This is a genomic window from Edaphobacillus lindanitolerans (assembly GCF_900156305.1).
GTDB classification, from domain to species: Bacteria; Bacillota; Bacilli; order Bacillales_A; family Planococcaceae; genus Bhargavaea; species Bhargavaea lindanitolerans.
Genome location: NZ_FTPL01000003.1, coordinates 282,413 through 336,932, shown reverse-complemented (window position 1 = coordinate 336,932; position 54,520 = coordinate 282,413). Strand labels below are relative to the sequence as shown.

Here is a 54,520-nt window from a genome sequence, read left to right as displayed (position 1 = left end):
GATCAGATCGATCAGTTCTTCAGGATCGACCCGGTCATTGATCCGGGTACTGGTCGCCCAAAAACGCAACGGTCTGCCGGATCAGTTGTTTCAGGACATCGAGGTCGATATCCTCCACTTTGTTGACATAGACGCATGCCTTTCCCCTCGTATGTTTTCCGAATCCCTCCAACAGCGCCGACGTTTTCGGATCGCCGGCAAGGTACAGGCTGATTTTCGCTTTTCTCGGCGAAAAGCCGACGAGCGGCGCATCGCCTTCATGCCCCGATTTGTACCGATAATGATACCGGCCGAACCCGATGATGCTCGGCCCCCACATCTTTGCCGGATAGCCCGTCGTTTCGGTGAACACATCCAGCAACCGATAAGCATCCTGCCGTTTCTTCGGGTGATCGATGGCCTCGATGAACTCGATGACATCCCCGTCGTTCTCTTTCGTCTTCAACTCGTACATTTTCCCGTCCCCTTCCGTTTGGGCTGTCTGTCAGGATCAATCCGGACATCCTTTATTGGCCGTGTTCCGGACGCCGGCAGTTTTCCTGCGCCAGATACCGGTAGAGCGTCGTCTTGCTGATGTTCGTTTTCTCGCGGATTTCAGCGAAGGTGTATTGATTGGAGCGGTACATGCGGATCGCTTCCCGGACGTTTTCATCCTTCTTCCTCGGCCGGCCGGTCGTGATGCCCTTCTCCCTCGCCTCGTCGATCCCCGCCCTTGTCGCGATGCTTTTCGTCTCGCCCTGGAACTCGGTGAACATCCGGACCATCTGCTCGAGCGTCAGCGACAGCGGCTTCTCCGAGTCGATCTCCTCCCGGTGGAAGTAAACCCGCAGTCCTTTCTCCGCCGCGTATTCCAGCACATGTCCGAGTTGGACGGGCGACCGGACGAACGCGGCGAGCGATTGCACATAGACCGTATCCCCTGCCCCGGCCTTTTCGAGCAGCGTATCGAGCGCCGCATTCTCCCGGTAATTCTCTTCGCGCACCCACTCATCGATTGCGTATTTCTCCAAAGCCATCGTCTGGGCCTTCATCTCCATATCATCCGGCAAACACCGGACGTATCCGTAATTCATCAACCGTCTCCCTTTCCGTCCCATTCGGGATCCGGGTACCAAGTCCTCCCTTTTCGCTCCGAAAGGGTTCCCTTTTGGTCCGCCGGATGGTACACTGTCGCAGTCAGAAACAACATTTAAAGAGGTGGATTGGATTGACCGAAACACTAAAACACGAATGGTTCGGCAATGTCCGAAAAGATATATTGGCGGGGATCGTCGTGGCACTCGCCCTCATCCCCGAAGCCATCGCCTTCTCCATCATCGCCGGAGTGGATCCGATGGTCGGCCTGTATGCATCATTCTGCATCGCCGTCATCATCGCCTTCGCCGGCGGCCGGCCGGGCATGATCTCGGCTGCGACCGGCGCGATGGCGCTTCTCATGGGCCCGCTCGTCCGCGAGCATGGTCTCGATTACCTGTTTGCCGCCACCATCCTCACCGGCGTCATCCAGATCATCTTCGGCGTGCTGAAGGTTGCGAAAGTGATGAAATTCATCCCCCGTGCGGTCATGATCGGATTCGTCAACTCACTCGCACTGCTCATCTTCATGGCACAGGTGCCGCATTTTCTCGGCATCAGCAACATGACGTATGCGTTTGTCGCAATCACGCTCGCCATCGTCTACATTGTACCAAGATTCTTCAAGGGCATCCCGGCTCCGCTCATCGCGATCGTCCTGCTGACCGCGACGGCGATCTTCGCGGGACTCGACCTCCGGACCGTTGGCGACCTCGGCACCGTGACGAAGTCCCTGCCGAGCTTCCTCATTCCCGACGTCCCGTTCAACCTGGAGACGCTCGCCATCATCTTCCCGTACTCGATCGCACTCGCCATCGTCGGACTGACCGAATCGCTTCTCACTTCGCAGATTGTCGATGACATGACCGATACCGGGAGCAACAAGAACCGGGAGGCCCGAGGCCAGGGCATCGCCAATTTCGTCAATGGCTTCTTCGGCGGCATGGCGGGCTGCGCCATGATCGGCCAGTCGGTCATCAACGTCAAAAGCGGCGGGCGCGGACGCCTGTCGACCCTGACGGCCGGACTATTCCTCATGTTCCTCATCATCGTGCTCGGCGACCTCGTCGTCCAGATCCCAATGCCGGTGCTTGCCGGGATCATGATCATGGTCTCGATCGGAACATTCGACTGGGGCTCGTTCGCCTATTTGGTGAAGGCCCCGAAAGCGGACGCGGCCGTCATGGTCGTCACGATGGCGATCGTCCTGGCGACCCATGACCTGTCCAAAGGCGTCATCGCCGGCGTCATTTTGAGCGCCGTGTTCTTCGTCATCAAGATCTCCAAGCTCAAGATCGATAAAACAATGGACGGAGCAAAGACGGTATACCGCATGCACGGTCAGCTGTTCTTCGCCTCCGTCGAGGACTTCCTTGCCGGCATCGACATGACGGTCACCGGCCAGGACATCCGCCTGGACTTCACAGAGTCGCATGTCTGGGATGATTCCGCGGTCGCGGCGGTCGACAAGGCGGTCATGAAACTCCGGGCAAACGGCAATGCCGTCACCATCCACGGCCTCAATGACTCCAGCCGGAAACTGCTCGGCAAACTGGCCCTCTCCACCGATTCCGGCACGAAGCTTTCAGGACAATAATGGAGGAGCCGGAGTCGCTGATCAGGCAAGGTGGACGACCATGCGCGGCATCGTGCCATACGGATTGATGGTTCCGGTATACTGTCTTGGGGGGTATGCAAAATGGAAGCAAAAGAATTTCAGAAATGGGTTGCAAAGTATTATGAGAAGAGAGGCTGGGCGGACCTGAACATCTTCGTGAGGATCGGCTTTTTATCCGAAGAGACGGGAGAAGTGGCCCGTGCCATCAGAGCCCTTGAAATCGGACGTGACCGGCCGGATGAACTCCCCGGTTCCTATGCCGAAGGGAAACAGCAGTTAACAGAAGAACTCGGCGACGTGCTGGGCAATGTAGCCTTGATCGCAAATAAATACGACATAGACCTGGAAGAGATTTTCCTGGAACATAAAAATAAACTGTCGAACAGATACCGATGATGGTGATCAGACGCGGGAGGACGTGAAGACAATGGAAATCAAGAATCTTGCTGTGTTTTGCGGATCAAGCTCAGGGACTGATCCGATTTATATCGAGAGCGCCGAAAAGTTCGGCGAAGAACTGGCAAATGAAAAGATCACGCTGATCTATGGCGGGGCCCAAGTTGGCTGCATGGGCGCGCTCGCAGACACGTCTTTGCATCATGGAGGAAAAGTGATCGGCGTGATCCCCCAAAAGCTGAAGGACGTTGAAATTGCCCACGAGCATTTAACGGAGCTTTACACAGTGAACACGATGCACGAGCGGAAATCAAAAATGGCGGAGCTGGCGGACGGGTTTGTCGCTTTGCCCGGCGGAGCGGGAACGTTGGAGGAATGGTTTGAAGTATTCACCTGGTCGCAGCTGGGCTATCATTCGAAGCCATGCGGATTGTTGAATGTTAATAACTTTTTCGGTCCGTTGCTGGATATGCTGGACCATACGATTGAACAAGGCTTCATGAATGAAAAGTATCGGGAACTGATCATTGTGGCTTCCGACCCGAAAGAGCTACTGGAAAAAATGCATGCTTACCAACCGGGCCATGCAGTGAAGTGGACTTGATTCGAAAAGAGAGGGGCTGCCGCCCGCTCTCTTTTTATTTTGCCGTTGGATGTTTGGTCTCTTCATTAATGGCTGTGCAATGAAGAGGCTGCGTCGAAAATAATGAATAAAAGGATGGGTGCCGAATGGGCAAACCATCCTTTATTCGTGCGGTTTTGAAACACTTCTTTTAGTTGCGGAAAAAGCACTAAACGGGCACGCAGCATATTAGGAATACCCATTTGGCATAGATGGAAATATTAAGTTCGGATACTCATTTCCTCGCCGGACATGCTAAAGGCAGAAAAGGAGGGGAAACCACATGCCAAACAACGACAACAACTCGAACAAGCTTCTCGTTCCCGGCGTCCGCCAGGCACTCGACCAGATGAAGGAAGAGATCGCCCGCGACTTCGGCGTCCAGCTTGGCGAAAACACGTCAGCGCGTGCCAACGGATCCGTCGGCGGAGAAATCACAAAGCGCCTCGTTCGCCAAGCCCAGCAGCAGATGAAGGGCCCGCAAGAATAAAACCGATTTAACATATGATGGCCCGGCAAATGTCAGGCTATACTGGAACCGCCGACCGGACAATTTAAACGGTCGGCGGTTTTCTGCTTAATACAGCTTAGTCTTCAGACACTTTATGAAGGTAGATACGCTCATCAAACGCTCCCCGTTCTTCCGCTTTCTGTTCACGGATCATGTCCAGCTGGTGCGGTGTGGCGCCGTGTGCAACCGCAGTGGCATAGATGAGTTCCAGCATGTCGGCGAGCTCCTCAACGGCGGCAACGGCGTTGTCTGCCGCCAGGTATTCCTCCAGCTCTTCCCCGAGTTTCTTCCTCAGTTCCTGCATGTAGTCGGCATCATTCAGAACGCGGGTCTCCGGCTTCCTGCCATCCCGTTCGATGATTTCCGGGATCCGGTCGCGTACGAGTTTGTTATAGGTCGGCATATTGGACACATCCTTTCTATTCCATTTCATGAATAAAGCGTAGCATATCCGTAAGTAAAACTCGATTCGGACGGACCCTACGAGTGTTCCTTGGCACGGTTCTGTCGATACCTGCTTTGAATCCTCCTGGTTGCACCCTGAGTTGATCGATTCACTCTTCGAATAGGCCAATTCCCTCTGCGAGTAGACCGATTTTCCCTCCCAGCAGACCGATTCACTTTCTGAGTAGGCCGATTCACTTTCTGAGTAGACCGATTCACCCTCTGTGTAGCGGGTTCACCCTCTGAATAGATAGAACCTCGCTCCGAATAGATAGAACCACTCCCCGAATAGATTGAACCACACTCCGAATAGATAGAACCACTCTCTCTGAGTATTGACTAACCTCCCCGAGCAAATCGATTCCACAAAAAATCCCCTGTTTCCAGGGGAGGATACGGCTCACACTTATTTCACGCTCACTTCGCGTTCTCGTCCGGCTCGTGGATGCCGAAGAGGTTGCCTTCCGTGTCGGTGTAATAGCCTTGCCAGGCCATGCCGGGCAGGGCATATTTCGGGAGGGCGAGGGTGCCGCCGTTTGCCAGGATCTTCTCTTCTGTCGAGTCGTAGTCTTCCACGCTCATCGTGCAGGCGAAGGCGTTCAGCGGCTGGTTCTGTTGCGGCGGCGGGCCTTGACGCTGCATGAGGGCACCGTTGATCCCCGGCTCGTCTTCTGCTCCGGTAACGGCTCCGAAGTAGGTCATACCCGCATAGTCGGACCAGTCTTCGAACGTCCAGCCGAACACTTCCCCGTAAAACTTTTTCGCGCGTTCCATGTCGTCCACGTGGATTTCAAAATGAATCGGTTTGGCCATCATGATTTCCTCCTGGTTCTAGATCATGTCTGAATGCCAGCAACTTGAATCTGCCCGTAGTCCGATGCACCGTATTCCCGTTCTTTTCAAACTAAAATGCCCGGCTCTGCCCCCCTTCATCGAGACGCATACAGCATCCGTGTTGCCTCCGGTTATCTATTTCCCCATCTGCCTTCTGAACACCTTCCCGGGAAGCGCCGTATTTTCAACTGTCAGAAGGGTGAAACATTATCCATGTGCGGATCCCTTCTGTTTTCGTTATGCTGAAAGCAGGTTTGTTTCGGATTGGGGGGATTGGGATGTGGAAAAAGTATGGTTTGCTGCTCGGGGGGATCGGGGTTTCGAATTTCGGGAACTGGGTGTATCTCGTGGCGCTGAACCTGCTCGTGCTGGAGATGACCGGGTCGGCGGCTGCGGTCGCGGGGTTGTACATCATCGGTCCGGCCGCGCGGATTTTGACGAATTTGTTCGCGGGGTCAGTGATCGACCGGTCGGACAAGAAACAGATGATGATCGGCTCGGACGTGCTGAGGGGGCTCCTCGTGCTCCTCATGCCGTTTGCGGGGTCGATCTGGCTTGTCTATGCGCTCGTGTTCTGTACGAATGCGGTCGGGGCGTTCTTCGGCCCGAGCTCGACGTTCGTCATCACGAAGCTCGTGCCGGACGGGGAGCGCCAACGGTTTAATTCGTTCATGGGGATGATGAACTCGGGGGCGTTCGTGCTCGGCCCCGCGACTGCGGGCGTGCTCATCCTGGCGTTCGGGACGACTTGGAGCATCTTCCTGAACGCGGCGACATTCCTCGTCTGCGCGCTCTGCATCGCCCTCCTCCCCTCCGTGACGGATGAGCGGGACGGCAAGATCGGCGGCCGATTCGGATGGAGGATGATCCGGGATGACTTCTTCGCCGTCCACCGGTTCACCCGCGCGGAACCGTTCTTTTTCCGCATCTACCTGCTGTTCCAGGTGACGCTCATGGTCGCGTTTGCGCTCGACTCCCAGGAAGTGACGTTCCTGAAGCAGGATCTTTCGCTCGATGACCGGCAGTATGGCGTCATCGTCAGCATCGCGGGCGTGGGGTCGCTCATCGGCGCGTCGCTGGCGGCCACATTTGCCAAAAAGGTCTCGCTGCAGATGTACATCGCCGGCGGCATGGTGATGACGATGGCGGGCTACACCGCGTTCTACAGCTCGGCCGGTTTCTGGACCGCCACCGCGGCATTCATCGTGCTGGGTGTTTTCATGGCGTTCTCCAATGCCGGCTATGAGACGTTCTACCAGCGGAGGGTGCCGACCGCGCTCATGGGGCGTTTCGGCAGTCTCGCGGCGATTTTCCAGAGCGCCCTGCAGATTCTTTTCACACTGGTGCTCGGCATCACGGCGGAATGGTTCACTGTCCAAGGCGCGGCAATCGGGTTTTCACTGTTGGCGGTCCTGCTGTCGGGCGTGCTGGCAATGGCCGTGATGGACCGCCGGAAGTCGGGATACTTCCGGGCGGGGCATGCGTGATCGAACGGGTGAAATAAAACCCGTGGCGTCACCGGGACTTATTGCCGGGGGGCAAACAAGATCACCGACACGCCGATGATGCAGATGGCGGCGCCGATCCAGTCGTAAAGGTCGGGCGTCTCCCGGTCGATGCCCCAGGCCCACAGGACGGAGAGGACGATGAACACCCCTCCGTAGGCGGCATATACCCGGCCGAACGTCGGGAAGGTCTGGAAGGTGGCGATGACGCCGTACGCCACGAGCGCCAGGCCGCCGATGGCTCCCCAGTAGGACGGCTTGCCCTCCCTCAGCCATTGCCAGATCAGATAGCCGCCGCCGATTTCGACCAGTCCGGCGAGAACGAAAATAACTGCTGCTTTTATCACGAGTGACCACATCCGTTCAGTCAACGATTGACGTAGATATATTACTATAAGGATAACCTGTTTGAAGATACAGAGGAACCCATGGAGGATGATGCAATGAAAGCGGAAGACAATCTTGAGAAATACGCGGACCCGGCCGCCTATGACGAGCGGTATGGCGGATTTTCGGCCGATGTGGAACTGATCCTCGACGAACTGCCGGAAAGGCCGGCGAGGATCATCGACCTGGCGTGCGGCACGGGGCGCATTTCCCTGCCGATCGCACGTAACGGATACGAGGTGACCGGGGTGGATCTCCATGAAGGGATGCTGGAGCGTGCAAAGGAGAAGGCCGGGTCTGAAGGGCTCGACATCCGGTTCCTGCGCCAGGACTGCCGGCATCTGGACCTCCCGGCTCCGGCCGCGCTCGTCGTCATGGCGGGAAACTCATTCCAGCACTTCCTGACGAACGAGGATCAGGACCTGCTGTTTGAATCAGTCCGGCGCCATCTCACACCCGGCGGCCGGTTCATCTTCGACACGCGCAATCCGGTGATGAGCGAACTGGCGGAGCCGGACCATTATGAAGAAGTGGTGGAGACCGGCGGACAAGCCGTCCGTGAAGAGCATACAGAAACGTATGACCCGGTGAGCCAGATTCTGCACTGCGAGACCCGATCGTCGGACGGGGTGTCCTCCAGCCGGGATGCCATCTCGCTCCGCTATACGTATCCGCTCGAACTGGAACGGCTCGTCCGTCAGCACGGCTTCCTCCTTGAGCACCGGTACGGGGACTGGCGGCGGGGCAAGTTTTCGCCGGAGAGCGGACAGATGGTGTGCGTCTGCAGATTGATGTAGATGATTGATGGGGCTAAGAGACCGATTCGTTCATTTAACAGGCCGATTCCGTCCGCTAAGAGTCCGATTGATCCGATTTAGAGCCCGATTCCCGCTTTTAAGAGACCGATTACCCTACACCCCCTCACCCGGAGGCATCCCAAAACGGGCGCAGTCATCCTTTCCCGACTGCGCCCGTGTTTTATTCCGCAATGGAGCGTTTGATCACTGCATGGTAAATCGAAAACGCGAGGGTGCTGCTGAGGAAGATGACGATGGCCATCGGCAGGGCGTTCTGGTCGCCGGCGATGCCGACGAGCGGTGAGACGAGCCCTCCCCCGGCGAACGGCAGGATGCCGAGGAACGCCGATGCGCTGCCGGCGATTTTGCCGTGGTTCCCCATCCCGAGCGAGAAGCCCGTCGTGTTCACCACACCGACGCTTGAGACGACGAGGAACAGGCCGACGAGCAGCACCCACATCGGCATGGAGAGCAAGACGGCCGCGACGAGCAGCAGGCCGCCGGCGAAGGAGGCGCTCACGCCCCACTTCATCATCTTGACCTCACTGACCGCAGCCGACAGCCTCCCTGTGAGCTGGGCGGCGATGATGATGCCGATGCCGTTGACCGCGAAGACGATCGAGAACTGCTGCGGCGTGATGCCGTAAATATTCTGCAGGACGAACGGCGAACCCGCGATATAGGCGAACATGCTCGTGGAGACGAATGCCTGCGCCAGCGCAATCCCCATGAACGCCCGGTCTTTCAGCAGGATGCCGAACGAACCGAACGTTTCCGAAAGGCCGCCGGTTTTCCGGTTCTGTTCCGGCAGGGTCTCCGGCAGGCTGAAGGCCACGGCGAAGAGCATGACGACGCCGATCGCGGCCAGGATCACGAAGACGAACCGCCAGGAAGCGAAGTTCATGACGATGCCGCCGAGCAGCGGGGCCAAGATCGGGGCGGCCCCGTTGACGAGCGCCAGCATCGCGATGAACTTCGTGAGCTCCTTGCCCGAGTAAAGGTCGCGGGAAGCGGCCCGCGCAATCACGATTCCCGCCGCGGCCGAGATTCCCTGGATCAGCCGGAGGCCGACGAAGATCCACACATCGCTGCTGAACACGCAGAGCAGCGACGCCACCGCATAGACCGCCAAAGTGAACAGCAGCGGGCGTCTTCTTCCTTTGATGTCGCTCATCGGGCCGAACACGAGCTGACCGATCCCCAGCCCGATCAGGGCGGCGGTGATGCTCAGCTGGGCAAAGGATGCCGTCGTCCCGAAATCATCGGCCACGCCCGGCAGCCCCGGCAGATACATATCCATGGACAGGGGCCCGAATGCCGTCAGTGACCCGAGCAGCAGCACCATCCAAAGCCGGTTATGCCGGATCGGGAGCTGCCGGTCTCCGGTTGCCTCGTTCATCTCGCTCATACTCTCTTCATATCCTTTCGTGAACCTCTTCATCGCATCATTATAGCAATTCCTCCCCGGCCGTGCCGGTCCGTTTTTTCGGATTGACATGACAATCTGCTCTATGATGGGCTGTTTAATTTCAGATAGAGGTATATTCCCCCTCCCCCTGTCCCACACTTGGCTCACAACCAATCGGGCAGGGGGAGTTTTCATGTTGAAAGTTGAGCTTCCGGTGATCAGGAAGGCTGCGATTTATTCGAGGGCGACTTATTGGGGCAGGCGGCCGCTCCATGCGTCCCGTGAAGAGAATGAGCAGACGCTCGTCGGGCTCATCGGGCGGCACTGTGAATATGAGATTTTCCGCGAGGGCAGCAGTTTCAAGGAGAATGCATCGGCGATGGCGATTCTGCGGTCGGTCGATGAGGGTGAGTTCGATGCAATCGTCGTTCCCCATATTTATTCGTTCGGGCTGGCGGTGAAATTCGACTGGGAGACGATATTCGGACTCGTCGTGCTGCGCGGCATTCCGATCATCACGCCGGATATTGTGTATTCGACCGAGACCCTTTCGGATCTGAACGAACTGCGGTTCCAGATGGAGGCGATGCGGCTTGAGCACGAAATGAAGTTCGGCTCGGTGTGGGACCGCGTGCAGCCGACATACACGCTGGATGCGAACCCTGTCCATCGCGGCAGCCTGTACGACAGCCGGACGGCGCGCCGCTCGCGCAAGGAATCCGGTCGGCGCGGAAAGGTCAAGGCGCTGCTCGCCCGTCAGGAAAGGAAGGCAGATCCGCTCGTCTGAGGCTCATATGATTACAGTAAAAAGACGCTCCGGATGAGTTCCGGAGCGTCTTTACATTCGATCGCTTTTCAGAAGCGAATACATATACAGATCATCAAATTTGCCCTGTGTATATTCGTAATGGCGCAGCAGGCCTTCCCGGAGAAAGCCGTTCCGCTCGACCAGCCTGATGGATGGCCCGTTCTCCGGCTCGATCAGCGCTTCAATCCGTTCAAGCCGCAGTTGGCTGAAACCATACTGGACGACTGCGCGCAATGCCTCACCGGCTATTCCCCGGCCCCAATAATCATGGCTCAGTTCATATCCGATCTCTGCACGGAAATGCCGGGCTTCACGATTGAGAAATCCGCAGCTTCCGATCATTTTGCCCGTGTCCTTTAACGTGATGCCCCAGCGGACCCCCGTCCCTTCCCCGACAATCGACTGGTACCAGGCGATTTCCTCCAGTACGTCGTCCGTACTCCCGAACGGGTCCATCCCGGTATGCTGCATCACCCGCTCATCCGACAAATACCGGAGCATGTCTTCTGCATCTTCGGCTGTCGCTTCGCGAAGGATCAATCGTTCCGTTGAAATCACGGGAAACTCTTTGTTCAAACAGTCCACCCCCCCGCTCCCCATTATACCGGATTTCACTCCGGTCATCGGTGGAGCTTAGGATTCCGGGAGGCTGTTTCCTATCTTTCTTCACTTTGATATTCCAGGATGTCGCCCGGCTGGCAGTCGAGGGCCTTGCAGATGGCTTCGAGCGTGGAGAAGCGGACGGCCTTCGCCTTGCCGTTTTTCAGTACGGACAGATTTGCCATTGTGACGCCGACTTTCTCGGACAGTTCGGTCAGACTCATTTTCCTCTTTGCCAGCATGACGTCCAGGTTGATGATGATTGCCATGGATGCCTCCTCAGACCGTCAAGTCGTTTTCAGATTTGATGTCGATTGCGTTCCGAAGCAGCTTCTCGAGAACCGCGGCAAAGACCGCCACCGTGAACGACGCAAACACCATGCCCATCCCGACGACGATGAGTCCCGGCGCGTCATCGATTTCAGCGAGCACATACACCGGCAAGAGCCCCGCCGTATAAAACAGTCCGATCAGGATGGCAAAAAGTTTGATCTTCTTCAGATCGGATACCGAGCCTTCCGAAAAGGCATCGTTCCGGTCGATCCGGTTCAGCAGCCTGAACGCCTGCCAGAGTGCCGCGAAAAAGATGAGGGCGGTCGCATAGAGAACGACGAGGAGACCGGTGACCGCATAGGCGACGTCCGTCCGGTAATTTGGAATGTCGATTGCGAGCTGCGGCAGCGCAAAGATACAGACGGCCAGGACAGGCAGTGCAAGCACGATGACCGCCGCCTTCAGGAACAGCGTTTCCCGCTTCATGAGAGGCACCTCGTTTCATTTGGGTACGATCAATTTACCACATTATTTATCGATAATCAATAAATAATTACCGATTTGCGATTTATTTTAACCGGTCTCTTTGGAAGAGCCTTGAAAATCGACAGTGTAATGAGGAATTTAGATTCGGCAACCGTCAAAAAATTGATGACTTGGAAAAGCAGAGGTATTTAGTGAATGAAAAATAATGTACTGGGCAAAGAGAATTTCGGCTTTTAACAACATATAGGGAGGATTCTATATGGACCTGTTACCACTTCAGCGGAGGGTTTTCATCAGGAAAAGAAAGAGAGATGATCCAGAAGCGGAAATCCAACCACCAGCGCTGCTCCCTTAGCGTCGCGCACCCTTTTCGGAACTTACTTCTTTACGAAAGGAATATTAGGACGTCTCACAGGGCATTCTTCGAGGTTTCTGGGGCAACTTGTCTATCATCAACAGACTCTTTTGCTTTGCTGGTAGTCGGCAGCAGATCTTTACCGGGCATATGTACATCGCACAAAGAAGAGACAGGACGGCCAGGAGATAAATGATCTCATTTTGGGTTCTGTTTTTTAGCTGGGGATTGCCGCTGTTTTCTTCCTGAAATAGATATAATGAATGAATATTCAGACGTTAAACCTGTTTCATTCGTCTAATTTTCGTTAAAGATTCGCCTGAATCTGTTGATTTTCGTTTAAGAAGTGGTAAATTGAAGTTACAGCTTATAATTTTCTTTCGCTTAATCTTGTTTTTCAAAGGGGTAGCGTTCGGGAGTGATGACCCGAACGCTATTTCTGTTTCTAGACACAAAAAAGCGCCCTGTTCAGGCGCTTTCAATGTAAGAAGTAGGACAAACCGCAGATCCTGGCTTTCTTCTAAATAGGTCTTTCCGAGCTTCCGTTACCAGATAGCGTTATTCTGCAACCACAGAGACGCCATATAGATCAGGGGTTTAAGCACAAAGTAGAAAAGAATCGCGGGGGTGATGAAGCCCTTTCCTCTCTTCTGTTGTCTTACAGCTTGTTTGTGTTTCTTTCGTTTAATCTTGGTTTTCAATTTAATAAGTTTCCCCCTTCAGGCTTAATAGAAAGCCGGGGGATGGGTTGTCCTACTCTTACTATCCTCTAAGGTACTTCATATTGAATCTCAGCATCAAGACCATAAATTTAACTTGCTTTTTATTAAAGTATCAGAATCAGCGTCGATATTGCTGATTCGTTATTTTTCGATGGAAAGCAACATGAAAAATGAATCGAAAGACCTTGTTTTACTTTTAGTAATTCCAAAGACAAAACTCCTGGATCAGCTTTTCATGAATAATTGAATGCAAGCCCAGAAGGGGGAACAGGGGATCTGAATAAAAACTAAAAGAGAACATCTGGATGATGGGGGACAGAAGAAAGCCTTAGTGATAGAAATAAGAAGAGAAAGTTAGGAAGAGGAAAAGGGGTGAGATACGGGAGTATGCACACACTCCCCCAAACCGGCTGGCGCTTCGCTTGAGTCCGAAGGAGCTGCACTTTAATTTCAGATCCCTTTAGATTTTGGTTCAATTCGCGCATTTTAGTATCGGATTCCTGAATTCGTTCTAGCTCCCCCTAAAAATCCCTCTCGCATATAAGAGGAGACGGCCAGCTTGGCTGTACGTAAAGCAAATCGAACAGACCGGTCTGACGGGCTTCCCATGCTGGTTGATGCATTCAAATGAGGCACGGATGGCGGTGCGGTCTTTTTCCGTTTTCTCGCATTGCTCGATGGCCACCCGGCAGTCGATCGTGTCGCCTGTGAAGACGGGCCGCAGGAACTCAAAGTTCATCGTACGGGCAAGGATAGGAAAGTGTCGGGTCGCGTGCAACAAACGGATATCCCGGTTGAGCGGGTGGTATGATGGAAACATGAAATTGAAGCAGGAGGCGGTAAAGATGGACAAAGCCGGACAGGAAAAGTTCATGGCATTCATTCTGGAGCGAGTCCAGGACGGCAAGGAGGCGGAAGCCCGTGCAATCCTGACCGAAAATTTCAGGAAGCAGGACGAGGGCACGTTTACCCAGGCGGACATTCAGGCATTCGTCCCGAAGATGATGGGCCTGCTCAAGCCGGAGCGCCTGGCGGAAGTACAGGCCGTGGCCAAACGATTTTCAGGGGAATTCGGCCAGGACTAACAGGAAACCGGCAAAAGAAACCGCACCCGTGCATGACCGGGTGCGGTTTTTCATCTTCTTGCGGCGTGGCTTCATATTTGCACGTGTTTGCTTAACACTCAGGCCCGGTTGCTTAACACTCGGGCTTGTTTGCTTAACACTCGGGCCTATTTGCTTAACATTCACGATCGCTTCCTTAACACTCGCACTCGCGTGTAATCGGATCCGGCTCAATAATTGCCTTTGAACTTTTCTGGTTTCGTCACGTAGCTTTCAATGATGTAGCCGCATTCGGTGCAGAGGATATATTCGATATTCGAGCCGAAACTCATTTTTTTAACCGGGGCCATCATGGCATATCCGCTTTGCTTCCCTTTCCCCAGTTCGGTTCCCCCGCACTTCGGGCATTTCGTCTCCGCCATCACCCTTCCCCCCTATCCATCGTGTCCATCGCTCCTACTCCTGACTGTCAGGATTCCCGGTGGTATACACTTTCACCGGGCGGCCGGAATTCGGATCGACCGTCTCCCGCTCCAACTGCATCCCGAGTTTCTGCATGATCCGCTCTGAGGCGCCGTTTCCGATCTGCACGATGCTGAGGACTTCGGTCAGGCCGCACGCCTCGCGGCCAAACCGCAGTGCCTCCGCCGCGGCTTCCGTGGCGATGCCGCTGCCCCAGAATGGACGGCCGAGGCGCCAGCCGATTTCCACGGCCGGCATCACCTCGGGCAAAAAGGCGGGTACCGCAAATCCCGTGAATCCGGCAAGCCGGCCGGTCTCTTTGACTTCGACTGCAAACAGGCCGTAGCCCCGCTGTTCCCACGCATCCTCCCAGCGCGCGATCGCCTTTTTCGTCTGTTCTTCGGTCAGCGTCAGCCCGCTGCCGATCCAGCGCATGACGTCAGGATCCGAATTGATCGCGGTCATCTCCGCCCAATCTCCGTCGCTCCATCTTCGAAGCCGCAGCCTCGGCGTCTCCAATACCGGCATGGCCGTCCCTCCTTTGAATATGGATCATTGTATGATTCCACTTCGGTATTTTAGTGTCGTCGGAATCGGATTCTCCGTCTTCCGCTTGAACGGTCGTGATTTATTACTGTTTCTCGGTCGCCCGGCCGGGTTCCTGCCCGCTTGACCAAAAGTCCATTCCGGGCTCAGGTAATCAACTCTGATGAAACAGCAGCCGGCTCCATTCCGTCCCATTTCACTCAGCTGTCCACCGGAATCCCCCGCTCCCGGAGCATCCGGATCACTCCGAGTGCCGCCTGCTCCTTCATCTTCGCCTCGACCATGATGTCTGCGTCCTGTCCGTCCAGCTCGTGGAGCAGCCAATCGAGGTCCTCCGGCAGGATGTAGTTGTGGTGAGGCCGGTCGTCCGGGCGGTCGCGGCCCGAGCTGATATGGACTTTCGGCGTTCCGACCCGCTCCCACGACTTCCAGACGCGCGGGAGCAGCATGTCCAGCGAAGCGGCTGCCGGGTTGCAGCGGTGGTGGTGGATATCGAAGCAAGCCGGAACGCCGGTCGCTTCGCAGACCGCCAGGACATCCCCGAGGTTGTAGGTCCGGTCGTCATTTTCGAATCGGAGACGGCTGAGGATCCGGTCCGGAAGTGCCCGGGCTTCGTTCACCAGCCGGTCCAGGGCGGCGTCGGGATCTCCGTATTTGCCGCCGAGATGAAGGATCATGTCCTGCGCTCCGGTAAGTTCGGACAGTGCCGCATGGTAATCCAGATCGGCGATCGTCCGGTCCACGACGTCCGGATTCGGCGAGTTGAGCACCGAGTACTGTCCCGGATGCGTCGAGATCCGGAGGCCGTGCACGTCGCGGAGCGCCTTGATCTCAGAGCAGATTTCAATGACATCCGGATCGTTCCGCCAGTCCCAAGGGTTAATGGGATGCGTCGCAAGGACGACCATTTCGCTCGTCATCCGGTAGAACTTGATCCCGTGATCGATATTCCATTCAATGATGTGTTTCGTCAGCTTCAGGTTCTCGAGTGTGAGCTCCTTGAGAATATCCGGCCCCTTCTTCTCGACCGTCGCCACCCGGCACGTCCGGAAATTCTCTTTGATCGTTGTATTGATGCAGGCGTATCCGACCTTCATGATCTCCACCTCTTCGCTTCGGGTTTCCTTCTTCATCCCCTGTATACCCCTGATATCCCCCGGCTCCACCCTCACATTCAACATTCTCCGAAAAGGATGGGACAATGCCCTTGACAACGAACGTTTACAAACGTAAACTAAGAGTAGAAATTGAAGTTCAGCAAAGAGAGGTGTCGATATGTCCGCTGAAACAGATTTCAATGTCACCGATTCTGAGTGGGAAGTCATGCGGGTCGTCTGGGCACACGGTCAGGCATCCAGCAAAGAGATCATCGACGTCCTTGGACAAAAGATGGACTGGAAGCCCGCCACGACCAAGACATTCCTCGGCAGGCTCGTCAATAAAGGCATGTTGAACACCCAGGCAGATGGACGGCGGTATCTTTATTCGGCCAATGTCGGGGAAAGCGAATTTGTCAGGCATGCACTGGATGAGTTCTTCGGTCATGTATGCAACCGGGAAGTCGGGAAGACGATCGGAAGCGTCCTGTCCAAAGCAACCCTGAGCCACAAGGATATCAGCCTGCTCCAAACGATTCTCGACGAAAAGAAAGAAACGGCAGTCGAAGAAGTTCCGTGCAATTGCGTCCCCGGGCAATGCCATTGCAATGTACACAGCGGCGGAAGCTGTTCATGTTGATCCACCATCGTCTTATTGCAGAAATGTAATAAGACTTTATCAGGCACGGAACATACCCCCTCCCCGTACCAAGCCGGGGGAAGAGGCAGTTTCCGTCAAAGACAAGGGAGCCCGGCAGTGTTTTAAGAACCCAACATCTAAGGAGGAATGAAAATGGAACATGTTATTGTAAAGGTCAGCGGAATGACTTGCGGAGGCTGTGCGAAAAAGATCGAAGGGAATCTCGGAAAGCTGGACGGCGTGGATGCGGCCGTGGCAAACGTTTCGGACGGAACGGTAAATGTCACCTTTGATCCCGGAAAAGCGACGTACGGACACGTTAAACAGAACATCCGGGATTCCGGTTATGAAGTGGTCGGCCAGCCGGAGGAAGAATCCCCGTCAGGCTGCAGCTGCTGCCGGTAAGGGACAGGCAATCCGCTTTGGTCCAAGCGCTTGACAGCGTTGGTTTACGACTGTAGACTAATTTCAAAGTAGTCGTTTACGTTTGTAGACTATAGATTCGGTATTAGAAAGGTGGAAAGACAATGAGCGCTCCATCAAAAGAAGCCAACATCCAGATTTCAGGGATGACTTGCGCAGCGTGTGCGACACGCATCGAGAAAGGACTCAGCAAAATGGACGGCGTCGAGCAGGCGTCCGTCAACCTCGCCCTCGAGAAATCCGCCGTCCATTATGATCCGGAAAAGCTGAGCGAAGCCGATATCGAAAAGAAGATCGAGGCACTCGGCTACGGAGTCGTGAAGCAGAAGGCCGAATTCAATATTACCGGGATGACGTGCGCCGCATGTGCGACACGCATTGAAAAAGGGCTGAACAAAATGGACGGCGTCGGGACGGCGTCCGTCAACCTTGCCCTTGAAAAAGCGACCATCGAGTTTAACCCTTCCGAAGTCTCAATCGGTGACCTCATTGCGAAAGTGGAAAAACTCGGTTACGGGGCGCATCAGAAGCAGGATGAAACGGAACAGGTCGATTACCGGGAACAGCATATCCAATCGCAGCAGCGCAAATTCATCGCTTCCCTGATCCTTTCCCTGCCCCTTCTCTGGACCATGTTTGCCCACTTTTCCTTCACGTCGTTCATGTACGTGCCGGATATTCTGATGAACCCGTGGGTCCAGATGGCCCTTGCCACTCCGGTCCAGTTCATCATCGGGAAACAGTTCTATGTCGGAGCCTACAAGTCGCTCCGCAACGGCGGGGCGAACATGGATGTGCTCGTCGCCATGGGCACGTCGGCCGCCTACTTCTACAGCCTGTATCAGGCGATCGTCACTGCAGGGACCGGCCATGCGCCCCATCTGTACTTTGAGACGAGTGCGGTGCTCATCACGCTGATCGTCCTCGGCAAGCTCTTTGAAGCGAGAGCCAAGGGCCGCTCGTCGGAGGCCATCAAAAAGCTCATGGGCCTTCAGGCGAAGACGGCGACCGTTCTGAGGGACGGCACGGAGAGAGAAATTCCGCTTGATGAAGTCATCGTCGGCGACACGATCCTCGTGAAGCCGGGTGAAAAAATCCCGGTCGACGGCGAAATGCTCGAAGGGAACACCGCTGTGGACGAATCCATGCTGTCCGGCGAAAGCCTTCCGGTCGACAAACAGACCGGGGACGCACTGTTCGGATCCACGATCAACAAGAACGGCTTCATCAAGATGGTCGCCACGAAAGTCGGGCGCGACACGGCGCTCGCCCAGATCATCAAAGTCGTTGAAGATGCACAGGGCTCGAAAGCCCCGATCCAGCGGCTGGCGGATAAAATCTCGGGGATCTTCGTCCCGATTGTCGTCGGGATTGCCGTCCTCACTTTCCTGGTCTGGTATTTCTTCGTCCAGCCAGGCGAATTTACGCCGGCACTTGAAGTGCTGATCGCCGTCCTGGTCATCGCCTGCCCTTGCGCACTCGGTCTGGCGACACCGACGTCCATCATGGCAGGATCGGGCCGTGCCGCGGAATTCGGCATCCTCTTCAAAGGCGGCGAGCACCTGGAGTCGACTCAGGAGATCGACACGGTCGTGGTCGACAAGACCGGCACGGTCACCCATGGCAAGCCGGTCCTGACGGATGTCCGGGTTGCAGAAGGCCAGGATGAAGAAAGATTCCTCTCGCTGATCGGCGCGGCCGAAAAGCAGTCCGAGCACCCGCTGGCGGAAGCCATCGTGAACGGCATCCGGGAAAAAGGAATCGACCTCGGCAACGTCCAATTCTTCGAGGCCGTCCCGGGGCACGGCGTGACGGCCACCGTTTCCGGCCAGGGCGTCATCATCGGCACGCGCAGACTGATGCAGGAATACGGCATCGACGTGCAATCCGTCCTTCCGGAAATGGAACAACTCGAAAGACAAGGCAAAACTGCGATGATCGCGGGCATCAACGGCCAATACGCCGGGATGGTCGCAGTCGCCGATACGATCAAGGAAACTTCGGTCGAAGCCGTCCGGCGCCTGAAAGACATGGGCATCACCGTCATCATGATGACGGGCGACAACGAGCGGACTGCCCAGACGATCGGCAACGAGGTGGGCGTCGACGCAGTGATCGCGGAAGTGCTTCCTGAAGGCAAAGCAAAGGAAGTCGAGAAGCTTCAGCAGCAGGGCAAAAAAGTCGCCATGGTCGGCGACGGCATCAACGACGCCCCTGCCCTGGCCACGGCGAATGTCGGAATGGCGATCGGAACCGGCACGGACGTCGCCATGGAGGCTGCGGACATCACGCTGATCCGCGGCGACCTGAACAGCATCGCCGACGCGATTGTCATGAGCCGGAAAACGATGCGGAACATCAAGCAGAACCTGTTCTGGGCGTTCGCCTACAACAGCCTTGGCATCCCGATTGCCGCTGCCGGCCTCCTCGCCCCTTGGGTGGCGGGCGCCGCGATGGCATTCAGTTCCGTCTCTGTCGTCCTGAATGCCCTCCGTCTGCAGAGAGTGAAGCTGTCGAAATAAATCACCTAAAAAGAAGCCGTTCCGCAAAATTGGCGGAACGGCTTTTTTTCATTCAATCCATATTGATGAACGGAAGGTGGTAATCGAGCATGCCCTTCATTTTCGTCACGTTGATCCGTTCGCCCTGTAAATAGCGGCTGAAGTTAAAGATCACAGGCTTTTGGTTGCCGCCGATCGCAAACATCGCCTTCCCTTCCGCGGGCAAGTAGGCGGAGGTATGGATCGTTCCGGCAGAAGCGCCGTATTTGCTCGCAAATATGCCTTGGTCCCGGTCATTCAGCAGACGATAGGCCGTGAATGCATCCAGGCCCTCATTCCGTTTTTCCAGCTCATCCCGCCGCCTCATCGAGTCTTCCGTGCGATACCGGTTTTCTTCGGTGAGGATTTCAAAATGGTTCGTGCTGATGGCCGACCTTCTCTCGACCACTTTCCTCGGCGAGGCTTCCACGATGTAGGTGTCGCCGCCCGGATCCGTCAGCACATAGTTGAACGAGGTGCGGTGCGGGATTTCCTTTAACAGCGCGATCGCCTCCTGCACATCCGCACAGGTCTCCAGTACGATCCGCCCGATCATGTTGCATATAAATCCATTTTCTGACCGGACACGATTGACGAAGTTATAGCCCATGGCCAGGCCCTTCTCGTTCATCCCGTCGGTGCGCCCCGTGATCTGCATCGTCGGTCCGATCGTCGCATAGCCCTTGTCTGTCGGTTGATAGACGATGTATCGGCCCTCGTAGAATGCGGGATCACTGTCGTAATTGCGGATCATGAAATTGGGACCCGTCAAGATGGAACAGCCGCTTTTCTCATATTCCACATAGTACCCGCCGAATTCCCTCAACGCGTCCTCCATCGTCCATTCCAGCGCGTCGGCCAATCCCTGCAGCTCGTCGAGCATGCCCGGGATGAACCTGGAGAACAGGGCCGTCGCTTCTGTTTGATCGATGTTGAAATGGCGTTTCCTTGTGGCCGCCCATTGAATTTCCCGCCTGGATAAGATCGGGGATTCCTTCAACCGTTCCCCTTGCATATAACCGAAGTCATAGTGGCTCCCTTTGAACTGAATGACATCGCTATAATAACCACTCATTCGTTTTGGCTCCTTGTCCGATCATCGGGGATTCAGCTTCCCAATTTCCCGGTGTGCTTCGTATTTTTTGTCAGGATATTGAATTTATCATCACGTTACCACTCAGTGGATCAGAACTTCAATTAATAAACGTTCTGCCAAAAACCGATGGTTGAAAACTAGGGCAGCCAACGGTGGACAGCCCCTGTTTTGGCATTCGTCCGTCCCGGCGTGTTACAATGAAGCAGACTGAATTTTCCGCGGAGGGGATAATCATGCGATTGACTGTTTATTTGGCCGGCGAGATCCATTCGTCCTGGCGTGATGAAATTCGGGAGAAGGCGGCGGCCTTGAAGCTGCCGATCGATTTTGTCGGCCCTCAGGAAGATCACGGCCGCTCAGACGATATCGGCGAGGAGATCATTGGCGAACAGCCGGGGCCGGAGTACAAGGACTGGGCTGCATCCAGCTTCAACAATCTGCGCACCGAGGTGCTCATGCAGAAGGCGGACCTCGTCATCGCCCTGTTCGGCGAAAAGTACAAGCAGTGGAACACCGCGATGGACGCCAGCGCGGCGGTCACGCTCGGCAAGCCGCTCATCCTGATCCGTCCGGAAGCTCATATCCATGCACTGAAGGAACTGTCGCGCAAGGCGAGCGCGACTGTCGAGAACTGCGATCAGGCGCTCAAGGCGCTGAAGTATATTTTTGACTGAAGGATGATGCCCCGTGAGTAAAAAACGTACCTCCTCCCGGTTTTCCCTGTTTGTCAGCGCAGGCGTCGGCGCGGCAATCGGTGCGGTCATCGGGATCATCGCCTATACGCAGGACTGGCTCGGATGAAGGTCCATGTCCGGCAGGCGGTCCCCGAAGACGCCGCGGGACTTGCGGAAGCGGTGGCGAGTGCGGAAAACTCGGGAATGATGCTGTTCGGACCGGGCGAGCGCGGCATGACGGCGGAAGATGCCGCCTTGATAATCCGTCGCCTCAGCACCGATGCCGCCTCCGCCCTGCTCGTCGCAACGGCCGAAGACCATGTCGCCGGCTACCTGATCGCCCGGGGCGACGACACTGAGCGGACGCGTCACCGGGCGTATGTCGTCATCGGCGTTCATGAGAAGTTCCGCGGCCGGGGCATCGGCCGGGCGCTGTTCGGGGCGCTTGACAAATGGGCGGCCGGCCGCGGATTGCGACGGCTGGAACTCACCGTGATTGCCGGCAATGACGCCGGTGTCGCCCTCTACAAGAAGATGGGCTTCGAAGTCGAAGGCATCAAACGGGATTCCCTGCTGATCGACGGAAAGTATGTGGACGAATACTACATGGCGAAGTTGATCTGAATGATTTGAGAAAGCCGTCCGGCGGATGCCGGGCGGCTTTTGATTGGATCCAGCTCGTTTGGGATTGAATGGACTTCCATTCAAGAGTCCTCTTCTTAACTTAAAGGCCGACTTTCTTAACATACAGGGTCTCTTTCTTAACCTACAGCCGTGCTTTCTTAACATACAGCCATGTTTTCTTAACTTACAGGCCGACTTTCTTAACCTGGAGCCTGCCAAGCACAAATCCCCCGTCGGGTCCCTTGATGCCAGGGCTTGATTGCCCGAGACTTCCTCCTCATGTACACTGATGAAAAATAGCAGGGGGCGCTGGATGAATGATGTTGTACAAAAAGGTCGGGGCTGAAACGAAGTTTTGGGAAGTATGGAAGAACGGCAGATCAGTGACCGTTCACCAAGGAACTGTGGGGACCGCCGGTGAGACGGAGGAACTGGAATTGAGGCTATTCCAGAGCGCCGGCAGGCTGATGAAACAACTGGCCGATGAGAAGATCAGGACCGGCTTCGAACCCATGGATGAAGACGAGATGTATGAATTGGTCGTCCAGTACCGATCTGAAGAAGGCGGCATGCCGGACACATCGGACGAGCGCCAGGTCATAGATGACTTGCTGGATGACTGCCTGGAGGGGACTGGAAACGGCTTTTGCGACGGCATGGGCACCTTCAGCACCTTTTACTACGTCCTTGATCTCGACAAGGCATTCCGGACAATCACCGAAGAACTTGCCAAGCACGGCTTTCCGGACAATATCGAAATCGCCTATTCCGAGCCCGGCAAAGATGAGTACATCTCTCTCCATCCGGAAGGCGCCATGTTCGTATTGATGGAAGATGATGACGACTGATTAAAAAGAGGAATCCCGGATCCCGGGATTCCTTTTTCTTATCCTTGAACGCCGGCGCGCCCTTTTTCCAATGTATAAATCACCTGCTCGGCCCCGAACCGCTCCACCCTTTTCCATTCCTTCATACCGAGCCGGACAAGCAATCGGCGGGAGGCGGTGTTGGCAGCCTGTGTTTCGGCAAGGAGCTGCCCGAGTCCAATCTCGTCGAACGCATGGCGGATCACTTCTCCGACCGTCTCCGCGGCGAAGCCGCTTCCCCAAAATTCCGGCAGGAGCTGAAAGGAAATCTCCGTGGCTTCCCCGTCATGATGGGGATCGAGCGACACCATTCCCACAAAGGCATGGTCTTCCCGCCGCCGGATTGCCCAGCGGTGACCGGGGGCCGACAGCATTTCGGTGAACGCCCGCTCCACTTCTTCGGAGGAACGGACGCCTCCCAGGAAAGCGCGGACTTTTTCATTCCCATAGAGGGTCTGGACACTTTTCAGGTCACCGGCCACCGGCGGCGTCAGGACACATCGTGCGGTCTCTAACATCCGGCTCCCTCCCTTCCGGTCAACGCATCCCGCAGCTTTTCTTCCAATGAAGCAAAATCAATGGCCGAACGATCGATGTCCGGCTCCACCCATTGGAAGTCGTCGCCTTTGAAGCGCGGAACGATATGCATGTGATAATGCTCCACGTCCTTGAAGAGACCGCCCTCCTGAAAGACGGTGATTCCATCATTCGAGATGACGAAGTCCGCTTCACTGGTCAGTTCCCCGCCGACTGCATGAGTAAATGCTTTTAATTTGTCTTCAAGATTGTCGATCACTAATTGCCGGTCTGTAATCATGTATTTGCCCCTTTCCATCTAGTGATTGTGCGTTTTTCAAAAAACGAGCCATTCTTCCTTCACCGCTTGCCGCATCTGCCGGTGTGTTGATCACCATACTACCACGAATCCTAGTCAAATAGATGAAATCATTAAGGCAATCCTGCTCACCGTACTCCGATTCAGGCCTATAAAAGAAAGGCCGGTGTGTGAAGATACGGACAGCCTGGAAGCTGGCGGCCATCGGCATGATGGCCGGGACAGCGTTGATCGTCCTCTTGAAATGGCGGTCTATTCAATCGGATCGGCGCTCCTGTTTTCGCTGACGGCACTGTCAAACCGGTCTCCTGCATTCACCGACGGCGCCGCATGGGTGTAGTGGACGCTTGCCCATGCCGGGTTCGGCTGGATGGTCGGCCGGCTGATCCGGCAATGGACCGTGTGATCGTGTAAGATGGGATTAACAAAGTCAGAGGGGCGCGAGACGATGGGAAAACGCATAGATGTGCCGGCGGGACGGGCAATTCAAGCCGGTTTCAGCGGCGGTCTGATCCTCGGCGCTTTATTGTATGCGGCCGAGAGACTGACGGGGCTGCGGGTGTATACGCTGTTGATGAACGTCGATTACGTGCCGGTGCTGAAGGAATACCGTTTCCCTTCCCCGGTCGAATTTTTGTTTCATCTCATCGTGTCGATGGTTTTGGCCGTCGTCCTGCTATGGGCGGTGCGGAGATTCCGTTTGACGGGCCGGAGGATGGCCGTATGCTTGGTGTCGCTGAGCGGCCTCGTGGGTCTCGGTATCTGGCCGGTGACCGCCCTCTCGGACCGGACTCCGGATATCGGTGACATGACGGCGCTCGTCGTGTGGCTCGCAGCGCATCTTGTGTACGGGGGCGTATTGGTATGGATGTATTGGAGGAGCCCGTCAATCCGGAAGGACGGCCTTTCTTAACATACAGACGCCGATTCTTAACCAATATGACTCTCTACTTAACTTACAGCCCCCCATTCTTAACTTACAGCGCCTCTTTATTAACTTACAGCCCAACAACGAAAAAGCCGCCCCATTCCGGGCGGCTTTCCTCTTTCCGTTTCTTATCCCAATTCGTTGAATGCGGCTGCGATGCCTGCACCGATCTTCGCATTGTGCTTAACGAGTGCGATGTTCGCCGTGAGGCTCTTGCCTTCGGTGAGTTCCTTCACTTTCGCAAGGAGGAACGGGGTCGTGTCTTTTCCTTTGATGCCGTTTGCGGCGGCTTCTGCCAGCGCATTCTCGATGATGCCGTTGATGAAGTCGGCGTCGAGGGCATCTTCTTCCGGGATCGGGTTGGCGATGACGGCCCCGCCTTCCAGGCCGAGGGCCCACTTCGCCTTCAGCATGCCGGCGATCTCTTCCGGTCCGTCCGCACGGAGGCCGAGCGGGAAGCCGCTCCGCGGAGTGAAGAATGCCGGCAGTTCGTCCGTACCGTAGCCGACGACCGGGACACCTTTCGTCTCGAGGTATTCGAGCGTAAGGCCGAGGTCGAGGATCGACTTGGCGCCTGCACAGACGACGGCGACGTCGGTCTTGCCGAGTTCGTCGAGGTCCGCGGAGATGTCCATCGTCTCTTCGGCGCCGCGGTGGACGCCGCCGATGCCGCCGGTGACGAAGATCCGGATGCCGGCGAGATCTGCACAGATCATCGTTGCGGCGACCGTCGTCGCGCCGAGCTGCTTCGTCGCGAGCAGCCAAGGGAGGTCGCGGCGGGAAGCCTTGGCGACGCCGGATGCATTGCCGAACATTTCAAGCTCTTCATCGGACAGGCCGATCTTGATCTTGCCGTCGATGAGCGCGATCGTCGCAGGGACGGCCCCGTTCTCGCGGATGATCTGTTCCACTTCGCGTGCGGTCTGCACGTTTTGCGGATACGGCATGCCGTGGGAGATGATTGTCGATTCAAGTGCGACGACCGGCATGCCTGCGTCCATCGCTTCTTTCACTTCTGCGGAAAAGTCGAGATATTGGTTGATCATTGGAGTTCCTCCATTTCGGATTCGAGTTGGGCTTCTGTCAGCTCCGGCCGCACTGTATGCGGCGAGCCGAGTGTCTTTGCTGCGTTGGCAAGGCCGAGCCGGACGCTTTCTCCGAACAGTCGGCCGGCAAGATGGCCGTGCAGCACGCCGGAGACGAAAGCATCTCCTGCACCTGTGACATCTTCCACGCGGACGCCCGGAACCGCCGGGAACCGGCTGATTTCCGCATCCCTCTTCCCGGCCATGACCCCGCCTGAACCGGACGTCACGGCGACCGATTCTGCACCTTTGCTTAATAGAACCTGTACAGCCTCCCGCCACGATGCATCGTCCCTGATGGAGATGCCGGTGTAGGTCTCGGCTTCGTCCCGGTTGCAGATGAACCAGGCAACACCCGATAGATCGTCCGGCATCCGGTCCATCTTCGGCGAGGAGACGGGGACGACGGCGAGCGGCGTCCGTTCTTCCAAAGCGATCCGCTGCACGTGGCGCACGGTGTCTGCCGGGCAGTTGAGGTCGATGGCGATGAGCGCCGCCCCGGCAAGTGCGGATCGGTGCGCATCGATGTATTCGGGTGTGAGGTGATCATAGACTTCCATGTCGGCGAGGGCGACGGCCATCTCTCCGTCCGGGCTGAGGACGGCGGAGTATGAGCCGGTCGTCCGGCCCGGAAGCTGCGCCGCATGGGTCAGGTCGATGTGCCCGGCGGACGCTTCCTCAATCCTCTGCCAGTCGGCGTCGGGGCCGGCGACGGTGAGCAGGCTCACCGGGTGACCGAGACGGCCGAGGTTTTCCGCCACGTTGCGGGCGACGCCGCCGACCGAGACGGTGACGTTCGACGGATTGGACGTGCCTGCCTGGATCGGCGCCTTCAAGTGGAATTTCCGGTCGACATTCGCCCCGCCGACGACCACCACCCGATTCTCTTCAGCGAGCACATAGGCCCGGCCCTTGATCACGCCCCGGCGCGTAAGCCCCGAGATGAGATTCGCAAGTGCCGGACGGGACATGCCGAGCGTCTCGGCCATCTCCTGCTGGGTGAGATACGGGTTCTGGCGCAGCAGCGCAACGATCGCTGATTCCTTGTCCGTCATGCATGCCCCTCCATTCGATACTTTTGTTTATATTTTAAACTTATGTTTAGTTCTTTGTCAACTGTTAATGAATTGAGGCGACCGGGCGTTTGCTTAACCCCTGCCACCCGGCCAAACCTCCCCCCTCAAACCGTACCAAAAACCCGCCGGCCATAAAGGGCGGGCGGGTTCGGTTCATTCGGACAGATCGGCAGCGAGGTCGATCAATTTCAGCGGATCATCGGCCGAAATGGAGTAGACGACCTTACCGCGCTGCCAGGCGAGGGAATATTCATCTGACGACAGATCGAATGTTCCGGCGCCCGCTTCTTCAGGCGGCGGAAGCATGCGGTCTTCCAGCTTGGCTACGATCTTTTTTGCCAAGGCGGTCATGTCACCGCTGCCGCCCGGGTTGTCGATGTTCTGGTTCCGCATGGAGAAGGACCATTTGCCTTCATGCCAGGTCAGGAAAACACTGCCCGCTCCGGCGTCCTCCGTACCGGTGATGCCGTATCCGAGGTCGACGTTTCCGCTTCCTTCGGGCACCTGCTGGTAATTGACGCTCTCCTTGGCAGCGGCCGGTGATTCGTAGATCCGGCCTTCCGCCTTGGCGAATGGTTCGAGATCTTCGAGCTCTCCCGCGTTCAATTGGTAGGGCTGATCGGTGGAGAAATAGTCCACTTCATAGTGATCGGCCTCCGCCTGGACAGCCGCACCGAGATAGTTGCCGTCCCCCGCATCGGCGGGCGGCAGCGCCGGTTTCAGATCAGTTGACTGTCCGGCCTGATCATCGATTTCCGAGAGCAACTGGTCCCGCTGTTCATTTGGGGATTCTCCTTCTTCGTCTTTTCCGTTCTCTCCGCCGTTCCGGCCGGCTTCCCCGCTGTCTGCTCCGGCGTCCTGGTCCTTGGCCGATTCTTCATGTTCACCGGCCGTTCCCCCGGCTGCCTCTCCATTGTCGGGAGGCGCAGTTTGCTCTGCATCCGCTTGCGGTTCTGCCGGGCTGTCCTGGCAGGCACCGAGCAGCAACAGGCTTGCCGCCGGGGCGAGAAGTGCAGCTCGTCTGTTCCTCATTCGGCTCCCTCCTTTTTGGTCTATACTCCCTGTTTACCCGGCACGGGACCAATCTACCCGGATCCTTCTCTTCATGGACATTTCGGGCAATAAAAAATCGTCCGTCCGGAATGTTCCGGACGGACGATGTGCATGATGGATCAAGAAGGTTGTTCCGTACCCATTTCGGCGCGGACCACATCGGCGATCCGGTCAGCCCAGCTGGAGGCATCGGCTTCAGTCGGTGCTTCGACCATGACGCGGACGAGCGGCTCGGTGCCGGACGGACGGACGAGAACGCGGCCGTTTCCGGCCATCTCTTTCTCGACTTCGCTGATGACAGCAGCCACTTTCGCATTGTCCGCGACGGCGTTCCTGTCGGTGACGCGGACGTTGATCAGTTCCTGAGGGAACATCCGGACATCCGCTGCAAGGTCGGACAGGGTCCGGCCGGATTCCTTCATGACGTTCACGAGCTGGATGGCCGTGAGAAGGCCATCTCCGGTCGTGTTGTAATCCATCATGATGATGTGGCCGGACTGTTCGCCGCCGAGGTTGAAATCATTTTTCTTCATTTCCTCCACGACGTAGCGATCGCCGACCGCTGTCTTGACGCTCGTCACGTCGATTGTATCGAGTGCCTTGTAAAAGCCGAGGTTGCTCATGATTGTGGAGACGACCGTGCTTTTGCTCAGGCGGTCCTCCTCTTTCAGATGGCGCGCAAGGATGAACAGGATCTGGTCACCATTGACGATGTTGCCGAGTTCATCGATGGCAATGAGACGGTCACCGTCGCCGTCAAAGGCGAGGCCGATGTCCGCTCCCTTCTCTTTCAGGAATGCGGCGAGCGCATCCGGATGGGTCGAGCCGACGCCGTCATTGATGTTCAGGCCGTTCGGCGAGGAGCCCATCGTGGACAGATCCGCATCGAGATCTGCGAACAGGTGGGTCGCAAGGGAAGACGTGGATCCGTGTGCACAGTCGAGCGCGACATGGATGCCGGTGAAGTCTTCATCGACCGTCTGCTTGAGGTACTGGATGTACTTCTGTCCGCCCTCCTTGTAATCGGTGACGCTTCCGAGCGCCGCGCCGGTCGGGCGGGGCAGCTCATCGTGCTCTTTTTCGATCAATGCCTCAATTTCGGCTTCCTGGTCGTCGCTCAGCTTGTAGCCGTCGGCACCGAAGAATTTAATGCCGTTGTCCTCGACCGGGTTATGGGATGCGGAGATCATCACTCCGGCATCCGCGCTCATGGCCCGCGTGAGATAGGCGACGCCCGGCGTGCTGATGACGCCGAGCAGCATCACTTCCGCTCCGATCGACAGGAGTCCCGCAACGAGCGCGCTTTCGAGCATATGGCCCGAGACCCGCGTGTCACGGCCGATCAGCACCTGCGGCTTGCCGGTTGCGTGCTGGGTGAGTACATACCCGCCGTAGCGGCCGAGCTTGAATGCAAGTTCAGGTGTCAGTTCGGCGTTTGCCACGCCTCTCACTCCGTCTGTTCCGAAATGTTTTCCCATCGATCTCTCTCCTTCATCGTGTAGAAGTTCAAGTTTATCGTTTAAGCGGTCAAAATGCGGACGGTCACTCGATTGACGGACGGAACCGCATCGATGCCCTCAGGCCCGTTGACCTGGACATTCAGCGACGATTCCCCGTCTGGCAGCCCCGTCGCATCGACAAACACGGCAAAGTCTTTCTTCGCTGCAGAGGCAAGCGCAGCCCGCTTGCCCTTCAGCGTAAGATTCAACTGGCCGTTCGGCGGCTGGACGATTTCCCCCTTCTTACCTTCCACAAGTCCACGGATCTCAATCATCATTCCGTTGAGTTCCTGACTTTCTTCGACTTCAGCCGATGAATTTCCTTCTTCTGGTTCAGCAGGCGGAGGGGTTTCCTCCGATTCGGCAGGAGGTTTGGCGGCAATATCCTCAGATTTGTCGTTTTCTGTCTGCTCCGCGTCCGTTTCGGGCTCATCCGTTTCTTCCGCATCGGCCTGCGCTTCATCGCTTTCTTTTTTGTTCGTCTTGACATTGATTTCAATCTTGCCCGGCGACACTTTCGTCACCCCGGACGGTTTCGGAACCTCGACGGACAGCTTGCCGGTGCCGGTGACTTTGGCCAGATCGACCTCAACCGGGATTTCTTCCAGCTTGTCCAGCACACTCTTCGGTCCGGACACTTTGACCGTGTCGGTCGCGGTGGTCATTTCATTCACCGATATCCCTTCCGGCAGCTCGCCCGTCCGCTTCAAGGTGATCGGGACATTCCGTGTGTACTCGGAGATATCGGCCTTGACCGTGACTTCCGCAGGCTCGATGTCGACGTTGAGCTTGTTCAGTTCACGGTCGAGCACCCGGACACGGGCCTGCTGCTCGATCGGGCCGTCGATCCCGCCTTCCGCGGAAATCGACGCCTTCACGAAGCTGATCGAGTCGACGATGCTCTTCGCACCGGTCACCATGACCGTCGCCGGATCGGTTTCTATGGAATTGATGATGTAATTTTCAGCAAGCAGCCGCTCGTTCAGTTCCGGATCCACCCGGAATTCCCGCGTGATCCGTTCTTCGATCATCACGTCGACCGTGTCAGGATCAATCCGCACGTCCAGCTTGTCGGACAGGTTCTCGTGCTGGATCCTGACCGTGTGCGAGCCCATGACAAGCGAGCGAAGGTCCACGAACAGTGTGAAGTCCTTCAGGGCCCGCGTCGTCTGCACGATATTCGCCGGTCCCTCGATCGTCAGGTTGACGGATTCCGGAACGCCGGTGACGACGAGGTTTTCGTCATCATAGAACACTTCGACGGGCACATCCTGCAGCACGGCGATGTCCGTGCCCGCGGCCGCACGTCCCGCCTGGTCCTCCTCGGTCTTCACGACGAGGAACAGCAGGACGGCGAGGACAAAGGCGACGCCCCTGAGGAACCATGGATTGTCCATGAACTTATCCATTTTTCTTCACTCCCCGTTTCCGCTTTGGTCCGGTCTGGGGTTCTTGAACAGGGCCGAACCACATTTTGCGGAGGAGCGTTTCGAACTCCTCCGTCGACAAGTTCCGGTGGAGGTCTCCGTTCGCCGTGAGGCTGACGGCGCCCGTCTCCTCCGAGACGACAACCGTGATGGCATCCGTCACTTCGCTGAGGCCGAGCGCAGCGCGGTGGCGGGTGCCGAGTTCCTTCGAGATGAACGGGCTTTCAGACAATGGCAGATAACACGCAGCCGCCGCAATCCGCTGTTGCTGGACGATGACCGCACCGTCATGGAGCGGCGTATTCGGGATGAAGATATTGATGAGCAGTTCCGACGTGAGATCGGAATGCATCGGGATCCCCGTCTCGATGTATTCGCTGAGCCCGGTTTCCCGCTCGATCGAGATGAGCGCGCCGATCCGCCTCTTTGCCATGTAGCCGACCGACTTCGTGACCGACTCGACCAGGCGGTTGCGCTCTTCCTCTTCCTGCTGGGAACCGCGGGAGAACAGCTTGCCCCGTCCGATCTGCTCAAGCGCGCGCCGAAGCTCCGGCTGGAAGATCACGATGATCGCCAGGAACCCCCATCTGAGCACCTGTTCCATGATCCAGTAGAGCGTCCTCAGGCCCAGCTCCTTCGTGACGAACCAGGCGATGATGATGACGAAAAGGCCCTTCAGCAGCTGGACGGCCTTCGTGCCTTTGATGATGGCGATCAGTTTATAAAGCACGAACCATACGAGGAGGATATCAACGATGTTGATGAGTACCTCCCAGATTGACAGGTCCGAGAAACGTTCAAAAAACGACACAGGCATCCCCGCCTTTTCTCCTGTTGCATATCGTTCATTATAACACACCGGGTGCCGCCGGCGCTTGTGTGAGCCGGTTGGCGCCATCCTCCTGCACCGTGTCTGTTCGGTCCTGTCACGGCGCCGCCCCTGCCCGGCCGGTCGCTCAAATTTCCGGCCCTGCTTCGTCTTCTGCACCCCTGCAAAATTAAAAGGTCCGCCCCATACAGGGCGGACCTTCGCTTAGCGTCTATTCTTCCCCGTCACCGCCGTCCCCTTCAAAGAAGGAGATGCTGTCTTTGACGGCGGCCTTGATCTTGTACCAGAGCCACTCGAAGGCCTGGTTGATCTCTTCCACCTGGCCGGTGACAATTGCGGTGGAGGCCATATATTTGGATCCGTTGATCACCATGACGTTGCCCTCGACTTCCCCTTCGATGTGGAGCTCCCCGTTTTTGACGACGAGGTCGCCCTTCACGGTTTCGCCTTCGGGAACGGTGACTTTGTTCCCCTCGACGACGAGGTTTGGCTGCCTGGAAACGGCAAACTGGTCTTCTGTATTGAAATTGGAGAGCAAGGCCGCCCCTGCCAGCAGAACGAACATGGCAACTGCAGCGAGCATCGGGTGCCGCCCGAACCAGCGGCGGACGCCCGCGCCCTGCCGCTCTTTCGGCAACGATGCCATGATGCCGCTGGCGAGGCCTTCCGGCGCCTCTATCGGAGCGGCGCTCTTAAGGAATGCGACAGAACGGCTGAGCCCGTCCATATGTTGCTGGCACTCCGGACACTTCTCCAGGTGCTCCTTTAAAATCTGCTCATCCCGGCGGGTGATTTCCCCGTCCAGATAATCATGCATATATCGGACGATATCTTCCGGACACGGTTTCATCCCTGTTCCCTCCTACAAAGTCTTCATTTGTTTCCTAAGGGCTTCGCGGCCCCTATGTATGCGCGTCTTCACCGTACCGAGCGGGAGTTCAAGGATTTCACTGATCTCCTGCAGGGGCAGTTCTTCGATATACCGGAGGACGATTGCCGAACGGTATTTATCCGGCAGGCGCCCAATCTCATACTGGACACGATCCTGGAGTTCCATCCGCTCGACTTCCTCCTCGGGCAACGGCGAGTCATGTGCAATGCTCGAGTAATGATCGAGCCCTTCCGTCCCCGGGACCGGGGCATCCAGGAAGGCATCGGGCTTTTTCTTCCGGATGCGGTCGATGCAGAGGTTGGTCGCAATCCGGTAGAGCCATGTGGAGAATTTCCGTTTTTGATCAAATGTATGCAGATTGATATAAGCCCGGATAAACGCTTCCTGGGTGATGTCCTCTGCTTCGTGGCTGTTTCCGAGCATCCGGTAGCAGACCTGATAGAGCCGGTTTTGATAGAGGGAGACGATTTCTTCAAATGCCGATTGGTCCCCCTTCAGGACTTGCTTGATCCGTTTTTTTATAAGGTCTTCCATTTTCCGTCTTCCCTCCGCTCCATGCGGCTAACTCCTATACGCACGACCATGCTGGATGGTTTCATTTTTTTCTTTCATTCCATTGTAGCAAAGGAAAATCTAAAAATCCTGCAAAATTAAAAAGCCGTCCCCGAAGATCGGAACCGGCCAATAATGCTTTTATATCAAGGTTTCTCCGAACAGCGAGCCCATAAGCCCGACCGCGACGTCTGCTGTTTTATTGCGCTCATCGAGGATCGGATTCACTTCCACAAATTCGGCGGATGTGATCTTGCCGGAAGAGTGCAGCATTTCCATCGCCAGGTGGCTCTCACGGTAGCTGATGCCGCCCTGGACTGGCGTGCCGACGCCCGGCGTGTAAAGCGGATCGAGCCCGTCCAGGTCGAGGGACAGGTGGATGCCGTCCACTCCGCGGGATTCAAGGTAGCGGAGGGCATCTTCCATGACCGCCGTCATACCGTCGCGGTCGATCTCATGCATCGTGTACACTTTGATGCCCTTTTCCTTCACGAGTTCGCGCTCGCCGGGATCAACGGAGCGCGCTCCGATGACAACGATGTTCTCCGGCTTCACCTTCGGTCCGTTGCCGATCGATGTGAGGTCCTCGTGGCCGAGACCCATCGCGACCGCCAGCGGCATGCCATGAATATTGCCCGACGGGGATGTTTCTGCCGTGTTCAGGTCGGTATGGGCGTCATACCAGATGACGCCCAGGTTCGAGTAGTGTTCCGAAAGACCCGCAAGTGTGCCGATTGCAATGCTGTGGTCGCCGCCGAGCACGAGCGGGAAGCGTCCTTCCTTCACGCTGTCGGATACTTTCTCGGCGAGCTTGCGGTTGCCGTCCGTGACCGCCGGGAGGTTTTTCAGGTTGGTGCCGGACTGGTGGCGCGGCAGTTCCGTTTCGAGCGGAATGTCGCCCTCGTCGCGGATTTCCTTTACGAGTTCATGCAGGCGGTCCTCGACGCCCGCATATCGGATAGCGCTTGGTCCCATATCCACTCCACGGCGGCTCTGGCCGAAATCGGCCGGTACGCCGATGATTGAAATCTGCTTGTCTTTCATAATCCCATTCCCCTTTCGCTATGTACTTCTCCATTATGGAACGAAATACGGGAATGGCTCAACCGGACAAGTTTTGTAATATTTATTCATCCGTGAATAGAAACATATCCGTGGAATGGTTCAGCTTGACGGGCGTCCAACCGGGTCCTGCACGACGTATTCGGATTCCGGCCGGAAGATCGTATTGTCCCCGATCTGCTCGATGGCGTGGGCGGTCCATCCGACCATGCGGGCCACACTGAAGGTCGGCGTGAACAGATCCGGCGGCATGTCGATCGCCCGCATCACTGCCGCCGCGTAGTATTCGACATTCGTGTACAGTTTCCGGCCCGGCTTGTGCACATCCAGGAGCCGGGTGATCTCGTTTTCTGCCGTGACGGCGAGGTCGAGCCAATCGTCCTGGCCTTCGAGCCCCCTGCAGGTCTCCCTCAACAATACGGACCTCGGATCTGCAGTCCGGTAGACCCGGTGGCCGAATCCCATGATCTTCTCGCCGGCAGCAAGCTTGCCTTCGATGACTTCCGTGATCGAGGTCGATGCCTTCACTTCCTCGAGCAGGTCGATGACGCCGGACGGTGCCCCGCCGTGGAGAGGTCCCTTCATCGCACCGAGAGCGGAAGTGACCGCTGCCGTCAGATCGGATTCCGTCGAGATCGTGACCCGCCCCGCGAATGTCGAGGCGTTCATCCCGTGCTCCATCGTGAGCTTCAGATACATGCCGAGCGCCTCGGCCTTCGCCGGTGACGGTTTTTCACCCGTAAGCATCCACAGGTAGTTCGCGACCTGACCAAGAGCGGAATCCGGCGCAATCTTCCCGAGACCGCTCCTCTTGCGGTAATGAGCGGAGACAATCACAGGAAGCGCTCCCGTGAGAAGTGCAGCCTGCTCCCGGATTGGACGGCTCCGGAATTCCGGATGCGAATAAGCCGATATCGCCGTCCGTGCCGCATCCATGATTTCCATATCTTCCGGAAGAACATCCAGGAGAGCTTGGACATGGTCCGGAAGCTTCCTGCCCTCCTTGAGCCATCCGTCCACTTCCTCCAGCCGAGCTTCTCCGGGCAGCTCCCCGTCCCACAGAAACGCAGCCACTTCCTCATAGGATCTCCCCGGCAGCAACTCTTCCACCGTCCGGCCGCGGTACATGAGCCGGCCGTTCTGTCCGTCCACTTCGGCAATTGCCGTCTGGACGGCAACGACTCCCTTCAACCCTTTCTGAAACATCTTCGACCCCTCCTTTCCTTTTAGTATAGAAGGGGTGTTTGATAAAGAAAATTAATGTTTTATAATTGGCTCAATAAACAAAATTAATTGACCAGGAAGTGAGTCGGATGGAAAACCAGTGGCTCCGGACATTTTGCACAGCCGCGGAAGAACTCAATTTTCGAAAGGCCGCAGAGCGCCTCCTCATGTCACAGCCGAATGTGACCGTCCAGATCCGTTCTTTGGAGGAAGCACTCGGGACCGCATTGTTCGACAGGAAAAACAACCGCGTCTCTCTGACTGACGCAGGGCGGATGTTTTATCCGGAAGCCCGGCGACTTCTGATGGAACTCGATCAGAGCATCCAGCGGGTGCGTTCCTTCTCCCAAGGATTCAGACGGTCATGGAACATCGGCATTTCCCCGCTGATGGGCGGGACCGTGCTCCCCCATATCCTCCGAGCGTTCATGGAGACCCATCCGGACACGGAAATCACCATCCGCGTGGAAGAGTCTGCCGCCATCGAACCTCTCGTCGAGGAGGGGCTCGTCCATCTCGGGATTTCCGCGCTGCCTTCCAGGCTCAAGTCTGTCCAGTCGGAGAAGCTGTATGAGGATCCGGTGCTGTTCGTCATGCCCCAGGATGTGTATGACGAAGAAAGCGGACCGCCGATCGATCCGCTGGAAGTGTTGCAGGCGCATCGGCTGTTCACCCATCACCACCCCGTATACTGGGACGCGCTCATCCCACAGCTGAGCCGGAGAGTGCCGGGTCTTCGGACGATGAAAGTAACACAGGCCCATATTGCAAAACGGTTTGTGGAGGAAGGTCTCGGGGTGACATTCCTGCCTCACTCCACCATTCGCCGCGAATTAACCGAAGGCAAGCTGATGCAGCCGCATTTCGATCTCGTTCCATTGCCTGTCGCGTCCACCTACGCACTCTATCGGAAAAAAGACGAACTCATCGAGGAATTTCTCGGATCGGTTTCCCGGTATTACTTCGGCTGAAGCGGATTCCAACATCCCAAACGTGTAGACCGGCATCGGGCTGATCTTTTCCCTCAACGATCCATCAATTCCTCCAGGCGGCGCTTTACATTCGGCCATTCCCGGTCGATGATCGAATACAGGTGTACGTCACGCGGCTTTCCGGTTGAACGGATGCGTTCATTGCGAAGAACGCCCTCGTGCTTGGCGCCGATGCGTGCAATGGCCTTCTGTGAGCGGATATTTTCCGAATCGGTCTTGAACTGGACACGGATCATGCCGAGCTCTTCGAAGCAGTGACGGAGCAGAAGATATTTCGCCGTCGTATTGACGTGTGTCCCCTGGAATGCCTTCCCGTAAAAAGTCGATCCGATTTCACACAGTTTGTTGAACGGGTCGATCCCGAATATGCGGGTGGTCCCCATCATTTCTCCGGTATCGGCATCTGTCACTGCAAACGCCCGGCAACTGTGGCCCGTCTCCATCGCAAGGACGCCGGTTTCCAGCCAGTTGTCGAACTTCTCCTTCGTCTCCACCTGATTGAGCATGAAAAAGAAGATATCGGGGGAATAAAGCCCCCAGAGCGCCTCATAGTCCGACCGCTCGAGCGGCCGAAGCCGGACGCCGTTCAATTCCAATACCGGCATGTTCCCGCCTCCCTGTTCGATTTCTGTCCCCATTATAGCGAAACAGCCTGGATCTCCGCATCGGTCATGGGTCCGCCGCCGCGCGTGCGTTCTCTTCTTTTATCCCCAAATAAGAGGCCTTTTTTACCAGTGAAGTCAGAGAAATAATTGATGTTAAACCGGGTATAGAAGGAGGATGCACGGGCCAAGGGGATGGAGGAGGTTTTACATGTTCGGCCTGAGGGACCTGTTATCACTGATCATTTCCGCGTTCATCATCTTGCCGGTCGTCATCTTCATGCGGGAACTCGGGTATCTGATCGTCAGCTGGCTGTTCGGGGTGAAGAAGCCGCGAATCACGATCGGCTCCGGACCGCGAATATTCAAATACGGAATCGTGGACGTCCGCAGATACTATCATTTATACAGCTGGTACTCGTACGATGAGCTGAAGCACAAAAATAAATGGGCATACATCGCCATTTACTCGGGGCCGATCCTGGTGAACGCCATCACCGGGCTGACGATCAATGCGCTGCTGGCAAACGGCGTCATCGTGAAGTTCGAAACATTCTGGAGCCGGTTCATCTTCTATCAGTTTTATTACGTGCTGTTTGATTTGGTGCCGATGAAGACGGTGAACGGCATGCCGAACAACGGCATGCTCATCTATGAGATGCTCCGGTACGGGAAGCGGACGGATTATAATGACGAGCCGTTCATCCCGTCCACCTCGGAAGTCGAGGAAGAGTACAAAGAGCAGATGGAAGAACTCGAGGAGAAGAAAGAGGAAATCCGGGATGTCGGAGAAGAGGACGAGAAGCGGGAGAAGGAAAAGGAAAAGGAAAAGGAGAAGGAGAAGAACGATGAGCAGACCGGAGAGCGGGAAGGACGGGAGTCCGGGGATTCCCCCGATGAGGGAAACCTCGAAGGCCGGGCGGATCCCCCGTCGGACGAGCGGGACCCTGAGGATGGACGGGAGGACGACGAGGACCGGAAAAACCGGAAGACCGGCGGCATGGAACAATAAGTGCATAATCAAAAACGCCTTCCCGGCCTGGGAAGGCGTTCCGTATGAGCCATGCAGGGCTCGAACCTGCGACCCTCTGATTAAAAGTCAGATGCTCTACCAACTGAGCTAATGGCTCAAAATAAAAAAAGTGGCTGGGGTAGCTGGATTCGAACCAACGAATGACGGAGTCAAAGTCCGTTGCCTTACCGCTTGGCTATACCCCAACGTATGAAAATGGAGATGAGCGGCGCATTTCTGCGTCAGCTTCATTCACTCTTTCGGTCACGTACGCTTTGTACGCTCCCTCTTTCGTTCAATCGCTTCCTTGACCTGCTTGCTCCTCGCCATTTTCATGGCAGGAATTGGAGATGAGCGGCGCATTTCTGCGTCAGCTTCATTCAGATCACGTACGTCTGTAAGCTTACTTCATTAGTTATGCCCGTTTTCACGGAGAATAAACATGAGTGGTGGAGGGGGGCAGATTCGAACTGCCGAACCCGAAGGAGCGGATTTACAGTCCGCCGCGTTTAGCCACTTCGCTACCCCTCCATATATGACCCCTACGGGATTCGAACCCGTGTTACCGCCGTGAAAGGGCGGTGTCTTAACCGCTTGACCAAGGGGCCGTAGTCCTCAATCGGACAACGTTTATATTAGCAAAGAAAAACGGGCCGCGCAACACATTTTTTGAAGTCGGAATATTTTTTGTTAAAGGCCCTCCCCGGATGTGGTTTGAGCTGTAAATCAGGGCATGGGAACGGACCGCGCATCGGCTGTTACCGTTCTTCGAGTTAAGGGGAAGGATTTTGAATTATGGGAGCCCGTTGTGAATGATGGACAGACGTTTTGAATTATGGAGACGCGTCGTGAATCATGGACTGCCGCTTTGAATTATGGAGACACGTTCTGAATTATGGAGACGCACTGTGAACTATGGACGGCTGTTATGAATTATGGAGGCGCGCTGTGAACTATGGATAGCCGTTCTGAATTATGGAGACGTGTTGTGAACTATGGATAGCCGTTAGGAATTATGGAGGCGCCTTGTGAACTATGGACGGCCGTTCTGAATTATGGAGACGCCTTGTGAACTATGGACAGCCGTTCTGAATTATGGAGACGCGCTGTGAACTATGGAGAACCTTTTGAAATAGTGAAGCTTTATTCTATCTGCCGGTCTTCCCCATTTGCGGATGGTAGAATGAAGGTAAACCACTTGCCAATCGGCAACGATCGGAGAATTGCCAACCAGGGGGGGAAATCAACATGAATCATGCTTTATACGACGCAGCACTGGTTCGGATCAGCGAGTTGTTCAACAGCGACGCAACGGGGCACGACGTCCACCATACGCTTCGCGTGTACCGGATGGCGATGCGGCTCGCAGAAGCGGAAGATGCCGACCGGGAGCTTGTCGGGCTTGCCGCCATGCTCCATGACGCGGATGACCCGAAGCTCTTTGGCCCGGAAAACGGCCTTCGGAATGCACGGGCGTTCATGGCCGAACATCATGTGCCGGCCGCAAAAATAGAAACCGTCTGCACAATCATCGGCGAGGTCTCCTTCAGCAAAAACGGCAGCAACCGGCCGTCGACGATTGAAGGCAAGGTCGTCCAGGATGCCGACCGGCTTGATGCGATCGGTGCCATCGGCATTGCCCGTACCTTCGCATTCGGCGGCAACCGCGGACGGGCGATTCATGATCCCAAGGATGCGGAAGGAACCTCCATCGCCCACTTTCACGAAAAGCTGCTGAAGCTGAAGGACTTGATGAACACCGATGAAGCAAAGCGGATTGCAGAAGCGCGGCATCGGTTCATGGAGGAATTCCTTCAGGAGTTTGAAGAGGAATGGAACGGTATCATATAAGAAAATTCCTCCGAGTATTAAGTTAACCGGCTGGTCATTCAGAGGAGTTTTTTTCCCGGATCATACTCCACTGTAGATCATGATTTCGTTTAGTGCTTGTACTGTTGGCAAACCATTTTGGACATCCTAACCTCAGCACAGTATAAGGAGTCCAATAATGGATAAAAACCGTAACAAAAGAGAAGAAAATTACTTTGTACCAAAACCATTAAGAAAATGCCTTCTCATTCTTGGATTATTTTTCTTGGGCATGGAGATTACCTCTCAAATACTCCTTCAAAATGATCTTCCTGCCTCGCTTTTATTTTGGGTCTTTCTTATTCTTATTAGTGTTATGTTATTTAGATTACTGGGGTTGAACAAGTCTTTCCGGCGTACACATCGTATTCAAAATTGGAAACCAAAGCAGAAGTTAACCCTCTATCTTTACATCTTTTTAAATGTTTTATTGATAGCGTCTATGCTCAATTTTTCGTATCAAATGGTTGTTTTTTTCTTTTTAGTTTTATTTCTGTTTAGGCGCAGTATAGGCCAAAGAGCAAAAAAGTTTGAAATGATGTTCCCTTCTTTTTTACGTAATTTACGTAAAAAAAGCTTCCACGTCGATTTTGTCTCTATGGAAGACATAGATAATATGTCAGGAACAGAGTTCGAGAAATTTCTCTTCAAACTCTTTGACGGCCTTGGTTATTACGTAGAGCTTACGCCTCATACAGATTATGGAGTAGATCTCATCATTATAAAAAACAAGATTAAAACAGGCATTCAAGCCAAATGTTACGGAGAAGGTCGAACAGTAGGTGTGGCAGCGGTAAACGAGGTCTGCGGTGGTGGAGGGCATTACAAGGTTCAAAAGAAAGCTGTCATCACAAATCGTTATTTCAGTAAAAAAGCAAAGATATCAGCACGATCAAATAATGTCGCAATGATTGACCGCGAGGGGTTACAGGATTTAATTCGGAAGTACAATAACAAATAGATCATTGAGTTTCTTCTGTTCCCTTCGGCGGTATTCATAATGACCTTAAAAAAGGGGCCGAAGAGCCCCTGTATCAGTGTAGATTACACCTCAAACGCAACAAAACTGCCTTCATCGTCGAAATCCTTCACCTGGATCACCCGGTCGGTGAACGATTCAACGGTTTCCCGTTTGGTCCCGATCAAAAGAGAAAGCACCTCGAACGCCTTCTCTTTTTTCTCCTTCGTGAAGCGGTCCAGGAAAGGATCCGTCAGCCGGTCTTCACCGTCGGTCACAAATACGAGATCGGCCTGCTTGAACCGGCTTTCGCTGATGACGCCCAGTGCTTCGCCGAGCGCCAGCTCAAAGTCCGTGCCGCCTCTCAAATAAGTCTCTGCGAGCCGGATCATTTCCGCGGCCCCAATTTCTCCCCGCTCATACTTGAACACTTGGACACGGGTCGAAAACAGTACAAGACAGAAGTCCCGCTTCTGTTTCTTCGCGATGGACAGGAGGGCCAGCGCAAATCCTTTTGCCTGGTTGTCGAGGCTGCTCATGCTGTCGGACTGATCAAGACAGAGGACGACCGGGCCCCGGTTCAATGATTCGGGTCCCTGCTGTTCAAATTGCATCGTCTGCCTCTCCGAAAAGCGCCGGAGGAAATCGATTTTGGTCATCGGATGCGTGAACAGGCTGAGCTCGGCGGGCAGCAAGTTTTCGATGTCGATGCCGGTTGTCACGCCCTGTCTGGCCGCAGCGTGACGTTGTTTTGGCCTCTGCTTCTTCCGCGCTGCTTGTTTGAAGCGACCAGCCCATTCGGCTATTTGTTTCATCTGATTCATAGAAGCCATTTTCTCCGCCAGCAATAGTTTGTCGCGAAGAGGGACTTTCTTCATTTCTGCATCCCCGTCACCTGCCCTCATGCCGCCGATCAATGATTTCAGCCCTTCGCCCACTTCCCGGGCTTCCCGGAGCGCCCGGTCCATCGCCTCCCGGTAGCTGTCACGATTTTCGAGCAGGGTCTGCTGCATTTTTTCATTGAATTCTTCCATTACTTCAGAGGCCTCTTGATCGGCCTCCTCTTCCTGCGGCCGTTGTTGTCCGGCCAGCTCTTGGAGTTTTTGATTCAGTGCCCGGAGGCCTTCGTCCCGCTCCATCTGCTCTGCCAGCCATTGCCGGGTCTGTTCACCGGTCTTGAGGGTACCGATGGCGGATGCCAGGTCATTCAAACGGGTGAGGTCCCGGTAGGACGCAAAGGCTTGGTCGTCCATGATGATCTCCATCATCATTTTATTGACCCCAAGTCGTTCATCCACTGTCTCCAACAATGCCGGTTTCATCTTATAAAAAGAAGCCCAGATGTCACCGAGCAATGGCTCGAACAGCGGCATGGCCGCCTCGCCTGCAAGCTTCTGGAGTCCCTTTGACAGACCCAGAATCTCTCTGAAGCGCCGCTGGTCGAACGCATCCACATTCAGCACCGTAAGGTTATCTTTGATGGTCACCCCTCCTCGGGCGGCGGTTCTTTACATTCTGTAGAAGATGCCGGAAGGGCCTTTTTCCGCTTCCCCGTCACCGTACATCGTGCTCAGGATGATGTCTTGCTGCATCGCATTTACTTTATGGAGCAGGATTTCGATTTCCACACTGCGGTCCTCATACTGCGCACGGAGTCGATTCAGATCTTCCTTCAGCCTCTTCATCTTTTCAGAGGCTTCCAGCCCATACTCTTCCGACTTGTCCTGCGCAGCCTTCTGCAGCATTTCATTTGCCTCATGTTGAATCGTTTCGAGCATCCGGATGACAGCATCCTGGGCATGTCTGCGCACAATCGATGATACGGCGTCTTTTTGGTCCGGCGTCTCCCAAAGGGAATGCTCGAGAATGACCAGGTCCTCCATGAGCACGGACTGCCTCTTCTGAAGCAGCGCTCTGGCCTTCAGGACGCACAACGACTGCTTGAATCTCCGGTCCGAGGGCCGGATCCCTTCATCCCGCAGTTCATTCCGTATTTTAGAAAGAGCCGTGTACACGTCATCCTGGATGACCATCCGCTCTGCCATTTCCTGGAGCTGAATCAATTCTTCCAGGGTCATGACCGGCGCTGGCTCATCAGTGCCTGAATGCTTCATCATAGAAATGAAGTTTCCGTCATCGGCGATGTAATCGACTTCAAAACGAAGCAGGAACCGGTCGAACAGTGCATCGAGCCCTTCGCCTTCTTCCGGATACTCATTGGACGCGCCGATCACGGACATCAGGGGGACTTTCACCGGGGAGCCGTCATTGTAGAAATACCGCTCATTCAAGATGGTCAGCAAACTGTTCAGGATCGCGCTGTTCGCCTTGAAAATTTCATCGAGGAACACCAGATGGGCCTCAGGCATTTTGGTTTCCGTATTCCGCTTATACACACCCTTCTCCAGGTCTTTCAGCGACAATGGGCCAAACAACTCCTCCGGCGTGCTGAACCTCGTGAGCAGCCACTGAAAATAATCAGTACCCTTTATCAGTTTCGAAAGCTCCATGACCAGAGCAGATTTGGCCGTGCCGGACGGACCGATCATGAGGATATGCTGCCGGGCCAGCACGGCAATCAGGAGCGCTTCGATCTCAGAATCGCGCTCAAAGAACCTGGCATTCAATGTATTGATCATGTCATCCAATTTATCGGGAAGGTTAGTTTCCATGCGCCACTGCTCCTGTCACTTGTCTGGGGTTCTTCATAAGGATTTCCACCTATCTCATTCCCTAATCCAGGAAGCATTATGCGCTGCACAGGGCCGGACAAAAAGAAAAACGCCCATCCCCGGGGGGACGAGCGTTTTTCATATAAGCTTCCAGCCGGGCTTGAACCGGCGACCTCATCCTTACCATGGATGCACTCTGCCAACTGAGCTATGGAAGCATGTCATATTGTATAAATGGCTCCGCAGGTAGGACTCGAACCTACGACCGATCGGTTAACAGCCGATTGCTCTACCACTGAGCTACTGCGGAATAGTGTGAAGCGTTACCGACAGAACCCATTATACAATATGCTTCCTGCCCAATCAAGCACCTTTTTGTGCATGTACATCATGCGCATGTCCCCTGCTTTTTATTCATACATTTTAAAAGCCGGGGCCGGCAATCCGTCTGGGGAGGGCGCCGTTTTGAAGAAGTTCATGCTGCTGTCTCTGTTTGTGTTGTTCACCGCCTGGGTGCTCGTCCAGTCCGCAGGCGGCAAGGGTCCGCTCGTTCCGGTCTTCCGGATGACGGCGGAGCCCCAGGTGCTCGTGCAGGGCAGCCGGGGCGCTGCACTGACAGTCGATGTTTCGTTCGGAGACTCGGAGATCCGGGAATGGGTCTCGGGCCTCTCTGAACCGTATCCGCTTTTGTTCATCGATCCGGACTGGCTTGCCCGGTCACCGGATATCGTGAAGCTGCTCGTCGAGAAGAACATCCCGGTCGGCCTGCTCGGGGCGGCGGGCGAGCGATATGCAAAGGAACCGAAGCTACTCGATGAAGGGATCGAGGCATTCGAGTCGTATTTCGGAAGGAAGCCGCTTTATTTCCGTACGGCGGATGAGCGGTTCCCCGAAAAGTTGACGGCGCGCCTGTTCGAACTGGAGATCAATGCACTCGGGTCAACACGCCGCTGGGAAGGCGGGAAGATCCCGAAAGAAAAGGCCGGTGAAATCCTTTCAGTCCAGCATCACCGGGATGTCCGGACTGAAGTGAAGGAGATCGAGCGGCTGCGCACTTCACGAGAATTCATGACGGTCGAGGATGTGCTGTTCGGGGTGGATGTCCGCCAGAAGTCGATCCCATGACGAATTAAAAAGAAAAACGCACGGCCCACTCAATGGGCGGTGCGTTTTTTCGATTTGCTTTTCGCGGGCGTTCCGCTCTCTTTGCGGGCCTCGCGGCGGGCCTGCCTTTTTTTCAGGTCTTCTTCTGATTTGGCATTGTACTTCGGCAGCATGAGCAGCTGATACATGTTCACGGCGAGCAGCGGGAACAATAGGATGGTGACCCACTGGTCGATGTTGCCGCTTCGCACCATCAGGGCCGGTAGCCATTCCAATGTCGTGATGACGATCATGAAGAAGAGCGCCGAAATGAGGATGTGCTTTTTGCCCGTCATTTTGACTTTCAGCCAGGCGGTGAGTGCCGGTACGCCGAGCAGGAAGGCGAGCAGGACCATGTAGAGCACCGTCCGACCGGTGTCCGCCTTCGTCAGATCGAAGCGGAAGAACACCAGGTCAAACAGGACAACTGCGATGAGCAGCATCTGGACCCAGTTCCAGAGCGTCAGCGAGCGGAACATGTTCACTCCGAACTGGTGGACCGTCAGATAAGCGAAGAAGCCCATTTGCGCCACGACGCTCATCGTAAATCCGAGAAATACCATCCAGAGGAAGGCAGCGATGAATTCGCTGATTTCGCCGTTCTGGATGAACGGATAAAATGTATCATTCCAGCGCACGAGCAGACCGACCAAGCCGGTGATCCCGCCGCCGATGAGGAGCGCATTCAGGAAAAATTTAAGCCAGTTACGTATTGTCACGATCAGAAGCCTCCGTTTTTCATTTCCATCCTTTAGTGTACCAACGATAGCGCAAAAAATCTATTTCACCGGTGCGGAAACGCATAAACCGGACGGATTTGTGAACAATAATTGAAACGACGGCAGGAAAGGAAATGATGCGCGTGAAGCGGCTTCTTCCCGCCGGGCTCGTACTCCTCGTCCTGTCGGGGTGCGCCGGCCCGGCCACTCCTTCTTATGAAGAGACGAAAAAAATGATGACCGATGCACTCCAGACGGAGGACGGCAAAAAAGCGATCCGCCAGCTTCTGTCCGATCCGCAGTTCAAGGACCTCCTCGTCTTGGAGCAGGAAGACGTGAAGACATCCATTGAGGAAACAATGCTATCCGATAAAGGCAAGGAATTCTGGAAGGAACAGTTTGACGACCCGAAATTTAAGGAAACGATCGCCAAGAGCATGAAGGATCAGCAGGAAGACGTCATGAAGAAGCTCATGTCCGATCCGTCATTCCAGAAACAGCTTGAGGACTTCTTTGGCCAGGCAGAGATGCAGAAGAACCTCGGAAACGCAATGAAATCCACTGACATGCGAGAAGAGATCAAGAAGATCGTCGAAGAGACGATCGACTCCCCGCTCCTTGCACCAAAGTGGCAGGAAATGGTCAAGAAAGCCGGCGAATCAGGCGGGAACGAAGGCGGCGGGAAAAAGGATGAAAAGACCGGGAAAGACAAAGAAGAATCCGATCCGGAGAAAGAAAAAGGCCCTGGCGGGGGCAGCGGCCAATAAGCTGCCGGGAAGACGGTTCCGGAACTGCGGATGCGACGCGGTTCCGGGATCGTCTTTTTGATGGAGGGAGCAGCGGGAGTGAGTGAGGAGAGTTTAGCCGCGAGGATGGATTTACCTAACTTCTTGTGGACATCGTCGATATATGTAGGGGGCTGAGCTCCGAGTGGTCTCCGTTTCACTCCGAGTGATCCCAGTTTTACTTTGAGTGGTCTCAGTTTTACCTCGAGTGGGCCCAGTTTTACCTTGAGCGGTCTCAGTTTTACCTCGAGCGGTCTTAGTTCCTCAAGGGGGCCCAGCTTTACCTTGAGTGGTCTCAGTTTCACTCCGAGTGATCCCAGTTTTACTTTGAGTGGTCTCAGTTTTACCTCGAGTGGGCCCAGTTTTACCTTGAGTGGTCTCTCCTCCGGCGGGCCCAGTTCCGATCAGCTCCCTCTTGGGCCGCCCCTTTCCCACTCCCCAAAGAAAAAAAGCCGCATCCCTTCAATCCGGGATGCGGCTTTCCATTCATTATTGATTGCGCGGGTCGAACGGGCTGACCGGGCCTTCGTTTTCGGCCGGCTTGTCCGTTGTTTCCTTGTCAATGACCTTCCGGGCGATCTCATCGTAGAGCTGGCCTGTCGGATGGTCTTCATGATAAACGGACGGGGCGAAGTCCTCTTCGTTCCAGTCCGGCTGGCCGAGCGGGATCTGACCGAGCAGTTCGGTCCGGAGTTCGTCGGCTAGTTTCGGTCCGCCGCCTTCGCCGAACACGTATTCACGCTCGCCGGTCTTCTTGGACTCGAACCAGGACATGTTCTCGACGACGCCGAGGATTTCGTGGTCGGTCTTGATCGCCATGGCACCTGCACGCGCAGCGACGAATGCTGCCGTCGGATGCGGGGTCGTGACGATGACTTCTTTCGAATGCGGGAGCATCTGGTGGACGTCGAGCGCCACGTCTCCCGTTCCCGGAGGAAGGTCGAGCAGCAGGTAGTCCAGGTCGCCCCACTCCACGTCGCGGAAGAACTGATCGAGCACCTTGCCGAGCATCGGTCCGCGCCAGACGACCGGTGCGTTCTGGTCGACGAAGAAGCCCATCGAGATGACCTTCACGCCGAAGCGCTCGACCGGGATGATGCTGTTGCCGCGCACGACCGGATTTTTCTGGATGCCCATCATGTCCGGTACGGAGAAGCCATAGATGTCGGCATCGATCAATCCGACTTTCTTGCCGAGCCGGGCAAGTGCGACAGCGAGGTTGACGGACACCGTCGATTTCCCGACTCCGCCCTTCCCTGAAGCGATGGAGATGAACTGTACATTATTGAGCGGAGACAGCAGGTCCTGCGTCTCGGCAGCAGTGGCCGTGCCGCGGAACTCTTCCAGCTTCTCGGCAGGCAGTTCCTCGAAACGGATGCCGACCGTCTTCGCGCCGGCTTCCTTCAGCAAGTCGACGACCTTCATCTGCAGCTGCATTTGCTCGGCATTGTTGATTTTCGCGATGGCGAGCTTGACGCTCACATGCTCTTTCTCTTCTTTGATCGAGACCTCGATGATGCCGCCGGTCTCTTGAAGCGTGCGGTGGAGGAATGGGTCCTGAAGCTGCCCCACCAGCTCGCGTACTTGCTGTTCATTGATCAATTCAGACACTCCCAATCCGGTCAATTCTCCCTACAGTATACCATAGGGAACAGCCGGATTCGCCCACTCCGCTCATACCCCCGCAATCGAAAAAACCCATCGCTCAAGCGACGGGCCGATCATTGAAGATCCTCATCCATATAAGCCGACACACCGTCCGCGATCGCCTCGGCGACCTTCTTCTGATACCCTTTGTCCGTCAACAGCGCCTTTTCCTCCGGATTGGAGATGAAGCCCGTTTCAATGAGGACGGCCGGCGTCGGGACTTTCTTCAGAAGATATACTTGCCGGACAGCAAGCGCCTCGCGGTCGGTCTCGATCGTCTCTACGAAGGAAGACTGGACGGCTTTTGCGAGCCGCTCGCTGTCCGGATGCCCCTCCGCATGGTAGAACACCTGGGCACCTCGCCATTTCTGGTCAGGAATTGCATTCACATGGACGCTCAGGAACATGTCCGGCTTCTCTTTGATCGCGATCTCTTCACGAAGTTTCAGATCTGCCATTTTTCTGGCCCGGATGCTCGGGAAGTTCTCACCCGGCTCCCGCTCCGCAATGGCATCCCCTTCCTTCGTGCGGGTCATGATGACTGTTGCCCCTTTTTTCTTCAGTTCCTTCTCTAGATTCTTGGCAATCGCCAGATTAATGGAACTCTCGATCGTATCGCCCGCCGAGGCGCCGCCGTCCGGTCCGCCGTGCCCCGGATCGATGACGACCTTCACCCCGCCGAGCGGTTCCGGCAAGAAGAAATCACGGTCGGACGCAAACGCCTCGTACGCCAACACCGCAGCCGATGCCACCAGCACGAAAGCGAGCACCCACACCCGCCGCCTCAATATCCGCCACACCCTCAACTCTCCCGTCACCGCCTTTTTTCCTACTATACGCCGGGCGGCGGCGGGCTATGAACAAGCTCTGCCGATGTACTGACTTGCCTGCGAGGATGTGCGGCAAACCTGGGAGGAAATCATACCGACAGGGGAACCGGTGCCGATCTCCCGGAGTCCCAATCCGACGGAAAAGGCCGGCACACTCCTGTGCCGGCCTTCCATGTTGAAATGATGGGTCAAGCGATCGTCTCGCCCGGCCACTCGAGCATGCCGCCGGTCATGTTGACGGTCTCGAATCCCTGGCCTTCCAGGAATTCGGCCGCCATCTTGCTGCGGCCGCCGGAGCGGCAGATCAGGACATACTCTCTGTTCCGGTCCAGTTCACCAAAACGTTCAGGCAACTCCATGAGCGGGATATGGACGGCTCCTGCGATCATGCCGGCGGCGACCTCTTCAGGCTCCCGGACATCGATCATGGCGAATTCTTCGCCTGCTTGGAGCCGCTGATCGAGCTCATGCGTCGAAATCTCTTTCATTGTCGTCCCTCCCGTTTAGCTCTTCCGCTTGCTTGATTGCCTCTATTATAAAACCCCGGATCGGGTTCCGGCAACGAAGAAGGCAGGGCTCAATACATCTTCATATAGTGTTCGCGTTCCCACGGATGGACGGTGACGCGGTACTGCTCCCATTCCATCCGTTTGGCGTCCATATAGTTGCGGTAAATGTGGTCGCCGAGGGACGATTTCACGACTTCGTCCGACTCGAGCGCGCTGAGCGCGTGATCGAGATCGGTCGGGAGCGTGCCGATGCCGGCCTCCTCGAGTTCTTCCGGTGTCATTTCGTACAGGTTGCGGTCAACCGGCTCCGGCACCCGCAGGTCGTTCTTGATGCCGTCGAGTCCGGCCTTCAGGATGACCGCCATGGCGAGGTACGGGTTCGCCGACGGGTCGACCGAGCGGACCTCGATGCGCGTACTGAGTCCGCGGGAGGCCGGGATCCGGACGAGCGGGCTCCGGTTCTGCGCGCTCCACGCGATGTAGCTCGGCGCCTCATAGCCCGGAACGAGCCGCTTGTACGAGTTGACCGTCGGGTTCGTCACGGCCGTGAAGTTGCGGACATGTTCGAGTACGCCGGCCATGAATTTGTAAGCAGTGTTGCTGAGCTTCAGCTCGCCTGATTCGTCGAAGAACGCATTTTCGCCGTCGCGGAACAGCGAGATGTTGCAGTGCATGCCGGATCCCGCGATGCCGAACAGCGGCTTCGGCATGAACGTTGCATGAAGGCCATGCTTGCGGGCGATCGTCTTGACGACCAGTTTAAACGTCTGGATGTTGTCGCATGCGGTGAGTGCATCCGCGTATTTAAAGTCGATTTCGTGCTGTCCCGGGGCGACTTCGTGGTGGGATGCTTCGATTTCGAAGCCCATTTCTTCAAGCTCCAGCACGATGTCCCGCCGGCAGTTTTCACCGAGGTCGGTCGGCGCGAGGTCGAAATAACCGCCGTTGTCATTTGTCTCGAGCGTCGGCTGCATGTTCTCGTCAAGCTTGAACAGGAAAAACTCCGGCTCCGGCCCGAGGTTGAAATGAGTGAAGCCCATCTCTTCCATCTCAAGGAGCACACGCTTCAGGTTGCCGCGCGGGTCCCCTTCAAACGAAGTGCCGTCGGAACGGTGGACATCGCAGATAAACCGGGCGACTTTCCCCTTGCCCGTCGTCCAGGGGAACACCATCCACGTGTCGAGGTCCGGGATCAGGTACATGTCGGACTCCTCGATCCGGACGAAGCCTTCGATCGAGGATCCATCGAACATCATTTTATTGTCGAGCGCCTTGTCGAGCTGGCTGACCGGGATCTCCACGTTCTTGATCGTTCCCAGTACGTCCGTGAACTGGAGTCGGATGAAATTCACATTCTCTTCCTCGACAAATCTCCATATATCATCACGTGTCCACTTCCCCATCATGCCACTCTCCCTTTTCCAATATTGCAATGGCGCCCGGCCATCACATTTTTCTATCATACGGGGTGACAACAGGCCAGGCAAGGAATTTTTCAGGATTTTTATTGAAAAAATGAATATTCCTTCTCCAGTTTTTCGGCAAAATAAAAATCCTCCTCCACATTTGGGAGAAGGATGAAAATGGAAGCGTTTCATTTCCCTCTTTCTTCCTGTCATCCGGAAGAGAGAGGGATAATAGAATATCACGGGATCTATCAGAAGTAAACAGGACGCCCTGTTCACTCTGCCTCTGCGTCCATGGCGACCCGCACGCCCAGGGAAATGCCCAGCGCCAGGACCGGATAGACCATCAGCCGGGTGAAGAGGGCATCCGGGGTGCCGTCAGGCGGATTCCCTGACATGATGCCATATGTCAGGACAAACAGGACCGTGAACATCCCGATCGCCACGACGGACGATGCCCGCTTGCCGATCCCGCCGACGGCAAGCGCCGCTCCGATCAGCACGGCGAGCGCAAGATATCGCCAATCCGCCAGTCCGCCTGCGAAAACGGCATTGCCGGTAATCAGCAGAAACCCGGCCGCACTCACATACACCAGGCCGAGTCCCGCCAGAAAGCCCCAAACAACCGAAAAGTTCTTCATCACATCTTCCTCCTTTATAACCTATACGTTTGGAGGAGAGAAATGTGAACGGGATTAATATCGATCGACCGTTGCCCCCAACGTCGCTGCCCGGATCTGCGGGAGGTCTTTGACAAACGATAGCTCATCCGGCGTTCCGGTAAGAACCATTCCGATCGCTCTTATGTCACCGGTTTTCGGCACTTCCTTGAATATACCCGCCAATTCGCCGTTGTCTTCCTTGAACAAATAGTCGGCGGCGCCGACAAACGCGTCAGCGTCCTGCTTCAGATCATCTGTATAACATTTAAATCCGATTGCATTTTCTGCATCCACCGGCTGATCGTCGGATTGATCGCTGTCCACCCATATCCATGAGCGGTTGTCGGGGAAGATGTTTTCGATTTCTGCCAGTGTGTACGCACGATCGAAGGAAAAAGCCATTTCGATCACATGGTCGGATCTGATGCTGGTCATGAGGGACCGATCATCCGGCAATTGGCCATATTCCTTTTCCGGATGATAAAAACTCATGAGCCGCTCCCCGTTGTAGTAAAGGGGGATCACTTCTTCTTCGGCCGTCCCTTGCCCGTAGACCGGGAAGTTCAAACGATGACTGGTCTTTGACACCGGAGAGTATTCACGCTGCACTTCCCCCCAGTTAATCGGAATTCCGCCTATTACTTTTTGCCTGTTCTGAATCTCTGTTGCTCCGAGGAAAGAATGAATAAATTCTGATCCGGCATTCGTAATATTGGCCCCCCGGATGGTTGACCAGGCACTGTACGTCCATCCCTCCGAGCGGATTTTCCGTTCAATCATATACGTTCCCGTTGCCGTCAAAGCATAGAACGCCACAACGACCGTGATCACCGTAATGAGTATTTGCCTGATGAGGGACCTGCGCTTTTCCCGCCTAACCGAATCTCTCAGTTCAGGCGTATTCCACTCAAAGTCTTCTTCCTTCATATTCAGTCCTCCCGTATGTATCGATGAACTCGTTTCGGGCTCTGTACAGCATCGTCTTGACGGATCCTTCCTTCAATCCGGTGATTCCCGCAATCTCTCTCAAAGAAAGTCCGGCCGAGTATTTCAGCAGCAGCAGCTGCCGATTTTTGGGCGTCTGGGCAGACAAGGCGTCAATCACCTTTCTTCCGGCCTGCCCTTCCATCACAATTTCCTCTGGTGTCCGAGTTTCTATCCCGTCTTCCAGCGAAAACTTTAAGACGGCGGATTGATGTGACCGGTTACGTCTGCAAAGGTCAAAGTATCCATTCATCGCCACCCGGAACAGCCAGCCCCCTATGTTCTGGTCATCGAGCCCCTCCATATAACGGATGAACTTCATCGCAGTGTCCTGGATGACGTCCTCGGCGTCTTCCTTGGAAGCCCCCATTCCAATCAGTTTTCTATAAACCACATCCAACACATCCAGCAAGTGCTTTTCTAATGCACCGGTTTTCGCCATGGCAGACCTCCTGCTATTCAAACGTACGGGCTTTTAAAATGTGAACATTCCTGCCCGCATGATTGATAAAAAAAGCCCCCTCACTGAAGAGGAGGGGCAGATGCCGTATTCGCGGTGAAGATGTCATCTTCGAATGGGATGCCGCTTTCTACATCGAGCAGCCGGCGCTTCATGTCCAGGCCGCCTCGGAACCCGGTGAGCTTTCCGTTCTTGCCGATGACGCGGTGGCACGGGACGTGGATGAGAACCGGATTTTTGCCGATGGCGGAGGCAACGGCGCGCACGGCGTCGGGACGGCCGATTTTAGCGGCGATGTCCGAGTAGGTTACCGTCTGACCGCACGGGATCTCCCGCAGTGCCTTCCAAACGCCCAGCTGGAAGCCCGTTCCGGACAGGGCGACCGGCTGGTTGAACTCGGTGCGCCCGCCATCCAGGTATTCGATGAGTTCCGTAATATACGGCTCAAGCGCCGTCCGGTCTTCCGCCAGCCGGCTGCCCGGCAACCGTTTCGCCGCCCACCGTTCCACTTCGTCCAGTCCGCCGTCCTGAGAACCGATGTAGCAGAGCCCCTCCCGCACTGCCGCCACGTGGAATTTCCAGTCTCCGTGTTGAAGCAGTGCCCAGCCAATCGTCCGTTCCTCCATCATTGATCCGCTCCTTCCGTTTTTTCTTCCCCTGGTTTCGTGTGCCTGTTTGCTTCCAACGGCCGCTTGCTTCACTTATAGAGTCTGATTCTTAACATACAGGCTCAGTTTCTTAACTTACAGACGCTGTTTCTTAACCTATGAGGCCGCTTTCCAGACAGTCAGCCCCCACCCATCATCCTGTGCTGCAGTTTTTCCTGTTACCCAGCATTATACCATGCGGCCACGCAAAAACCCCCGCTCCGGAAGGTTGCATCCGGGGCGGAGGTTTTCGGCTTTTCTTATTTTCCGGCCTGGTTCATGAATGCCTGGAAGTCGGCGATCGACGGATTCGTGTTGTAGTGGCCGCCTTCGACCTGGATGGTCTGGCCGGTGATGAATTTGGATTCATCGGAGGCGAGGAACAGCACGGTGTAGCCGATGTCGTCCGCTTCGCCGTGGTACGGCAGCGCATTGTATTTCGAGAAGATGTCGAGCACCTGCTCCGGCATATTCTTGCGTGCGGCCGGCGTCAGGATGAGTCCCGGCGCCACGGCGTTGCAGCGGATGTTGTCTTTGCCGTACTGGGTGGCGATGTACCGGGTCAAGTTGACGACGCCCGCTTTCGAGGCTCCGTATGCAGAGCGGGTCGCATCGCCGGCAAAGCCCGCCATCGAGGCGGTGTTGATGATCGAGCCGCCCCCCGCTTCGATCATGTGGGGGATGGCGAAGCGGCTTCCGAGCAGGACGCTCTTCAGGTTGACGTCCATGAGGCGGTCCCATTCGTCAAGGTCCATATTCAGGACATCGAGGTCCTTTTTCAGGTTGGTGACGCCGACATTGTTGTAGAGGATGGTGATCGTGCCATATTGTCCGACCGTGAATTCAACGGCTTCGCGGATGGACGCTTCATCTCCCGCATCGAGGAAGATGCCTTTTGCTTCCCCGCCGGCTTCGGTGATTTTTTGCGCTTCTTCTTTTGCTCCCGCTTCGTTGAAGTCTGCGAGTACGACCTTCGCGCCTTCCTTCGCGAGTAGCTGTGCAGCCGACAGGCCGATGCCCGAGGCGCCTCCCGTGACGAGTGCCACCTTATTTTGTACGCGTCCCATCAGGATCGCTCCTCTCGTTGTTCGTCACCGGCCGTCAGGGTATCCAACAATTTCCGGTTAATGGCGATATATTGTTCCACTTCTTCTTTCGTCAGGGCGCTGAACATGCGGATGCGCAGATCCGTTCCCGTCTGGTGTGCCGCTTTGAGCACTTCCTGGCCTTTGTCGGTGATGGCCAGCAGGACGTGACGCCGATCCTGCTCGTTTGCCCTGCGCTCCGCA

61 protein-coding genes, 6 tRNA genes and 1 pseudogene (1 of these 68 only partly in view) are annotated in these 54,520 nt (G+C 55.7%); 22 read left to right on the top strand and 46 right to left on the bottom strand.

Features of this window, described 5'->3' with window-relative positions; translation table 11 throughout:
* Window positions 1-34: 34 nt before the first annotated feature.
* Both B0B07_RS11145 and B0B07_RS11140 read right to left on the bottom strand, forming a co-directional pair.
* Window positions 35-454 carry a DUF1801 domain-containing protein gene (locus B0B07_RS11145; protein ID WP_076758968.1) on the bottom strand — a complete coding sequence of 140 codons (420 nt, stop codon included), beginning with the start codon at window positions 452-454 and terminating at the stop codon, window positions 35-37.
* A gap of 52 nt (window positions 455-506) precedes the next feature.
* Window positions 507-1,073 (bottom strand): recombinase family protein, encoded by a 567-nt coding sequence (locus tag B0B07_RS11140; RefSeq protein WP_076758966.1) that lies wholly within the window; start codon window positions 1,071-1,073, stop codon window positions 507-509.
* 134 nt (window positions 1,074-1,207) lie between these two features.
* Between B0B07_RS11140 and B0B07_RS11135 the strand changes: the two genes are divergently transcribed.
* From B0B07_RS11135 to B0B07_RS11120, 4 genes are all read left to right on the top strand, one after another.
* Window positions 1,208-2,671 carry a SulP family inorganic anion transporter gene (locus B0B07_RS11135; protein WP_076758964.1) on the top strand — a complete coding sequence of 488 codons (1,464 nt, stop codon included), beginning with the start codon at window positions 1,208-1,210 and terminating at the stop codon, window positions 2,669-2,671.
* Between the two features lie 102 nt (window positions 2,672-2,773).
* The gene (locus B0B07_RS11130) at window positions 2,774-3,088 is read left to right on the top strand and encodes a MazG nucleotide pyrophosphohydrolase domain-containing protein (protein WP_076758962.1); all 315 of its coding nucleotides are present in this window, start codon (window positions 2,774-2,776) and stop codon (window positions 3,086-3,088) included.
* Between the two features lie 31 nt (window positions 3,089-3,119).
* Window positions 3,120-3,692 (top strand): LOG family protein, encoded by a 573-nt coding sequence (locus B0B07_RS11125; protein WP_084186658.1) that lies wholly within the window; start codon window positions 3,120-3,122, stop codon window positions 3,690-3,692.
* Between the two features lie 301 nt (window positions 3,693-3,993).
* Window positions 3,994-4,200 carry an alpha/beta-type small acid-soluble spore protein gene (locus B0B07_RS11120; RefSeq protein WP_076758960.1) on the top strand — a complete coding sequence of 69 codons (207 nt, stop codon included), beginning with the start codon at window positions 3,994-3,996 and terminating at the stop codon, window positions 4,198-4,200.
* A gap of 97 nt (window positions 4,201-4,297) precedes the next feature.
* On the opposite strand, the gene B0B07_RS11115 is transcribed toward B0B07_RS11120, so the two are convergent.
* Window positions 4,298-4,624 (bottom strand): nucleoside triphosphate pyrophosphohydrolase, encoded by a 327-nt coding sequence (locus tag B0B07_RS11115; RefSeq protein ID WP_076758958.1) that lies wholly within the window; start codon window positions 4,622-4,624, stop codon window positions 4,298-4,300.
* 458 nt (window positions 4,625-5,082) lie between these two features.
* Entirely contained in the window at window positions 5,083-5,478 is a 396-nt protein-coding gene (locus tag B0B07_RS11110) for a VOC family protein (RefSeq protein ID WP_076758956.1), read from the bottom strand.
* 299 nt (window positions 5,479-5,777) lie between these two features.
* On the opposite strand from B0B07_RS11110, the gene B0B07_RS11105 reads away from it, so the two are divergent.
* The gene (locus B0B07_RS11105; RefSeq protein ID WP_076758954.1) at window positions 5,778-6,986 is read left to right on the top strand and encodes an MFS transporter; all 1,209 of its coding nucleotides are present in this window, start codon (window positions 5,778-5,780) and stop codon (window positions 6,984-6,986) included.
* A 38-nt stretch (window positions 6,987-7,024) separates the two neighbouring features.
* Here the strand turns inward: B0B07_RS11105 and B0B07_RS11100 are convergent, their stop codons facing one another.
* On the bottom strand, window positions 7,025-7,363 hold the full coding sequence (locus B0B07_RS11100; protein WP_076759284.1) for a YnfA family protein: 339 nt from the start codon (window positions 7,361-7,363) through the stop codon (window positions 7,025-7,027).
* 84 nt (window positions 7,364-7,447) lie between these two features.
* On the opposite strand from B0B07_RS11100, the gene B0B07_RS11095 reads away from it, so the two are divergent.
* Complete coding sequence (locus B0B07_RS11095; protein ID WP_076759282.1) at window positions 7,448-8,188, top strand: class I SAM-dependent methyltransferase; 741 nt, start codon at window positions 7,448-7,450, stop codon at window positions 8,186-8,188.
* Between the two features lie 181 nt (window positions 8,189-8,369).
* Here the strand turns inward: B0B07_RS11095 and B0B07_RS11090 are convergent, their stop codons facing one another.
* Window positions 8,370-9,596 carry a multidrug effflux MFS transporter gene (locus tag B0B07_RS11090; protein ID WP_234982368.1) on the bottom strand — a complete coding sequence of 409 codons (1,227 nt, stop codon included), beginning with the start codon at window positions 9,594-9,596 and terminating at the stop codon, window positions 8,370-8,372.
* A 193-nt stretch (window positions 9,597-9,789) separates the two neighbouring features.
* Here B0B07_RS11090 and B0B07_RS11085 point away from each other — a divergent pair, with 193 nt between their 5' ends.
* Window positions 9,790-10,383: a hypothetical protein gene (locus B0B07_RS11085; protein WP_076758953.1), complete on the top strand. Its 594-nt coding sequence runs from the start codon at window positions 9,790-9,792 to the stop codon at window positions 10,381-10,383.
* Between the two features lie 51 nt (window positions 10,384-10,434).
* Here the strand turns inward: B0B07_RS11085 and B0B07_RS11080 are convergent, their stop codons facing one another.
* From B0B07_RS11080 to B0B07_RS15445, 4 genes and pseudogenes are all read right to left on the bottom strand, one after another.
* Entirely contained in the window at window positions 10,435-10,980 is a 546-nt protein-coding gene (locus B0B07_RS11080; protein ID WP_144264343.1) for a GNAT family N-acetyltransferase, read from the bottom strand.
* 80 nt (window positions 10,981-11,060) lie between these two features.
* A complete protein-coding gene (locus B0B07_RS11075) occupies window positions 11,061-11,273 on the bottom strand; it encodes a helix-turn-helix domain-containing protein (RefSeq protein ID WP_076758950.1) in 213 nt (70 codons plus the stop codon).
* Between the two features lie 10 nt (window positions 11,274-11,283).
* On the bottom strand, window positions 11,284-11,763 hold the full coding sequence (locus B0B07_RS11070; protein WP_076758948.1) for a DUF2975 domain-containing protein: 480 nt from the start codon (window positions 11,761-11,763) through the stop codon (window positions 11,284-11,286).
* A 1,588-nt stretch (window positions 11,764-13,351) separates the two neighbouring features.
* A pseudogene (locus B0B07_RS15445) lies at window positions 13,352-13,600 on the bottom strand (hypothetical protein); the annotation flags it as partial.
* Window positions 13,601-13,685: 85 nt separating this feature from the next.
* Here B0B07_RS15445 and B0B07_RS11060 point away from each other — a divergent pair.
* Window positions 13,686-13,925, top strand: coding sequence for a hypothetical protein (locus B0B07_RS11060; RefSeq protein WP_144264342.1), 240 nt, complete (start codon window positions 13,686-13,688; stop codon window positions 13,923-13,925).
* Window positions 13,926-14,134: 209 nt separating this feature from the next.
* On the opposite strand, the gene B0B07_RS11055 is transcribed toward B0B07_RS11060, so the two are convergent.
* The 3 genes from B0B07_RS11055 to uvsE form a co-directional block, all read right to left on the bottom strand.
* Complete coding sequence (locus tag B0B07_RS11055; RefSeq protein WP_076758945.1) at window positions 14,135-14,326, bottom strand: transcription initiation factor TFIIIB; 192 nt, start codon at window positions 14,324-14,326, stop codon at window positions 14,135-14,137.
* 34 nt (window positions 14,327-14,360) lie between these two features.
* Window positions 14,361-14,894 carry a GNAT family N-acetyltransferase gene (locus B0B07_RS11050; RefSeq protein ID WP_076758943.1) on the bottom strand — a complete coding sequence of 178 codons (534 nt, stop codon included), beginning with the start codon at window positions 14,892-14,894 and terminating at the stop codon, window positions 14,361-14,363.
* Window positions 14,895-15,112: 218 nt separating this feature from the next.
* Complete coding sequence (uvsE, locus tag B0B07_RS11045) at window positions 15,113-16,045, bottom strand: UV DNA damage repair endonuclease UvsE (RefSeq protein ID WP_076758942.1); 933 nt, start codon at window positions 16,043-16,045, stop codon at window positions 15,113-15,115.
* A gap of 142 nt (window positions 16,046-16,187) precedes the next feature.
* Between uvsE and B0B07_RS11040 the strand changes: the two genes are divergently transcribed.
* The 3 genes from B0B07_RS11040 (at window position 16,188) to B0B07_RS11030 (ending at window position 19,594) form a co-directional block, all read left to right on the top strand.
* Window positions 16,188-16,649, top strand: a complete 462-nt coding sequence (locus B0B07_RS11040) for a CopY/TcrY family copper transport repressor (protein ID WP_076758940.1) — start codon at window positions 16,188-16,190, stop codon at window positions 16,647-16,649.
* Window positions 16,650-16,802: 153 nt separating this feature from the next.
* Window positions 16,803-17,054 carry a heavy-metal-associated domain-containing protein gene (locus tag B0B07_RS11035; protein ID WP_076758939.1) on the top strand — a complete coding sequence of 84 codons (252 nt, stop codon included), beginning with the start codon at window positions 16,803-16,805 and terminating at the stop codon, window positions 17,052-17,054.
* A gap of 122 nt (window positions 17,055-17,176) precedes the next feature.
* Window positions 17,177-19,594 (top strand): heavy metal translocating P-type ATPase, encoded by a 2,418-nt coding sequence (locus tag B0B07_RS11030; protein WP_076758937.1) that lies wholly within the window; start codon window positions 17,177-17,179, stop codon window positions 19,592-19,594.
* 52 nt (window positions 19,595-19,646) lie between these two features.
* Here B0B07_RS11030 and B0B07_RS11025 read toward each other — a convergent pair whose 3' ends face one another.
* Window positions 19,647-20,687, bottom strand: coding sequence for a C45 family autoproteolytic acyltransferase/hydrolase (locus B0B07_RS11025; RefSeq protein WP_076758935.1), 1,041 nt, complete (start codon window positions 20,685-20,687; stop codon window positions 19,647-19,649).
* A gap of 254 nt (window positions 20,688-20,941) precedes the next feature.
* Here B0B07_RS11025 and B0B07_RS11020 point away from each other — a divergent pair, with 254 nt between their 5' ends.
* From B0B07_RS11020 to B0B07_RS11010, 3 genes are all read left to right on the top strand, one after another.
* Window positions 20,942-21,382, top strand: a complete 441-nt coding sequence (locus B0B07_RS11020; RefSeq protein ID WP_076758934.1) for a YtoQ family protein — start codon at window positions 20,942-20,944, stop codon at window positions 21,380-21,382.
* 123 nt (window positions 21,383-21,505) lie between these two features.
* The gene (locus B0B07_RS11015; RefSeq protein WP_076758932.1) at window positions 21,506-22,006 is read left to right on the top strand and encodes a GNAT family N-acetyltransferase; all 501 of its coding nucleotides are present in this window, start codon (window positions 21,506-21,508) and stop codon (window positions 22,004-22,006) included.
* A 317-nt stretch (window positions 22,007-22,323) separates the two neighbouring features.
* Window positions 22,324-22,854, top strand: coding sequence for a hypothetical protein (locus B0B07_RS11010; RefSeq protein WP_076758931.1), 531 nt, complete (start codon window positions 22,324-22,326; stop codon window positions 22,852-22,854).
* 38 nt (window positions 22,855-22,892) lie between these two features.
* On the opposite strand, the gene B0B07_RS11005 is transcribed toward B0B07_RS11010, so the two are convergent.
* Together B0B07_RS11005 and B0B07_RS15440 are read right to left on the bottom strand one after the other, a co-directional pair.
* The gene (locus tag B0B07_RS11005) at window positions 22,893-23,390 is read right to left on the bottom strand and encodes a GNAT family N-acetyltransferase (protein ID WP_076758929.1); all 498 of its coding nucleotides are present in this window, start codon (window positions 23,388-23,390) and stop codon (window positions 22,893-22,895) included.
* On the bottom strand, window positions 23,384-23,689 hold the full coding sequence (locus B0B07_RS15440; protein WP_076758928.1) for a hypothetical protein: 306 nt from the start codon (window positions 23,687-23,689) through the stop codon (window positions 23,384-23,386). Before B0B07_RS15440 ends, B0B07_RS11005 begins: the two co-directional genes overlap by 7 nt.
* A 184-nt stretch (window positions 23,690-23,873) precedes the next feature.
* Between B0B07_RS15440 and B0B07_RS15280 the strand changes: the two genes are divergently transcribed.
* Together B0B07_RS15280 and B0B07_RS10995 are read left to right on the top strand one after the other, a co-directional pair.
* Complete coding sequence (locus B0B07_RS15280) at window positions 23,874-24,047, top strand: hypothetical protein (protein ID WP_159438443.1); 174 nt, start codon at window positions 23,874-23,876, stop codon at window positions 24,045-24,047.
* Between the two features lie 108 nt (window positions 24,048-24,155).
* On the top strand, window positions 24,156-24,620 hold the full coding sequence (locus B0B07_RS10995) for a hypothetical protein (RefSeq protein ID WP_076758926.1): 465 nt from the start codon (window positions 24,156-24,158) through the stop codon (window positions 24,618-24,620).
* A gap of 143 nt (window positions 24,621-24,763) precedes the next feature.
* Here B0B07_RS10995 and B0B07_RS10990 read toward each other — a convergent pair whose 3' ends face one another.
* From B0B07_RS10990 to B0B07_RS10945, 10 genes are all read right to left on the bottom strand, one after another.
* Window positions 24,764-25,678 (bottom strand): pseudouridine-5'-phosphate glycosidase, encoded by a 915-nt coding sequence (locus tag B0B07_RS10990; protein ID WP_076759273.1) that lies wholly within the window; start codon window positions 25,676-25,678, stop codon window positions 24,764-24,766.
* Window positions 25,678-26,775 (bottom strand): carbohydrate kinase, encoded by a 1,098-nt coding sequence (locus B0B07_RS10985; protein WP_076758925.1) that lies wholly within the window; start codon window positions 26,773-26,775, stop codon window positions 25,678-25,680. The genes B0B07_RS10990 and B0B07_RS10985 overlap by 1 nt, the downstream gene beginning before the upstream one ends.
* Window positions 26,776-26,949: 174 nt before the next feature.
* A complete protein-coding gene (locus B0B07_RS10980) occupies window positions 26,950-27,828 on the bottom strand; it encodes a hypothetical protein (protein WP_076758923.1) in 879 nt (292 codons plus the stop codon).
* A 140-nt stretch (window positions 27,829-27,968) separates the two neighbouring features.
* Complete coding sequence (gene glmM / locus B0B07_RS10975; RefSeq protein ID WP_076758922.1) at window positions 27,969-29,327, bottom strand: phosphoglucosamine mutase; 1,359 nt, start codon at window positions 29,325-29,327, stop codon at window positions 27,969-27,971.
* Window positions 29,328-29,368: 41 nt separating this feature from the next.
* Entirely contained in the window at window positions 29,369-30,757 is a 1,389-nt protein-coding gene (locus B0B07_RS10970; RefSeq protein WP_076758920.1) for a CdaR family protein, read from the bottom strand.
* The gene (gene cdaA / locus B0B07_RS10965; RefSeq protein ID WP_076759271.1) at window positions 30,750-31,586 is read right to left on the bottom strand and encodes a diadenylate cyclase CdaA; all 837 of its coding nucleotides are present in this window, start codon (window positions 31,584-31,586) and stop codon (window positions 30,750-30,752) included. Before cdaA ends, B0B07_RS10970 begins: the two co-directional genes overlap by 8 nt.
* Before the next feature lie 229 nt (window positions 31,587-31,815).
* On the bottom strand, window positions 31,816-32,454 hold the full coding sequence (locus tag B0B07_RS10960) for an anti-sigma factor family protein (protein WP_076758918.1): 639 nt from the start codon (window positions 32,452-32,454) through the stop codon (window positions 31,816-31,818).
* Window positions 32,455-32,466: 12 nt separating this feature from the next.
* Entirely contained in the window at window positions 32,467-33,030 is a 564-nt protein-coding gene (gene sigW / locus B0B07_RS10955) for an RNA polymerase sigma factor SigW (RefSeq protein WP_076758916.1), read from the bottom strand.
* A 159-nt stretch (window positions 33,031-33,189) separates the two neighbouring features.
* Entirely contained in the window at window positions 33,190-34,092 is a 903-nt protein-coding gene (rocF, locus tag B0B07_RS10950; RefSeq protein ID WP_076758914.1) for an arginase, read from the bottom strand.
* A 120-nt stretch (window positions 34,093-34,212) separates the two neighbouring features.
* The gene (locus B0B07_RS10945) at window positions 34,213-35,316 is read right to left on the bottom strand and encodes a citrate synthase/methylcitrate synthase (protein WP_076758913.1); all 1,104 of its coding nucleotides are present in this window, start codon (window positions 35,314-35,316) and stop codon (window positions 34,213-34,215) included.
* Window positions 35,317-35,423: 107 nt separating this feature from the next.
* Between B0B07_RS10945 and B0B07_RS10940 the strand changes: the two genes are divergently transcribed.
* Window positions 35,424-36,305, top strand: a complete 882-nt coding sequence (locus B0B07_RS10940; protein WP_076758911.1) for a LysR family transcriptional regulator — start codon at window positions 35,424-35,426, stop codon at window positions 36,303-36,305.
* A 53-nt stretch (window positions 36,306-36,358) separates the two neighbouring features.
* Here B0B07_RS10940 and B0B07_RS10935 read toward each other — a convergent pair whose 3' ends face one another.
* Complete coding sequence (locus tag B0B07_RS10935) at window positions 36,359-36,931, bottom strand: GNAT family N-acetyltransferase (protein ID WP_076758909.1); 573 nt, start codon at window positions 36,929-36,931, stop codon at window positions 36,359-36,361.
* Window positions 36,932-37,139: 208 nt separating this feature from the next.
* Here B0B07_RS10935 and B0B07_RS10930 point away from each other — a divergent pair, with 208 nt between their 5' ends.
* Window positions 37,140-37,940: a zinc metalloprotease gene (locus B0B07_RS10930; RefSeq protein WP_076758907.1), complete on the top strand. Its 801-nt coding sequence runs from the start codon at window positions 37,140-37,142 to the stop codon at window positions 37,938-37,940.
* 45 nt (window positions 37,941-37,985) lie between these two features.
* Here the strand turns inward: B0B07_RS10930 and B0B07_RS10925 are convergent.
* The 4 genes from B0B07_RS10925 to B0B07_RS10910 all read right to left on the bottom strand — a co-directional run bounded on the left by B0B07_RS10925 (window position 37,986) and on the right by B0B07_RS10910 (window position 38,548).
* A tRNA-Lys gene (locus tag B0B07_RS10925) sits at window positions 37,986-38,058 on the bottom strand.
* 13 nt (window positions 38,059-38,071) lie between these two features.
* Window positions 38,072-38,146, bottom strand: a tRNA-Gln gene (locus tag B0B07_RS10920).
* A gap of 241 nt (window positions 38,147-38,387) precedes the next feature.
* Window positions 38,388-38,471 (bottom strand) — tRNA-Tyr (locus B0B07_RS10915).
* Between the two features lie 5 nt (window positions 38,472-38,476).
* Window positions 38,477-38,548, bottom strand: a tRNA-Glu gene (locus tag B0B07_RS10910).
* Between the two features lie 640 nt (window positions 38,549-39,188).
* Between B0B07_RS10910 and B0B07_RS10905 the strand changes: the two genes are divergently transcribed.
* Both B0B07_RS10905 and B0B07_RS15060 read left to right on the top strand, forming a co-directional pair.
* The gene (locus tag B0B07_RS10905; RefSeq protein ID WP_076758906.1) at window positions 39,189-39,791 is read left to right on the top strand and encodes an HD domain-containing protein; all 603 of its coding nucleotides are present in this window, start codon (window positions 39,189-39,191) and stop codon (window positions 39,789-39,791) included.
* 157 nt (window positions 39,792-39,948) lie between these two features.
* Window positions 39,949-40,770: a restriction endonuclease gene (locus B0B07_RS15060; protein ID WP_084186655.1), complete on the top strand. Its 822-nt coding sequence runs from the start codon at window positions 39,949-39,951 to the stop codon at window positions 40,768-40,770.
* Between the two features lie 83 nt (window positions 40,771-40,853).
* Here the strand turns inward: B0B07_RS15060 and B0B07_RS10895 are convergent, their stop codons facing one another.
* The 4 genes from B0B07_RS10895 to B0B07_RS10880 form a co-directional block, all read right to left on the bottom strand.
* Entirely contained in the window at window positions 40,854-42,254 is a 1,401-nt protein-coding gene (locus B0B07_RS10895; RefSeq protein ID WP_076758905.1) for a VWA domain-containing protein, read from the bottom strand.
* A 21-nt stretch (window positions 42,255-42,275) separates the two neighbouring features.
* Window positions 42,276-43,439 (bottom strand): AAA family ATPase, encoded by a 1,164-nt coding sequence (locus tag B0B07_RS10890; protein WP_076758903.1) that lies wholly within the window; start codon window positions 43,437-43,439, stop codon window positions 42,276-42,278.
* Window positions 43,440-43,584: 145 nt separating this feature from the next.
* Window positions 43,585-43,657 (bottom strand) — tRNA-Thr (locus tag B0B07_RS10885).
* 17 nt (window positions 43,658-43,674) lie between these two features.
* Window positions 43,675-43,749: transfer RNA gene (locus B0B07_RS10880), tRNA-Asn, on the bottom strand.
* Window positions 43,750-43,904: 155 nt separating this feature from the next.
* Between B0B07_RS10880 and B0B07_RS10875 the strand changes: the two genes are divergently transcribed.
* Window positions 43,905-44,564 carry a polysaccharide deacetylase family protein gene (locus tag B0B07_RS10875; protein WP_076758902.1) on the top strand — a complete coding sequence of 220 codons (660 nt, stop codon included), beginning with the start codon at window positions 43,905-43,907 and terminating at the stop codon, window positions 44,562-44,564.
* 29 nt (window positions 44,565-44,593) lie between these two features.
* On the opposite strand, the gene B0B07_RS10870 is transcribed toward B0B07_RS10875, so the two are convergent.
* Complete coding sequence (locus B0B07_RS10870) at window positions 44,594-45,301, bottom strand: KinB-signaling pathway activation protein (protein ID WP_076758900.1); 708 nt, start codon at window positions 45,299-45,301, stop codon at window positions 44,594-44,596.
* Window positions 45,302-45,435: 134 nt separating this feature from the next.
* On the opposite strand from B0B07_RS10870, the gene gerD reads away from it, so the two are divergent.
* Window positions 45,436-46,068, top strand: a complete 633-nt coding sequence (gene gerD / locus B0B07_RS10865) for a spore germination lipoprotein GerD (RefSeq protein ID WP_327078195.1) — start codon at window positions 45,436-45,438, stop codon at window positions 46,066-46,068.
* Window positions 46,069-46,575: 507 nt separating this feature from the next.
* Here the strand turns inward: gerD and B0B07_RS10860 are convergent.
* From B0B07_RS10860 to B0B07_RS10815, 10 genes are all read right to left on the bottom strand, one after another.
* A complete protein-coding gene (locus B0B07_RS10860; RefSeq protein ID WP_076758899.1) occupies window positions 46,576-47,688 on the bottom strand; it encodes an Mrp/NBP35 family ATP-binding protein in 1,113 nt (370 codons plus the stop codon).
* 119 nt (window positions 47,689-47,807) lie between these two features.
* Complete coding sequence (locus B0B07_RS10855) at window positions 47,808-48,533, bottom strand: N-acetylmuramoyl-L-alanine amidase (RefSeq protein ID WP_407643870.1); 726 nt, start codon at window positions 48,531-48,533, stop codon at window positions 47,808-47,810.
* Window positions 48,534-48,751: 218 nt separating this feature from the next.
* Entirely contained in the window at window positions 48,752-49,051 is a 300-nt protein-coding gene (locus B0B07_RS10850; RefSeq protein ID WP_076758898.1) for a rhodanese-like domain-containing protein, read from the bottom strand.
* A gap of 89 nt (window positions 49,052-49,140) precedes the next feature.
* On the bottom strand, window positions 49,141-50,475 hold the full coding sequence (glnA, locus tag B0B07_RS10845) for a type I glutamate--ammonia ligase (RefSeq protein WP_076759264.1): 1,335 nt from the start codon (window positions 50,473-50,475) through the stop codon (window positions 49,141-49,143).
* Between the two features lie 278 nt (window positions 50,476-50,753).
* Window positions 50,754-51,119, bottom strand: a complete 366-nt coding sequence (locus B0B07_RS10840) for a hypothetical protein (RefSeq protein ID WP_076758896.1) — start codon at window positions 51,117-51,119, stop codon at window positions 50,754-50,756.
* Window positions 51,120-51,173: 54 nt separating this feature from the next.
* Window positions 51,174-52,067, bottom strand: a complete 894-nt coding sequence (locus tag B0B07_RS10835) for an anti sigma factor C-terminal domain-containing protein (RefSeq protein ID WP_076758894.1) — start codon at window positions 52,065-52,067, stop codon at window positions 51,174-51,176.
* Window positions 52,048-52,566: an RNA polymerase sigma factor gene (locus B0B07_RS10830; protein WP_076758892.1), complete on the bottom strand. Its 519-nt coding sequence runs from the start codon at window positions 52,564-52,566 to the stop codon at window positions 52,048-52,050. The genes B0B07_RS10835 and B0B07_RS10830 overlap by 20 nt, the downstream gene beginning before the upstream one ends.
* Before the next feature lie 80 nt (window positions 52,567-52,646).
* On the bottom strand, window positions 52,647-53,213 hold the full coding sequence (locus B0B07_RS10825; RefSeq protein WP_076758891.1) for a methylated-DNA--[protein]-cysteine S-methyltransferase: 567 nt from the start codon (window positions 53,211-53,213) through the stop codon (window positions 52,647-52,649).
* A gap of 278 nt (window positions 53,214-53,491) precedes the next feature.
* On the bottom strand, window positions 53,492-54,298 hold the full coding sequence (locus B0B07_RS10820) for an SDR family NAD(P)-dependent oxidoreductase (protein ID WP_076758889.1): 807 nt from the start codon (window positions 54,296-54,298) through the stop codon (window positions 53,492-53,494).
* Window positions 54,298-54,520, bottom strand: partial view of a MarR family winged helix-turn-helix transcriptional regulator gene (locus B0B07_RS10815; RefSeq protein ID WP_076758887.1) — the 3' portion only. The gene runs 233 nt beyond the window's last position; only the last 223 of its 456 coding nucleotides appear in the window; its start codon lies off the right edge, out of view; the stop codon is at window positions 54,298-54,300. The genes B0B07_RS10820 and B0B07_RS10815 overlap by 1 nt, the downstream gene beginning before the upstream one ends.

Coding starts and splice junctions, on each gene's coding strand:
- B0B07_RS11145 (WP_076758968.1), bottom strand. CDS start 454: ATGTACGAGTTGAAGACGAAAGAGAACGACGGGGATGTCATCGAGTTC.
- B0B07_RS11140 (WP_076758966.1), bottom strand. CDS start 1,073: ATGAATTACGGATACGTCCGGTGTTTGCCGGATGATATGGAGATGAAG.
- B0B07_RS11130 (WP_076758962.1), top strand. CDS start 2,774: ATGGAAGCAAAAGAATTTCAGAAATGGGTTGCAAAGTATTATGAGAAG.
- B0B07_RS11125 (WP_084186658.1), top strand. CDS start 3,120: ATGGAAATCAAGAATCTTGCTGTGTTTTGCGGATCAAGCTCAGGGACT.
- B0B07_RS11120 (WP_076758960.1), top strand. CDS start 3,994: ATGCCAAACAACGACAACAACTCGAACAAGCTTCTCGTTCCCGGCGTC.
- B0B07_RS11115 (WP_076758958.1), bottom strand. CDS start 4,624: ATGCCGACCTATAACAAACTCGTACGCGACCGGATCCCGGAAATCATC.
- B0B07_RS11110 (WP_076758956.1), bottom strand. CDS start 5,478: ATGGCCAAACCGATTCATTTTGAAATCCACGTGGACGACATGGAACGC.
- B0B07_RS11105 (WP_076758954.1), top strand. CDS start 5,778: ATGTGGAAAAAGTATGGTTTGCTGCTCGGGGGGATCGGGGTTTCGAAT.
- B0B07_RS11100 (WP_076759284.1), bottom strand. CDS start 7,363: ATGTGGTCACTCGTGATAAAAGCAGCAGTTATTTTCGTTCTCGCCGGA.
- B0B07_RS11095 (WP_076759282.1), top strand. CDS start 7,448: ATGAAAGCGGAAGACAATCTTGAGAAATACGCGGACCCGGCCGCCTAT.
- B0B07_RS11090 (WP_234982368.1), bottom strand. CDS start 9,596: ATGAGCGAGATGAACGAGGCAACCGGAGACCGGCAGCTCCCGATCCGG.
- B0B07_RS11085 (WP_076758953.1), top strand. CDS start 9,790: ATGTTGAAAGTTGAGCTTCCGGTGATCAGGAAGGCTGCGATTTATTCG.
- B0B07_RS11075 (WP_076758950.1), bottom strand. CDS start 11,273: ATGGCAATCATCATCAACCTGGACGTCATGCTGGCAAAGAGGAAAATG.
- B0B07_RS11070 (WP_076758948.1), bottom strand. CDS start 11,763: ATGAAGCGGGAAACGCTGTTCCTGAAGGCGGCGGTCATCGTGCTTGCA.
- B0B07_RS11060 (WP_144264342.1), top strand. CDS start 13,686: ATGGACAAAGCCGGACAGGAAAAGTTCATGGCATTCATTCTGGAGCGA.
- B0B07_RS11055 (WP_076758945.1), bottom strand. CDS start 14,326: ATGGCGGAGACGAAATGCCCGAAGTGCGGGGGAACCGAACTGGGGAAA.
- B0B07_RS11050 (WP_076758943.1), bottom strand. CDS start 14,894: ATGCCGGTATTGGAGACGCCGAGGCTGCGGCTTCGAAGATGGAGCGAC.
- uvsE (WP_076758942.1), bottom strand. CDS start 16,045: ATGAAGAAGGAAACCCGAAGCGAAGAGGTGGAGATCATGAAGGTCGGA.
- B0B07_RS11040 (WP_076758940.1), top strand. CDS start 16,188: ATGTCCGCTGAAACAGATTTCAATGTCACCGATTCTGAGTGGGAAGTC.
- B0B07_RS11035 (WP_076758939.1), top strand. CDS start 16,803: ATGGAACATGTTATTGTAAAGGTCAGCGGAATGACTTGCGGAGGCTGT.
- B0B07_RS11030 (WP_076758937.1), top strand. CDS start 17,177: ATGAGCGCTCCATCAAAAGAAGCCAACATCCAGATTTCAGGGATGACT.
- B0B07_RS11025 (WP_076758935.1), bottom strand. CDS start 20,687: ATGAGTGGTTATTATAGCGATGTCATTCAGTTCAAAGGGAGCCACTAT.
- B0B07_RS11020 (WP_076758934.1), top strand. CDS start 20,942: ATGCGATTGACTGTTTATTTGGCCGGCGAGATCCATTCGTCCTGGCGT.
- B0B07_RS11015 (WP_076758932.1), top strand. CDS start 21,506: ATGAAGGTCCATGTCCGGCAGGCGGTCCCCGAAGACGCCGCGGGACTT.
- B0B07_RS11010 (WP_076758931.1), top strand. CDS start 22,324: ATGATGTTGTACAAAAAGGTCGGGGCTGAAACGAAGTTTTGGGAAGTA.
- B0B07_RS11005 (WP_076758929.1), bottom strand. CDS start 23,390: ATGTTAGAGACCGCACGATGTGTCCTGACGCCGCCGGTGGCCGGTGAC.
- B0B07_RS15440 (WP_076758928.1), bottom strand. CDS start 23,689: ATGATTACAGACCGGCAATTAGTGATCGACAATCTTGAAGACAAATTA.
- B0B07_RS10995 (WP_076758926.1), top strand. CDS start 24,156: ATGGGAAAACGCATAGATGTGCCGGCGGGACGGGCAATTCAAGCCGGT.
- B0B07_RS10985 (WP_076758925.1), bottom strand. CDS start 26,775: ATGACGGACAAGGAATCAGCGATCGTTGCGCTGCTGCGCCAGAACCCG.
- B0B07_RS10980 (WP_076758923.1), bottom strand. CDS start 27,828: ATGAGGAACAGACGAGCTGCACTTCTCGCCCCGGCGGCAAGCCTGTTG.
- glmM (WP_076758922.1), bottom strand. CDS start 29,327: ATGGGAAAACATTTCGGAACAGACGGAGTGAGAGGCGTGGCAAACGCC.
- B0B07_RS10970 (WP_076758920.1), bottom strand. CDS start 30,757: ATGGATAAGTTCATGGACAATCCATGGTTCCTCAGGGGCGTCGCCTTT.
- B0B07_RS10960 (WP_076758918.1), bottom strand. CDS start 32,454: ATGAAACCGTGTCCGGAAGATATCGTCCGATATATGCATGATTATCTG.
- sigW (WP_076758916.1), bottom strand. CDS start 33,030: ATGGAAGACCTTATAAAAAAACGGATCAAGCAAGTCCTGAAGGGGGAC.
- rocF (WP_076758914.1), bottom strand. CDS start 34,092: ATGAAAGACAAGCAGATTTCAATCATCGGCGTACCGGCCGATTTCGGC.
- B0B07_RS10945 (WP_076758913.1), bottom strand. CDS start 35,316: ATGTTTCAGAAAGGGTTGAAGGGAGTCGTTGCCGTCCAGACGGCAATT.
- B0B07_RS10940 (WP_076758911.1), top strand. CDS start 35,424: ATGGAAAACCAGTGGCTCCGGACATTTTGCACAGCCGCGGAAGAACTC.
- B0B07_RS10935 (WP_076758909.1), bottom strand. CDS start 36,931: ATGCCGGTATTGGAATTGAACGGCGTCCGGCTTCGGCCGCTCGAGCGG.
- B0B07_RS10930 (WP_076758907.1), top strand. CDS start 37,140: ATGTTCGGCCTGAGGGACCTGTTATCACTGATCATTTCCGCGTTCATC.
- B0B07_RS10905 (WP_076758906.1), top strand. CDS start 39,189: ATGAATCATGCTTTATACGACGCAGCACTGGTTCGGATCAGCGAGTTG.
- B0B07_RS15060 (WP_084186655.1), top strand. CDS start 39,949: ATGGATAAAAACCGTAACAAAAGAGAAGAAAATTACTTTGTACCAAAA.
- B0B07_RS10890 (WP_076758903.1), bottom strand. CDS start 43,439: ATGGAAACTAACCTTCCCGATAAATTGGATGACATGATCAATACATTG.
- gerD (WP_327078195.1), top strand. CDS start 45,436: ATGATGCGCGTGAAGCGGCTTCTTCCCGCCGGGCTCGTACTCCTCGTC.
- B0B07_RS10850 (WP_076758898.1), bottom strand. CDS start 49,051: ATGAAAGAGATTTCGACGCATGAGCTCGATCAGCGGCTCCAAGCAGGC.
- glnA (WP_076759264.1), bottom strand. CDS start 50,475: ATGGGGAAGTGGACACGTGATGATATATGGAGATTTGTCGAGGAAGAG.
- B0B07_RS10840 (WP_076758896.1), bottom strand. CDS start 51,119: ATGAAGAACTTTTCGGTTGTTTGGGGCTTTCTGGCGGGACTCGGCCTG.
- B0B07_RS10835 (WP_076758894.1), bottom strand. CDS start 52,067: ATGAAGGAAGAAGACTTTGAGTGGAATACGCCTGAACTGAGAGATTCG.
- B0B07_RS10830 (WP_076758892.1), bottom strand. CDS start 52,566: ATGGCGAAAACCGGTGCATTAGAAAAGCACTTGCTGGATGTGTTGGAT.
- B0B07_RS10825 (WP_076758891.1), bottom strand. CDS start 53,213: ATGATGGAGGAACGGACGATTGGCTGGGCACTGCTTCAACACGGAGAC.
- B0B07_RS10820 (WP_076758889.1), bottom strand. CDS start 54,298: ATGGGACGCGTACAAAATAAGGTGGCACTCGTCACGGGAGGCGCCTCG.